Below are 57671 nucleotides of genomic sequence, written 5' to 3' on the forward strand. Positions count from 1 at the left end.
ACGCCCGCCCTACGCCGCAACCAGCACGAACAGTGCGCCCGTCATACCCGTTACGCTGCTCGACGAAGGGGGTCCCTTTTGCACGCCGATAGGGGGTCCTTTTTGGACGCCGATTGACAGGCAACGGCGGAAGTCCGGACTGTTCGCTTGGCATCCGTCGCGCTCGGCGACTTCGTCCGACGCGATCTCGAAGTCGTCACCCGTGACTATAGCAGCAAGCTTAGCCCCGAAGCGGCGTTCTCCGGCATCCTGGGGCGCGCGTTCTTCGGCGATGGCCTGTTGGTCATCGACTATCCGGCTCGTCGCCTCACCTTCACGCGCGCCATCGCGCTCTCCGGTGAGGGCAATGGCGTCATGTCGTACGAGCGGGCCTTCCGGGTGCCGGTGACGATTGGCGATACCCTGACGGAGGGCAATCTCGACACAGGTGCCAACGTGTCGTTCGTGCTGCCGAAAGCGCTGTTCGATCGTGTCGGCGGTGGTGCCCTCCAGTCGGCCGGCCAAGGCAAGCTGACCAACACGACGGTCAGCACCGGCAAGGCGATAGTGAAAGGGCCGTTCCGCATCGGCGCAGCCACGCTTTCGGACGTGGAGGTGCGGGTGTCGGATCGCTATCCGGAACTTCTGGTCGGGGCACACGCCTTGCAACATGTCACGCTGCTGATCGACCAGCGGTTCAGGCGGATCGCTGTGTGCTCGTGACGACGCGATCAGCTCCGACGACATGGGGGCAGAAGGTCGCGTGGGCCGGTATGACGATTCTGAGCGTCGGGATTGCGATCTTTTCCTACCGCTACCTTTTCGCCGCGGGGTCCATGCCACCTGTCATCGCGGCCAACAGCCGTTTCGGCCCCTGGATCGTCATTCATGCCGCCGGGGCTGCAACCGCATTGCTCGTAGGGCCGGTGCAATTCCTGCCGAATCTCCGACAGGACAAGCCCTTCCTCCACCGGATTCTCGGCCGCATCTATGTCGCGGGTTGCCTGATCGGCGGGGTGTCGGCGCTGATCCTGGCGACCGGCGTATCGACGGGGCCGGTTACGGGGATCGGCTTCGGCACGCTCGGCATCGCATGGCTGCTAACGACGGGCGTCGCGCTGCGTGCAGTTCTTTCCGGCCGCATCGCGTCCCACCGACGCTGGATGGTCCGGTCCTTCGCGCTTACGCTCGCGGCTGTCACCTTGCGGATCTACCTGCCGCTATCCGATGTCCTGGGGATCGGCTTCGCCGCCTCATATCCCGTGGTTGCATGGCTTTGCTGGGTGCCGAACATGGCGGTCGTCGAATGGTATCTCCGTTCCGGCCCCCGCGAGCGATGATGTAACGAGTCGGCGCGGGCCATCGCCGGAAGCCTGGTTCAGCTTCTCGTTCGCTCAAGCCCAAGAAAAGACATTCCGCTTTCGACCAATCCGAAGCCGTTCATCTGTCTCGGCCGCGCGGTGACACGCCATATGACATCGAAGCCGCCGCCAAATGCGGCATCGCAGCCGTCGGCGTCCGATCAGGCAAGTTTAGCGACGAAACGCTGCGGGACGGCGGCGCGGTGGCATTGTACGACGATGTCGCCGCCCTGCTGGCCGGTTTCGAGCCTTCGCCGTTAACCGATTGAGGTGGTTTGCCGGGCGGACGTTCGGCGCAGCGGCGATGTCCGTGCGGCATCTGTCCGAAGACGAGACCTCACCAACGGCACCAGCCTACAATCCGGCGTGATCGATCATCGATGCGACCTCGACCGGTAGCTCGGACCCGAGCCTCGGCAGGAAGCGGTTCAGCGCGGTCTGCACGCGCGTTCGCGCGACCTGATAGGCCTTGTGGCGGATCGTGCGCGTCGCGTTGGTGCGCCAGGATGGGCTTTCACCCAGCAGCGCGTCCCATTTGGCCTCTTCTGCCGCCAGGATCGATATCGCCAGGCGCAGCCCGTCCCGCCGCCCACGGGCATAGTCGTCGGACATCACCGATTTCTTCGTCATCTCGCAACGGTGGCTACGCGCCCGGCCTGTGGCAAGGCCGACCTGTCGCGGCCCTTGACCGCTCGTGTTCAGCGCGCCGCCATCTCGGTGACCTTGCCGGCTAACGCGCCGAGCGAGAACGACGTGGTCGGCAGTTCCATGCCATGAACCAGATGCCGGTTCCCGACGGCGGCATTCTCACGCATCGCCGGTGACGAACAGCCGCTTCGACTCAGGGCGCGGCGTGCGGCCGGCATCGTCCACCTGCCGACCTCGTCCGGCTGGTCACTCCTCAGGATGTCGATCGAGGTTGGGCCATAGCTGATCTTTAGTCAAAGATGATCCGTACCATCGAAGTGAGCGTAAAGCCTGATGTGTTTGATCAGCCCGTACCAGATAGTGCGTTGCGGCTTTCAGATCTCCACTGGAAAAGTTCTTTGTAATCGGGAGCTGGTCGCGTGCATTGCTCAGCTGGTCGGGCGTTGGCATGTCGGCATCGCTGGTGCAGCCGGGAACAAAGCGTTCTGCCAATTCCGCCCAAGTCCGCCGGGCTTCATATTAGATCGGCAGGGTTTCTGACAGGGAATCCCACTGTTCGACCGCCGCTGCCGCCCTCGCCAGTTCGCGCTCGGCGGTGTCGAGGGCGGGTTGGGCGGCCAGGAACGTCACGATGGTTTCCAGCCGATCCAGACGGTGGGCCTGATCGTCCATTGTCGCGCGGTTTTCGTGCTGAAGGTCGCGAACGTTCGCGATGTCCGCCCGGTCGGGCCGGGCGCGGCGCCGGATCAGGGCGTCGAGCGCAAGACAGGTCCAGATCACGACGGCGCCTGTCGCGATCGCCAGCGGCAAGGCGTAAGCGGTTCGCCGGTGCGTCTAGCGGCTTTTAGTAAAGACCGGCCTTAGCGTTCCGCGGCGAGCGTCAGGCGTTCCCAATTGCCGGCGGAGAGCAGATGGGCATAGGCAGGCCCCCAGCCGCCAAGCGCCTGCAACTGCGCCACCGCCGCGCTATCCAGCGCTTCGAGCCGGTCGCGGTTGATCGCGACATAATCCAGCAGCAGCACCGGTTCGGCGTCCTCGTGGGGCTGATACCCGGCCTGGCGAGGCTCCATCAGGTCGAGATCGTCCAACAGGCGAACCCAGTGTTCGGTACGGATCTGTGCGTTTTGGTAGCTTTACCGCAGCATACGCCTGTCCGCAAACCGATGGAATTCGTCAGCGACTTTCCGCACGGTCTGCCATCGTCTTCGAGAAGGCGGCAACGTGCCCCAAGCCCACTGCCCGCCTTGATCGCCTGCCGCCGCAGAGATGGATGAACGGCTAAATGTGGAGAGGCGACAGTCCGCCGCGAATGACCGCAACTGGGTCAGGCTGGTCTTGAAGCAGGATCATTCTTTGCCGGACCCACGCCGTTGAGCGGCATTGACCTCTGTGAAGGTTCAACGGCTGCGCTTGTCCCCGAAAGCATCCCATTGAGAGAGCCTCCAGCGATGCCGAGCTCCGCCATCAACCCATCGATCAACGGACCGCCCACCCGATATCGCATCGCTGCCGAGACTGCCGCATCTGCCAAATTGACCTGACCGCCGTTGCCGCCTGGCTCGCCGGCCGGCGCCTCGCCGTGAAGGCCGCGAGCATCGACGATGCTAATCCGATCGATGTTCTCCATAGGCTTGCTGGCAGCGGCTATGATCGCGGGCAGGGCCTCTAGCATAGCCTTGCGGATCAGGAGTGCGGTCTGTGCATCGCTGAGGATGTTGGTGGCTTCGTTCAGCGAAGCTTGGCCGGCCGCATCAACCTTGAAGGCAGCCTCACGCCCTTCGGCGCGTGCCTTTTCGGCATCGGCTTCAGCCACCGCCTCCGTGCGAAGCGCACTTGCGCGGGCTTCCGCAGCCTCTTTCTCAGCAGTGGCGGCGACGGTGATCTGAACGGCCTCTTCCTGCGCGCGCTGCGTCGCGGCAATCACCGCGACGTTCTTGTTGCGATTGGCGATTTCCGTTGCTTTGGCGGTAGCGACACTTTCCTCGGCGCGGACTGCAAGCGCGCGCGCTTCGTTAGCGGCGGCCGTTGCGGTGGACTCTTCCTCAGACTTTTGCGCGGTCTGCACAGCGGTCGTGATGCGCGCGATCTCGATCGTACGGTCGCGCTCAATCGTCGCCGTCTGGATCGCGCCATCGCGCGCAATCGTGGCGGTCTTGATCACCTTGTCCGCCTCGGTCTGCGCTACGGTCTGTGCCTGGGTGGCCGTGATCCGGGCAATTTCGGCGAGGCGGGTCTGTTCCGCTTCAGCCGTCGCGATCGCGGTGGCCTGCTCGGCGCGGCGCGCGGAAAGCGTCTGTTCCTGAAGCAACCGCGCCTGTTCGGCAGCCTGAGCGATCTCGAGCGACTGGTTGTTGGCTTCCAGGTTTCGCTGCTCGATCGCCACTCGGTTGGTCGCGACGATATCGTTGCGGGTCTTCTTGCGCTCCTCAATGGTGCGCGTCAGCACCGTCAAACCTTCGGCATCGAAAGCGTTGTTTTCGTTGAAATGCTCAAAGGCAGTCTGGTCGAAATGCGTGATCGACACCGACTCCAGATGGAACCCGTTCATGTCGAGATCGGTGAGTAGCGCTTCCTGCACCTTCTGGATGAAGTCTGCGCGATTGGCGTGGAGGTGCTCCATCGTCATCGTTGCGGCTACCGACCGTAACGCCGAGACCAGCTTGCCATCGAGCAGCGACTTGACTGCATCCGGATTGTTCACCGAATCGCCGAGCGTCTGTGCGGCAGCTGCGATTGACTCCGCGTCGGGCTTGACCTTGATATGGAACAGGCCGACGACATCGACCCGCAGCTTGTCGAGCGTGATCAGCGCATCCTTATTGAGCCGCGACACCTCCAGCTTCACTGTCGTCAGGCGGACCTGCATCAGCTCGTGAAGAACGGGGATGACCATGATGCCGCCGTTGAGCACCACCTTTTCGCCACCGAAGCCGGTTCGGATCAGCGCGACATCTTTGGTCGCACGGCGGTAAAGACGGGTCAGGATGATGCCGATGACCATGAAGGCAAACAACACGATGCCTGCGTAGATCAGGACGTTCAGTAGCGATGCAGGCATGTGTTCCCCCCTTTTAGTCGTCACATGTATCAGATCGATCGAAGAAGAGAATCATCTTCGGCTAGGGCGAAAAATATCTGCCCCTCACGGCGGACCAGCAACGCACGCTGACCCGTCCCAATGACGGCCGTATCATCGTGCGGCTCAACCATGATGATATGGGCCTGTCCGTGCTGGTCCACGACTTTGGCCCGGGCAGGGGCCCCGCGCCGCGCAGCGCCTTCCAGAATGGTGCAGCGCCGTCTCAACAAATCGTCCGTCGAGATCACGCTGCTTTCAAAGCCCGGCATGATCCGGGCAAGGCCATGAGCAGCGCCGATGTTGAGGAGGCCACCGCCGATCAGCGCACCGATACAAGCCAGCGGCCATGTCAGCGGTGCGCCAGAAAAAGAGGAGACCCCCTGCTGAATGGCAACCCCGGTCAGGGTGAAGCATCCGAGTAGAGAGGTCAGCCAGATCAGGACTGGCAACTCGCCGCTTAGCCCCAGCCAGTCTAGCACACCGTGATGTCCATCGACGCCGACGTCAGCACTCAGGTCGAGATGGCCAAGCCCCAGCCCGACAGCCTCGATCAGGCCAATTCCGATCATGACGAAGAACGCTATCGCGAACGGTAGATAGGCCGGCGTTAGAAAGTTGGCTAGCATCCGTCGAGACTATCATGATGGCGTACCGATACCACCCGCCACGTGGCTGTATTACCCAGCTGGGGATCGCCATCGATGACCTCTGAAGCCGCCAGCTGGCTCCGCTGCCTATCCTTTTTAGGAGAACGAACGGCAGAAGTGGAAAACATCGAACCGGCCTGTAAATGGCCGTTTTGGGGTCCTGCCTTTGGCAGGTGTCGCTCACTAGCGGACATAGCGTAAGCCGGTAGTCTGCCAGCGATGATTGATATTGCAGGATATGCCTTCCCGAATGACCTGTTCCCCGTTTTCAGGCCGCTGATAAATTATCTTGCGTGTCCTTAGCCCGTGGCTGGGACGGTTCGTGAACTCGGCGGGTGTCATGTCGCCGAGGCTGCCGTGCGGACGCACGGTGTTGTATCCGTCCGCCATGCCCTGATGATTCATCTCGCTGCAGCCAGCGATGGAAATAGGCGCTCGTTCAAGCACTCGTCGCGCAAGCGACCATGGAGGGATTCCACGAAGCCATTATGCTGCGGCTCCCATATTATGGGACTGTCGATTGCCGATGCAATGACCGTGAGGCCACACCCTCGGAATACTAGGCGATGCGGGCAATGCCGCTCCCCTTTGCCCACAATTGGGTGACACTCTGGAAGCGGGATGAACAGTTCTCCGACGTCGCTCTGAATCCACCGCCTCGCAGGCGGTCCGGCGTCGAGAACCACATCAAGGACTTTCTGGGCCCGAAGATTGGCGTCCATCCGGAGAGCGTGGATCAGAACGCGATGCGAGCTTGGCTGCACTTTCTTGGTCGCATGCCATTTGGAGCGAGAGGAGGGCGTTGCCCTCGTCGGTGAGCGATATTTCGAGGGCGTGAAGCTTCCGCTTGACGATGCCCGACCGGGCTGCGTCCGAGTGCTGCGATGGGCCATGGATGACTAAGAGTGGCTCGTCATGATAATCATCTTGTCCGTCACGCAGATCGATCAGTGCGCAGATCGAGCGGCGAGTACCTCCCGCACGCGTGCCAGAGCCGCCGCCTCCGGCGCTGCTTCGCCCATCAAAGCCCACGCGCCGCTGATTGCGAAGGCGCAGTGACCGTGCACCGTCGCGATTAGCGATCGCGCGAGGGTGGCGAGGTCGTCGTCGGCTTCGCAGTCGACAGCATATGCGATCTCCTGGACGACGATACGGGTCAGCAGGCTGCGGCCTGTTTCGTCGGCCTCTGTCAGTCCGCTGTCGGGGGGCAGGCGGTGGTCGAAGATCGCGGTCCAGAGGTGCGGATGTTCGCGCGCGAACCCAAAATAGCCGTTGACCAGCGCCGCGATCCGGTCGCCGTCCTGTCCGGTGGCGTCCAGTCGTTCACGCAGCGATCCTGCCCAGGCGGCGAAGCTGCGCGTGTTGATCGCCGCGATCAGGCGGTCGGCTGTGCCGAAGACGTTGTGGATCGTGCCGATCGAGTAGCCGATCCGTCGCGCCACTTCGCGCGCGGAGAAGCCGCCCAATCCGGCTTCGGCGATCAGCGCCGACCCTGTCGACAGGATCAGCTCCTCAAGCTCGGCGCGGCTGTGATCCGATCGACGTCCCATGGAAAGGCGATAGGCCCATAATTGAGCATTGTCCAATTTATATATTGAGCACTGCTTTATTTATGGTAGCGTGGCGGCGAATCGAGGAGGTCGGCAATGTCGCTGCTGCTGTTGATCGTCGGGTGTGTGGCCATTGGGTTGCTATGGCAGGAAGTTCGGCGGCTGCGCGACCGCGTCGAAACGCTGGAAGACTGGTTCGCGGCGTCGGCGGCCCCGGTGGCAGTGGCCGCTCCGCCGTCTATGTACCTCCCGCCCGAGTCGTTCCCCGATCTGGATGATGCCGAGTATCGCCCGGCGGAGCCTATCGCCGAACCAGTGGTCTTGGCCCCAGCGCCGGTCGTCGAACCCCCGCAGGAGGCATATGTGGCGGAGTTGGCGGCGATCGAGATTCCGCCGCCGTCGTCGCGCTTCGAGGATGTGTTCGGGCGGCGGCTGCCGATCTGGGCGGGTGGGCTGACGCTGGCGGTCGCGGGGGTGCTGGTCGTCCGCTACTCAATCGAGGCGGGCCTTATCTCGCCTTGGGTGCGGGTCGTGTTCGGGCTGATCTTCGGCGCCGGCCTGATCGGTGGCGCGGAAGTGGCGATGCGTCGCGAGGCCGTGGTGCGCGATCCGCGGGTGCGCCAGTCGCTGGCGGGCGCCGGCATTGCCACGCTCTATGCGGTGACGCTGGCGGCGACGCATCTTTACGATTTGATCGGGCCGGGCACGGCCTTTGTCGCCTTGGCATTGGTGACAGGGCTCGCTGGCTCGCTGGCGTCGCGTTTCGGCGCGCCCAGTGCGCTGCTCGGACTTGTGGGTGGTCTGGCGGCGCCGGCGCTGGTCGGCGCCGGCGAGCCGAACGTGCCGTTGCTGACACTGTATCTGGCGCTGACCGTCGGCGGGCTGTGCGCGCTGGGACGGCAGCAGCGTTGGTGGTGGCTGGGCGCGCTGGCGCTGGCCGGAGGCTTCGGGTGGGGGACGCTGCTGATTCTGGGCGGTGCGCTCGATCTGGCGGCGGCGCTGTCAGTCGGCCTCTACACGCTGGCGCTCGCCATCGCGTTGCCGCTGCTGTTGGCCGGCGACCGTGCCGCGCTTCTGCGCGTCGCGGCAGCCGTGCTCGGCTGCGCGCAACTGGCCGCGCTGGTCGCTCTGGGCGGGTTCGCACCGCTTGACTGGGGCTTGTTCGGGCTGATCTCGCTGGCGATCCTTTGCCTGTCGCGACGAGAGCCACTGTTCGCAGATCTTCCGGCGCTGGCGCTGGGCGTGGCGATCCTGCTCGGGGTCGCTTGGCCCGCGCCGACCGTCGCGGGGATGGGAGCGCTTCTGGCGGCGCTGGTTGCCATCCACGCGGTTCCCGCCGCCCTGCGCGTGTGGCGGGACGATGCCCGGCCGGTCGATGCCCCCATGGTGGCGGCCGTCGCGGTGGCCATCGGCGTGCTGCCAGCCCTGCGTTTCGATCATGTCGGCTTCGTGGCTTTGGTCGGCGCCGCTCTGGCGGCGGGCGTGGCGGTGCGCGGATGGCGCGCGGCCGGTCGAGCTGACGATACGCGCTTTGCGACGCTGGTAATCACGGCGGCGGGGGCGCTGGCGCTGGCCGCGGCGCAGATGCTGCCCTTCGCAGGGTGGGCGTCGGCGGCGGCGCTTCTGTGTGCCGCGATGATGACGCTCGCCGACCTGGCGGATGACCGGCGGATAGAGCGCGCGGGCTGGGTCTTCGGCGCGGCAACGATGGCTTTGCTGGGTGTCGGTGTCGGCGAAGGTATCGGCCGGACGTTCGGCGAGGCGGGGAGCGGACAGGTCGCCGCGTGGATCGTGCCCGCCATGGTGGGGCTGGGTCTGGCGATCCGCTCAACGGGCACGCGGGCAGCGGTGATGCAGCCGGCAGCGGTGCTGATCGGCTATGGCGCAATGGCACAGGTCGTGTCGGGAAGCATGTTGCCGCTCGTACCCGTCGTCATGCTGTGTGCGATCGCCGTTTCGCGCCGCGCGACCGTTCTACCCGCCACGCTGGCGGCCGGTGCCATCGCCACGGGCTGGACGATTGTACCGCTGCTGGCTTGGGGCTGCTCGGCATTGGTCGCCGCTACGGGGGCCGTGGTGCTCGTCGACGCCTGGCCGAGTCTGGGTAATGCTTTCCTACGGATCGCGCTGCCGGGTGGGGCGCTGCTGGTGGCGCTGCGTCTCCTCTCATCCCCGCGTGTAGTCCGGCGCGGTGCCGCCATCGGCGCGGGTGTGCTGTTGGTGGTCGCGGCGCATGTCGTGCTGGTGCGGGTGGTCGGGATCGACAGTCATGCTTCGTTTCTCGCTCGGTCGATGATGGAGCGGACGCTTTGGGAGGGGATGCTGGCGATCGCCGCGGTGGCCGCGTGGAGATGGCGGCGTGACGATGCCGCCATTGCCCTCGGCACGGCGGCGCTTGGCCATGGCGTGTGGTTCACGGGGATCGTCCTCAATCCGCTGATCGAGCTGCAGCAGCCGGGGCCATGGCTGGCGCTGTCCTATGCAATCATGGGCGGGCTGCTTTGGGCGATGCTGCGGCTGCTGCCCGCTGCGGTCCGCCAGCGTGACGGCGCGCTGATGCTGCTGATTGTCGTCGCCGCCTTCACGCTCCTCCGGCAGGTCAGCCACACGCCGATGCTACTTTCGACCGGCACCGGAGCAGGCGAGCAGATCGCGCGATCGATCCTAGCGCTGTTGCTGGCGGGTGCGTTCCTGTGCGTCGGGATCGTTCGCCGCGCCCGCGACTGGCGCCTCACCAGCCTTGCGCTGATGCTGGTCGCGGTCGTGAAGGTGTTCCTGTTCGACGCCGCCGGCCTCGACGGTCTGGCGCGCATCGCGTCCTTCGCCGCGCTCGGCTTCAGTTTGATCGGCGTCGGCTGGCTCTACAGCCGCTACCTGCCCGACGAGACCCATGAAACTTTCACCGCTATCGCCTAGAACGAAGGGAAGTCCGGTTCATGCCCACGCAAGATCGCCACAGGCCTTTTCATCTTTGTCTACTTCCTGTTGTTGGGCTTTGCCGGTCAATTTGACGATAAATGGCATAAGGCGGCGCAGGTTCGTGCGGTAAAGGCTGTCGAGATCGGCATTATGATGCTGGTGCTGGGCGGGTTCTCGTTCCAATCGGTGCCGGTGCTGCTCGCCTATCTGTTCCTGATGGATATGCACCCGATAACGTTCGAGCTGGTCGAATATTCGATCCTGCCGCGGCATCTGGATCGCGACGAGCTGATGGGTAGCACCGGGCTGTTCGAAGTAGGAACGTTTCTGGCGATCGTGACTAGGCAGTTGCTCGGCGGCCTTATCCCGAGGTGGAAAGCCGCGTTCGTGGCCGTGGCGGTAGCGGCGGTCGGCTTCGTCGCCAGTCTGACGGTGCCGAGCGCGCCGGCGGCGGCACGGGGGCTTGTTATTGAACGCAACGTGTCGCGCAGCACGGTTGCGATTCTGTCGGTAGCGCGGGCGCGTCGCGGCGTGTGGCCGCCGATCCTTGGCATCAGTTGGCTCTTCTCCTTCGTTGCAATCCTGATGTCGGAGTTCGCGCCGCTGGTCAGCGGTACGCTGGGTGCCGGCGCCGGTCCGGTGACCCTGTCTCTGCTCGTCTTCTCAATATTGGCCGCCGGCGGATCGCTGGCAGTGAGCAAGCTGCTCGGTGGCGAGGTGACCGCGGGCTACGAGCCGATCGCCGCACTGGGCATGGCTGCATCCCTGATCGCATTGTGGATCGTGACGCGCAGCGTCTCAATCGCGGTGGCCGGTGCCGACATATCGGCGTTTCTGGTAAGTTTGGGCGGTTGGCCGATCCTGGCGGGGCTGATCGGTCCAGCGTTATCGGGTGGCGTATTCATCGTGCCGCTCTACGCCCTCCCTTCAAGCGGACATCGACCCGGCGGAACGTTCTCGGACGATCGCGGTCAACAACATCGCCAACGCCTTCGCCACGGTCCTTATGGTGGTGGTCGTGACGGTGCTGCTGGCGTTAGGGGGCGGCGTTCCGGGGATCATTGGCGCGCTGGGGTTCGCGACGCTCACGATCGGAGACGACTGCGTGAAGGCGTCCGGTATTGATCGAGCGATCGCCCGGATCAAGCTGGAGAAACGTCTCGGTCCATTGCGTAGGCATGGCGAGTGTCCGCCGCCTCGACGGGGCACCTGCGAGGGCTTGTCTTTGCCGGTGACTATGAACACAAACCGAGCCGCTTGCTCGATCGCGGTCACCGATCGACGCTGGGCAGCGATCCCCGATCAACTGGCCCGATACCCTGTCGATCGGTCCCGGTGACTATCTCTATTTATCCGCGAACCAGTTCCATCGAGAGCCCGGCTTTCATGGCGGCCGCGACTTGCGGGGTAAGCCATATGAACTGCTCCGTCGTAAAACCCGACGCAGGGGAGAGCAACCTGAAGCGAGGCGGGAACTAATCCATCCGAAATGGCCGCCCTCAGCGTCCAGGAGCGGCTCGCTTGGGGAACACGGACATCGCCGCTAAACGACCGTTTGTGAGTCAACCCTGACCGAAACAGGACGCATAGGCCCGCTCGATTGCCGCCCGGTCAGCGCTGCTCGTCAATGCCGCCTTTGCGCGCTCGACGGCATCCTGCGCCTCGCGTCGGATGAGGGGACGGGCGTCCTCGGCATGCCCGGCTAGCGCACCAAGAGCCTTTTGCAGACGTATGCCGACTTCGATCGTGGCGGCACCGTCGCGTGCGATCGGGCGGCACCAATCATCGAGCAGGTCGGCGAGGTGGATGGCAGGAACATGCACCCGAGCGGGCAAAGACGACACATCGGCCTGATGATCGACGATCCGCCGCAGGACGCGGGCACCCGCCTCGATCACCGCAATCGCCGTGCCCGGATCGTTGACCGCGGGGGACAGCGCCCGCGACGCGATTTCGGACAGAGCGATCAGGCCGAACCGCGGGTCATGGTCGAAGGCTCGGTGATGCGACAGGGTGAAGGCCGAGCGGATACGCGCGATACGGTCATCGTCGCACGTACGGGAGACGAGGGCTATCGGTTGTTCGGGTTCCACCAGCTTGCCGGGCAGGGCGAGAATGTGGATGTCGGCATCGACGGCCTCAGCGATCTCGCCCAGCACGGCGAGGTCGACATGAGTGACCCGCGCGACCGTCTCCGGGCAAATCGCGATCATGCCGCGAGGGGGCGAGCCGTCGGGCCGTGCATCCAGGGCCAACGGCATGGCGACCGTGTCGACCGCGGCCAGCGCCGCGCGCTCCACCCGATCGATCGTATCCGCGACGCGGCCGAACCGCGCGATATGTTCGATCCAACGCAGTAGCGTGAAGACGATGAACAGGATGACGACGATCGTTCCGAAGAACAGGATCACGCGCCCGGTCTCGCCGTACAGCCCGGTCGACAGCGCGATGATGCCGACGATCGCGAACAGGAAGCTGCCAAGGAAGGTCGCAAGCGTATTCTGCGCGGTACTGTCGTCGATCAGCAGTTGCACGGCACGCGGGGTGAGCGTGCTGGTCGCGCCCGAATAGGCCGAGACCATCGCGCTCAGCGAGAAGGTCGTCACGGCGAGCATGCTGGACGCCAGGATGGTGAGGATGTTGTCGACCGACTTCGAGCCGATCTTCGCGGCGAAGTCGTACGATATCGTGTGCCCCACCAACGCGCCCGTCAGCGCAAGGGCGCCGCCGAAGGCGCAGACCAGCGCCGCCCTGAACCACATCCTGCGGCTGAGCAGGCGGATAAGCCACTGCCATCGGGTCAACGTCGCCCCCTTCCTCGCGCGTTCAAGCGCCGGGATCGATCCGGGGTTCCGGGGCATCAATGGTCCGCGTCGGCCGATCCGGTCAGGCGCCAGCGGCGCAGCAACCACGGCATCGTCAGACCTTGCGCAAAGATCGAGAAGGCGACGACGCCGAACGTGACGACGACGATCTGCCCGCGCTCCGCAACGGTGGCCGGCACCGCCAGGGCCAGCGCCAGCCCGACCGCTCCCCGCAACCCGCCCCAGACGAGGACATGCTGATAGGTCGCCGGCAATCGCAGCCCCGACCGCACGAAGGGCAACGCCAGCGGATAGACCGCCGCCGCGCGACCGATCAGCGTCAGGACGATGGCCATCCCCAGCGGCAGCGACACGAGCGCGATGGGCTGGTGCGCCTCATGACTGCCGATCAGCAGGAACAGGCACGAATTGGCGAGGAAGGCGGCATAGGTCCAGAAATCCTGGACATGCTGTCGCCCGGCGACCGAGATCGACCCGCGCGGGCCGAGGTTGCCGACGATGAGCCCGGCTGCCAGCGCGGCGAACACGCCCGAGGCATGGACGTGTTCGGCGAGCAGGAACGATCCCCAGGCGACGACGGTGGTCAGCGTCACCTCGACCAGATGATCCTCGGTGCGGCCCGCGACGGTCAGCACGATGAAGCCGATGACAGCGCCGATGGCAAGGCCGCCCGCCACCGTCCATAACAGGGCGAGCGCGGCGCCAGAGGTCGTGAGCGCCTCGCCATTCGCGACGCCGATCAGGATCGCGAAGCCGACGGCGGCGACGCCGTCGTTGAGCAGGCTTTCGGATTCGACGACCATGCTCAACCGGGGTTCGGCCCGCATCTCCTTGAATGCGGCGATGACCGACACCGGGTCGGTCGCGGCGATCAGGACGCCGAAGAACGTTGCGCCCAGCACGCTCCAGCCGAGCAGCAGATGCATGCCGCCCGCGACGATAGCGGCGCTGATCGCAACGCCCAGAAAGGCGAGCACGATTGTCAGCGGCATCTCCGTCCGAAAGCGCGACCAGCGCAGCTGCATCGCCGCCTCGAAGATCAGCGGTGGCAGGAAGACGTTGAAGATCAGCTCGCGCGATAAAGGCAGGTCGGCACCGACCGGGAAATAGGCAAGGCCGATGCCCGCCAGCACGAGGCCCGCCGTATAAGGCAGGCCGATCCGCCGCGACACCATCGCCACCAGCGAGGCGACGATCAGCATCGTTCCCAATTCGGTCAGTCCGATCTCTGCCATCAATAGTCCTTCGATCGTCCGGGAATCATGGGGCGGGTGTTGCGGCGGGCGTCAGGGCGAACCGGCGACCCGCAGCCGGTGCAGGGGTTGCGGCTACGCCCTGCTGGCGCAACGCGGCGGCGATCGACAATGCCCGCCGCGTATCGAGATTCGGATTGGCGGGCGGTGCGCCGGCAGGCAGACCCGGCACGGCCAGGGTCGATACGTTCCAGCGTCGCGCCGCCCAAGCCGAAGTCGCGACGGCGTCACCGGCGTCGGCGTCGAGCGTGTCGGAGCCGTCGGCGAAGACGATCTCCGGCAACGGCCCCTGCGGCGGCACGATCGCCACGTCCCAATCCTCGCTCTGCTGCGCGACGCGGCGCTCCAGCATGCGATAGGTCGCGACGGTGGCGCCGGGTAGCGGGGCGGCGGGTGCGATGGCGCGATGGTGGTCCCGGTCGATCGTCACTGCATCGGGCGCGACGCCGGTGATGAGCGCGATACTGTTTGCCAGATCGGTAACATGCTGCGCGGCCGTGTTGGTCGCTTCCCCTGCCTGGCGCAGCTCTTCGCGCTGGGCGGCGAGCGCGTCGGCGCCTGCGCCGAGCAGGATCTGGTCGAGGTTCAGCCGCACCGGCCGGGCCAGCTGCTGCGCCAGCGCGGCCTGGATCGCGCGCGTTTTCTGCATCGAACGGCGCGGGGTGATGACGACCGCACGCACCACGATGGGCCGGGCGGTGAAATCGATGTCGAGTTGCGTCACGCGCGCGTCCGCGCCGAACCGATCGGACAGCAGTGACCGCGTCTGCGCGGTGGCGAGTGCTTCCCGTCCGATCCGGTTGAGCGAGATGCCCAGCGGGATCGCCATGACGATGAAGACCAATGTCAGCAGGCCGGTCTGCACCCAGCTCTGCCGTCGCGACAGATGATGGCCGAACCCGTAGAAGCGCGCCATCACCGTGGCGGACAGGGCGATGGTGATGAAGTTGGTGGCGAACAGCGCGAAGGCGCCCATGCCGACCGGCGCATTGCGGGTCGCGATGCCGTAGCCGACCACCGCGAGCGGCGGCATCAATGCGGTCGCGATGGCCACGCCGACGATCGTGTCGCCACGCCCACGGATGATCGCGAAGGTGCCGGCGAGCGCGGCGAACAGCGCGACCGCCAGGTCGAACAGATTGGGCCGCGTCCGCGCGACGATCTCGGCGGTTGGTGCCTGCAACGGCGATACGAGCACCAGTAGCGCGGTGAAGGCGATCGCCGCGACCGACCCGATCACCAGCGCCTTCAGCGATCGCCGCAACTCGCGAAAGTCGAACAGCGCCAGGCTGAAGCCGAAGCCCAGAATCGGGTTCATCAGCGGCGAAATCAGCATCGCGCCGATCACCACTGCCGGTGACGACAGCAGCAACCCCAGCACCGCAATCCCTGCCGACATCATCGTCATGAAGGCGAAGCGCGGGCTCCATCCGCTTTCCTCGATGACGCGCGCCAGCACCGCCTCGTGATCGACGCGCCCGACCACGGACCGCCGCCACCAGCGGTAGAGCGCGATCCGGCCGAGGCGCCCGGCGGGGTCGGGGCGATCCGATGCGGCGACGGTCATGACAGGCGCTCCGTGGGGACGATCTCGACGATCCGGTCGCCGATCTCCAGCCGCTGCGCCTCCGGTTCCCAGAAGCCGATCGCGGTCCCGCCCCGATGCAGGCGAACACCGAGCCCGGTGGTGAGGGTGGACAGCGGCCGGCCCACCTCCGCCGGTGCGACGTCGCGTTCGTGCAGCGCGACGCGGCCGCCGTGCGCGGCGAGATCGGCGATGTAATCGGCCAGATGCTCGCCATGCGTCGAGCCGGCGAGCAGCAGACCGGCAAAGCTGGCCGGGTTGATGACCGTCGTCGCGCCGGCCTGCCGGGCGAGTGGTTCGTTGTCCTCCGACCGGATCACCACGCTTAGCGGTACGCCGGGCGCCAGCCCGCGCGCGGTCAGCACGATCAGGATCGACGTATCGTCGCGTCCGGCTGAGACGATCACCGCCTTCGCGCGGGCGACCTGCACCGCATCCAGCGTCGCGTTGCGGCTGGCATCACCCTGCATGACGTTGACACCCAGCCGCTCGGCCATCTCGATAGCGGCCGCACGTTCGTCGATGACGACGATGCTCGCGGGATCCGCGCCTCGCCGGATCAGCTCCGCCACGGCCTCGCTGCCCGATGTGCCGAAGCCGGTGACGATTGTATGGCCGCTGAGCCGCTGCTGGATCACGCGCATCCGCCACCCGTCCCACACACGTCGAAGGAGAAAGTCATAGGCGGTTCCCAAAAAGATGAGCCACACGAAGAGCCGGATCGGCGTGACCACGAACGTATCGAACAGCCGGGCCTGCTGCGTCACCGGCACGATATCGCCGTAACCCACGGTCGTGACGGTGATCATCGTGAAGTACAGAACATCGGCGAAGCTGATGTGGCCGTCGATATTGTCGCGCAGGCCGGCACGATCGAGCCAATGGCCCGCCAGCGCGATCCCGAGCAGCGCGAGGACCAGCCCGACCCTCCACAGCAGCGACAGCCAGACCGGCGTGCGCCGTCGCCGTCGCAACGCACCGGTGGTGGTGGCGTCGCCGCGTGTCGAGCGATGGTCGCGTCCTATCATGCAGCCCCCGTGCGCAGACCCGCACGGCGGCATCGATGCGGTGAGGTGCAAAGGGCAGGCGCGGGAGGACGCGCGCGATCGGTCATGTCCGGCCTTCCGTCACGGTCATCGGCGCTGGCGGCCCGACCAGCGCAACATGCCTGCACCCCTGGTAAAGACGCACCCACGCAGGGCTATCGCAGCCACGGCTCTTTTGGACAAGACAGGTGCGGCATTCGCCGGTGCGGCGGAGTAACAGTCCCGCGGATATCCCGACGCGCGATCCGTCATGCCTCATGGCCACGTGTACCGTCGGCCTTCCTGCCGGCGGATGTGCTCTCGTCCCGTTCTCGGGACGATATAGGCTATGGCGACCAGTGCGGTTAGAACCGATGGTCATCCAACGGAGGGTCATCATGAAGCTCAGCGCACGCAACCAGATCTCCGGCACGATCGTCTCGATTGCGCCGGGCGCCGTGAACGGTTCGATCAAGGTCGACATCGGCGGCGGGAATGTCGTCACCGCCAGCATCACCGAAGAAGCGATTGCCGAACTCGGTCTGGCGGAGGGTGACGCCGTCACGGTGATCATCAAGGCCAGCGACGTGATGATCGGCAAGTAAGATGAAGCTCGGGCCCCTCTGGCTGAAGATCCAGATCGCCTGCGGCGACGCACTGGCCATGGGGCCGGGCAAGGCCGACCTGCTGGAGGCGATCATCGAACATGGCTCGATCAGCGCGGCCGGGCGGGCGCTTGGCATGAGCTATCGTCGCGCCTGGCTGTTGGTCGACGAGATGAACCGCTGTTTCGACCCCGTCGTGGTCGAGACGATCAAGGGCGGCGGACGCGAGCGGGGCGCGCGGGTGTCGCCGACGGGCATCGCCGTCCTCGAAGCCTATCGCGACATGGAGCGGGAGGCCTCAGCCATCGCCGACCGCCCGGCCTATGCGCAGCTTCGCCAATATTTGCGGCAGGAGCCGGTAGCGCCCGATTGATCGCTTTGGGCCCAGTAAATCTCTGTATACGGCTGAATACACCATCGATATACGACCGGATATAAAGCGGCGGAAACGGCCGCTCTAAACGGGGTATTGTCGATGTCGAAGCGGCTCGCGGGTCTTCTGTGTGCGACGGTCATGCCGGCGTTTAGCGCACCCGCCTTGGCGCAAACGACCCAAGGCACGACCGCGAGCGACCGGGATCGGGGAGAGGGACTGCCCGACGTCATCGTCACGGCGCGCCGCCGGACGGAGGATGCGCAGCGCGTGCCTGCAGCCTTGTCGGTGGTGGGCGGTGACCTCATCGACCAGAGCTACACGGTCAATACGCAGGGTCTGACGACGCTGATCCCAACGCTGAACTACAGCTCGGCCAACCCGCGCAACACCGCTTTCACCATCCGCGGGCTGGGATCGAGCGTCGTCGCTGTCAGCCAGGCGAATGACGGGCTGGAGCCGGGCGTCGGCTTCTATGTCGATCAGGTTTACCACGCCCGGCCAGCCACCGCCGCGTTCGACTTTGCCGACATCGAGCAGGTCGAGGAGCTGCGCGGGCCGCAGGGCACGCTGTTCGGCAAGAACACGACCGCTGGTGCACTGAACATCACCACGCACGCGCCGACCTTCACCCGCGAGGGGTTCGCCGAACTGTCCTATGGCAACTATAATTTCGTGCAGGCCAAGGGGTGGGCGTCGGGGCCGATCACCGACACGATCGCCTATCGGATCTCGGGCGTGTCGACCCGGCGCGACGGCGTGCTCGACAATGTTCGCACCGGCCGCGCCGCCAACACGATCGGCACGCAGGCGGTGCGCGGGCAGCTGCTATTCAAGCCCGCCGACACCATCCAGATGCGCGTCATCGCCGACGTCACCAACTTCCAGGCCTATTGCTGCGGGCAGGTGTATCTGCGCACCGGCAGCAGCTTGCGCGCCGCCAATCGCCAGTTCGGCGGGCCGAACGGACTGGCCGCGCAGTTCGGCTATGCGCCGCCGAGCACCAATGTCTACGATCGGAAGACCGACATCGACGGCCCGCTGGGTGTCGACACCAACGAAGGCGGCGTGAGCGCGATCACCGACTGGAACCTAGGTCCGGTCACGCTGACCTCGGTCAGCGCATGGCGCTTCTGGAACTGGGATGCGGAGAACGACCGCGACTATACCGGCTTGCCCGTCCAGCTCTCGCAGCACATTCCGTCGCGGCAGGACCAGTATAGCCAGGAACTGCGCCTTGCCTCGAACGGCACCGGATCGCTGTCCTATGTCGTCGGCCTCTACGGCTTCCGCCAGCGCCTGACCGGGCGGCCGATCAGCATCTATGGTCCGGCCGCCGCCCGCTATCTGATCGGGACGACCGTCACGACCGGCACGGGCGCAGCCGCCGTGGTAACGCCGGTGCCGTCCAACCTGCTCGACGGTTACGGGCAGGACGGTCGCACCGATTTCCGCAGCCTCAGCTACGCCGCGTTCGGCGAGGTCAACTACCGCGTCTTCGACCGCCTGACCGCGACGGTCGGCCTGCGCTATACGCAGGAGGAGAAGGACGGCTTTTACACCACCAGCGTCTCGGGTGGACCTTCGACGACCAAGACCGCACTCATCAACGCCCGCCTCGGCGTGCTGCGCCCGCAAAGCTATGAGTCGCATGACAGCGACGGCAGCCTGTCGGGGCGCGGCAACCTCGCATGGCAGGTGACCGACACGACGATGGCCTATGCGAGCTATGCCCGCGGGTTCAAATCGGGGGGGATCAACATGTCGGGCCTGCCACTCGACAGCAACAACCGGCCGGTGCTGGCGACCGCGGTGGTGCGGCCCGAGCGCAACGAAACCTATGAGGTGGGCCTGAAAAACTCGCTGTTCGACAACCGGCTGATCTTCAACATCGATGGCTTCTACACCAAGGTTCGCGACTTTCAGGCGACCGTCGTCGAGAACTCGCTGACGCAGACGGTGCAGCTACGCGGCTACCTGTCGAACATCCCGCAGGTGACGGTAAAGGGTATCGAGGCGGACGTGACCGCGCTCATCCTACCGGGCCTTAGCGCACGCACCAGCTTCGCCTATTCGGACGGCGAATATACCAACTATCCCGCCGGCCCATGTCCGCTGGAGGTGCAAACCGCTTCCACCACGCGGTGCAGCCTCACCGGCCAGCGTCTTGCCTCGCTGCCGCGCTTCGCGATCACCGCCGGGCTGGATTATCAGCGACACGTCGGTAACGGACAGGTCTTCGTCCATGTCGATACCGCCTCGCGCAGCGGCTTCAACGGCGACCCTAGCCTGTCGCGCTTCACCTATATCCGCAGCTACAACCTGACCAACGCCAATATCGGCTATCGCTTCGCGGACGGGCTGGAACTGATCGTCTGGGCACGAAACCTGCTCGACGCCGACTACATCCAGAACCTGACGATCCAGGCGGGCAATTCGGGCCTGATCGTCGGGACACCGAGCGACCCGCGTACAGTCGGGGGAACGATTCGCTTCCGGATGTAAGTTTCCTCAGGCTGATGGACGAACGGCAGAAGTTGGAAATCCGGAAGCAGGTCGCGAACGTTTGATTGTGGGTCGTCCAAGCGGCTGACCCACCGGTCACGTAGTCCATCTTCGCTGCTTACCGCGCCGATTATGCTTGAGACACCCACGGCGCCCTCCAACGTCTTCAGGCGATCGCGCCCACGTCGTCATCGATCTGCCGGTACGTCCGTAAGATCGAGAAATGGCCCGCCCCAGTTGGGCACCGCCCGCTCGCGGTTCGTCGTTGCAACGATGACCGAATAGGCGAAACCGCGCCAGCCGGGCCCGGGGTATGCGGCAGCCAGATGCTCCGCCTCTCTCACCTCACCCGAGCGGGTCAACTGGTGGATGAGACGAACACGTACTCTTGCCGCACTCGCACGCTCAAACACGCTTCCTGCGGTCAGAGACGCAGGGGCCGCCGCGGCGGTGCGTGCCAAGGATCGAGCGCCTTCCACATCGCCTGCCGACAAGCGCCGTTCGGTAATTTCCGACTGGGTCCGGGCAAGGACCAACGGCTTTTTAGCGGCGGCAGCCGAATCCAGCGCTTTCGCATCGTTGCCAGCCTTGAACCAGACGGCCGCAGCATTCTCGGCACCCAATCCATTCGGGCAAAGCCGCGCCATTGCCCCAGTCGTCTGAAGTCGCGCCAAATAGGCAGCCAGCACCGTACTATTGAGCTCCGGGAGCCATTCCAGAACCCCCGACAGACCGTCATCGACCGTTGCACAATCCGTGGAGGGGGCAGCATGTTCGTCACCATAAGGGCGCGGTCGAGATCGCTGGCCATCAGAAAATCGTAGATCAGTCCGCGCGCTTGCATGCGCGGCTCACCTGCCTGGCTGTTGATCGGAGTGGTATTGCTCGTAAAACGCCGGCGAACGCGCGCTATCGCGTCATCCGGCCTCCCTTCGATGAGATCGACCGACGTGGTATCCAGCCGCCCGGTGGCTATTGGTAGACAGCCGCGTCATTCCGGTGGTCCGCCGTTCTTGTTCGGGCCTAGCTGCAATCCGTCGATGCTGGCGATCGGCCAGGCGCCGATGGCGTGGGCGTCGGTGCCGAGGCCTGCGTGGAGGCGGCGTTTGGGGATGTCCTGTTCGCCGCGGACGAGAAGGTCGATCCGGTCGTGAGCGTCGCCGCACGTCACGGTGACGGCATGCGCGCCGGCCTGTTCCATCGAAACGGTCGCCTGCCATAGTCCGTCGTCGGCGCGATGCATGGGGGCGGGGGGACCGTCGTCGATGCGCAACTCGACCGTCGCATCCGCCGCCGCGCCCAAGAGGCGCGCGACGATGGTGACGGCGCCGGGGCGCGGCACCTGATGCGGATCGGCGGGGCGCGTCACCAGACGGGCGTCGCACGGGCTGACGATCTGAACATGCGGCCAGGCGGCGTCGAGACGACGGAAGCGCCAGCTGGGCACGCGGCCATGGACGCAGACGATCGCAAAGCCGGCGCGTCCGGCATCCTCCTCGATCTGGGCGGTCGAACGGGTCGCGCCATAGATGACGCGGCCGTCGTTCAGCAGTTCGTTGTAATGTGTGTGGCCGGTATCGACGAACGCTACGCGCGCGTCGGCGAAGGTGCGGGCGATGCTATCGCCGTCGGCGGCAAGGTCGCCCGGATAGGCGTGCATGAAGACCAGCGGCACCTGATCGGCCGCCTCGGCCCGGGCGAGCTCTTCGGCCAGCCGGTTGCGGTGGTGCATGGTCACGCGGAAGTCGGGGCCGCCAGCCCCCGCCGATATGATGTCGAGGAACAGGCAGCGATAGCCCGCGATCGTCTCCGCCTCCGGGCGGTTGGCGGCGGGGATGGCGGCGTCGTAATGGGCAAGATCGCCGGGCTCGAAATCATGGTCGCCGGGAATGATCCGCCACGGTATCTGGAGCGGGCCCAGCGCGGCCATCATCCGCGCATATTGGTCGGGCGTGCCGTGGTTGGCGTTGTCGCCGGGGACGAAGACGAAGTCGATCCCGTCGGCGACGCGATTAACCTGATCGACGATCGATTCGAGCCGGCCTAGGCCCTGCCAGTCGTCGGCCTCGTCGAGGTGCAGGTCGCCGATATGCGCCCAGCAGATTGAAGTGCCCATCGGATCGTCCTTTCACCTAGTCCTGATCGGTGCCGGCGCAGGCCGGGCGCAGCGTGGCGGCAAAGCCGATCCACAGCGCAAGGCTGGCGATCGCGAAGCTGCCGAGAATGAAGAAACAGGCGCGATAGCCGAAGGCCTGCGCGATCCACCCGCCGATCGCGGGCGACAGGCTGGCGCCGACGCCCTGCACGGTCATCACCGCGCCCTGGCCGACGTTGACGCGCCCCGTGCCTTTGAGCAGGCAGGCGACGAGGCCCGGCACCGCCACGCTCTGCAGCCCTGCGCCGATGCCGTCGAGCGCCTGAACGGGCCAGACGCCCCAATGCTGGATGATCGTGCCCGCGAGAAACCCACGCAGCGGCAGCGCCGCGAACGAAATCAGCAGGACGAGCCAATAGCCGCGCCCTGCCGCGACCTTCATCGCGACGATGCTGGCGGCAATCATCACCGCCTGCGCGACGACGACCGTGGTCGCGGTGAACAGCGCCGGATTGCCCTGGCCCGCGCCGACGACTGCCAGCGTATACAGCGGCAGCATTCCGCCGTTACCGAGATGGAAGCAGGCGAGCGCCAGCGCCAGGATCAGCATCGGCTTGTTGCGCATCAGCACCTTGAAGCCTTCGGCCTTGCCGCCGTCCTGCCCTTCGTCGCCCTTTTCCAGGCCACGTGCCGCCTGATGGTCGATCGCCCGTTCGGGGATCGAGAGGACGGAGATGATCGCGAGCACGCCGAAGGCGGCCGACAGATAGAAGATCGCGGGCATGCCGAACTTCCATCCCAGCCATCCGGACAGGCCGGCGCCGATCATATTGCCGGCGTGGTTGAAGGCCTGGTTGCGGCCGTTCTGCGCGTTGAAGCCCTTTTGCCGGACGACGCCCAGCGTCATCCCCGCCACCGCCGGGCCGATCGCGGCGCCGGCAATCGCGGTCGCCACCTGGCTGACCGTCACCACCGCCCAGGCCTGCGACCACAGGATCAGGAAGGACGCGAGCACGGTACAGATGCCGGTGACGACAACGACCAGCCGCTTCTTCGTCGTGTGATCGATGAACGCGCCCGCCGGCGCGGTGAACAGCATGCCGGCGACACCGCCGGCGGTCATGACGGTGCCGATCGGCCCGGACTGCCAGCCACGCTGTTGCAGGAAGACGCCGAGGAACGGGCCGATGCCCGCCTGCATGTCCGCCATGAAGAAATTGAGGGCCGCCAGCGCGCCGGTCGCACGCTTGCGATCGGCCGTGCCGTCAGTGGAGGGCGTCGTGATCGTACCTGCCGTCGTTGCCATCGCCGCCTCCAGATCGTGCGGCCCCAACACAGCAACACTTTGAAATATCCGCGTCGGACATGATTTAGATCAAATAAGCCCGACGAAAGAGGGGCGGCGGTAAAGGCCGCGGGATGCCACGCTCTCATGATCCCATCGGCTATCGCGGTGCCGGGTGGGGCGGCCCGCCACCGAGCCACAGGGTTGCATAGCGTCGCCGGTGCGGCAATGAACGCCGCCATTGCTGCGGATCACGGTGGTCCATGCCCGTCGCGGGACAATCGCAACGAAGATGGTATCGGCTTGCTTCCCAGTTCCGGGCTACTCCACGTTTATACGTCGCTTCGGCCCGAGGTGCTGCGTTTCCTGACGGCTCGCCTGGGCGAACCGGCGCTGGCGGAGGACGCGATGCAGGAGTTGTGGTTGCGACTGGAGAGTGGCGCGACCGGCCCCATCGCCAATCCCCGCGCCTATTTGTACCGCGCAGCCCAGAACGTCGCGCTCGACATGATCCGCACCCGGCGGCGGCGCGTCGTGCGCGATGGTGCGTGGGCCGTCGAGCGGGGCGGCGCGGGCGACGAGCCGGTCGACCCGACCCCCGCTGTAGACCAGCAGATGGTGGAGCGGGAGGAAACGGCGCGGCTCGCCGCTGCGATCGCCGCGCTGCCCGAGGCGGCGGGGCGGGCCTTTCGGATGCACAAGTTCGACGGGCTGAGCCATGCGGAGATCGCCGCGCGGCTGGGAATCAGCCGGAGCGGGGTCGAAAAACACATTGCGGTGGCGATGGTGCATTTGCGCCGCGCCCTGAAGGACTGAGGAATGGTGGACGGGCGGCGTCTGGACGACATGAGCGCGGACATCGACGAAGCGGCGGCGCGCTGGCATCTGGCGCAGGCCGATGACGCTATGGACTGGGCGGCCTTCACCGACTGGCTGGAGGCCGATCCGCGCCATCGCGATGCCTATGACGCCATGGCCCTGCTGGACGATCGCATCGATGCGGCGGGACCGACGCTGCACCCTCGATCCGCGGATCCGCTGCCTGGGCGGCGTAGTCCGCGCTGGGGCGCCTGGAGCGCGATCGCCGCCGCCGTGATCGCAGCGGTGCTGGGCCTGCTGTATCAGGGGCGGCGAACTGGCGAACCGGCGGTCATCGCCTATCGCACCGCTCCCGGACAGGTGCGGACGATCCGTCTGGCCGATGGGTCGCGTGCCATCCTGGCGCCCGGCAGCGTGCTTGGCGTCCCGTCCTCGCGCGAACAGGCGCTGACGCTGGACGGAGCCGCGTTTTTCGATGTGCGCCACGATGCCGGCCGACCGCTGACCGTCCAAGCCGGCCGCTACACGATCCGCGACGTCGGCACGCGGTTCGATATCGCGATGGGCGAGGGGATGGTGCGGGTCGCGGTGGCCGAGGGAGAAGTGGCGGTCTCGTCGCCCGATCGCGGCGACGCGATGGCGGTGGTGGCGGGCCGCGCGCTGACGATGCAGGGTCAGGATCGCGGCGTGCTACGATCGATCGACGTGAACACGGTCGGCGGATGGCGGAGCGGGCCGCTGGTGTATGACGACGTCCCGCTGGGCCTCGTCGTCGCGGATATCGCGCGGGCGAGCGGAACGGCGGTAACGGTCGACCCCGCCTTGGCGGAACGCCGCTTTTCGGGGATGATCGCGCAAGGCGACGGGCGGAAAATGGCCCAGTCTCTCGCTGCGCTGACAGGGCTGCCACTGCGGGTGGATGGTGATGCGATACATCTGGCCGATCGCACCGCTCGTTAGCCTCGCGGTCGCGCCAGTAGCGGCGGAGAGCGGACGCTATCACCTGAATATCGACGCACGTGATCTAACCGGCGCGCTGGCGCAGCTATCGGCGCAGGCGCAGATTTCGATCACGCAGGATGGCACCTTGCCACGGCTGGCGCCGGTGCGGTTACGCGGCAGGATGACCGCAGAGGACGCGCTGGCGCAGTTGCTCGGCCCGCTCGGGTGGGAAGCGGTGCGCGTCGCGCCGCAGGCCTATCGCTTGCGCCCCGCGCGGCGCCGGTCGCGACGGCGCCCGTCGAGGACGTGCCGTTGCCCGACATCGTCGTCACCGGCCGTAAGCGCGACGAGGTCATGTCCACCATTCCGGCCCCGGTCGCGATCCTGCGCCCGGACATGGCGGGGGGCGGAGCAATCGGCACGACGCGTGACCTTGCGCGGGCCGTCGATGGCCTTACGCTGACCGGTGCGGGGCCGGGCGCGGACCGGCTGTTCTTGCGCGGTATCGCCGACAGCGTGTTCAACGGCTTTAGCCAGTCGCCGGTCAGCGTCCAGCTCGACGATGCGCGCATCGCCTTCGATGGCGCCGATCCCGCCCTGCGGCTGGTCGATGTTGCGCGTGTCGAGATACTGAAGGGACCGCAGGGGCCTTTATATGGAACGGGCGCGCTGGGCGGCGTGTATCGGATCGTCACGAACCGTCCGGTGCTGGATAGGGTGGAGACGGACGTGGGCGTCGGCCTGTCCGGAGTCGCGGGCGGCGGCATCGGGCCGTCTGCGCAAGGCGTCGTCAACGTGCCGCTGATCCACGATGGGCTGGGGCTGCGCATCGTCGGCTATGGCACGGTCGATCCGGGCTGGATCGACGACGATGATGGTCGCCGCAATATCAACCGGACGGTGACTCGCGGCGCACGGCTCGCGCTTCGCGCCGCACCCGTCGGGTCATGGTTGATCGACGCCAGCGCGGTGCGGCAGGCGATCGATGCCCGCGATACGTCCTATGTCGATCGCGCCGACGCGTACCGTCGCAGCGTGCCGACCGCGGAGCCGTATCAGGCGCGCCTGTCGCATTATCAGGGATCGATCACGGGGCCGATCGGGGCGCTGCGGCTGACCGTCGCGACCGGGCTGACGACGCAGAGCCAAAGCCAGCGCTACGATGGCGGCATACTCACCCCCGGCGTGCCGATCGCCATCTACAACGACCGGATGTTGCGCGTGGTGGACCAGGAAATCCGCGTCAATTCGGCGGAGGGCGGGGAGCTCGTCTGGGTGGCGGGTGCCGCGTTCCTGTCGACGCGGACCGAGGGCAATCTGGTCGGACTGGCGCGCAACGGGATCGTCACGCGTCGTGGGGCCGCCAGTCGCGCGGTGACGGAGGCGGCGGTGTTCGTCGACGGGTCGGCGGCGCTGACGGCGCATTGGCGATTAGGGCTTGGCCTCCGGGTCTTTCGCGCGGGAACACGCAACGACAGCTTCGGGATCGATCGCGCAGTCGGCCGCGCGCCGGCAGAGATCGGGGTGACGCCCAACGTCTCGCTATCTTACACCCCCAATCCGGGGCAGATCGTCTATGCCCGCATCGCCACGGCCTACCGCCCGGGCGGATTGAATACCGACGACGGCGTGACGCGGCGTTACGCGTCCGATCGGGTGCGCGCGATCGACCTCGGCGGCCGGATGCGACTGCTTGGCGGGCGGCTGGGCATCGACGGCAATCTGTTCCTCACCCGGTGGAGCGATATCCAGTCCGACTATCTCCGTCCCGAAGGCTGGATCGGCACGCGCAACGCGGGACGCGCCAGCATCGTCGGCGTGGACGCGAGCGTCGACTGGCAGGCCACAGAAGGCTGGCGGATCGTGGCGGGCGGGGTGGCGCAGCGCCCGCGGCGTCGCGATGGGCCCTCACGCTGTTTGCCGTTGGTCCCCGATCTGTCGGCACGGCTGGCGGTGTCTCGGGCACAGACGCTGGGCGGGTGGCAGGTCGTGCCGCGCCTGTCCGCCGAACTGACCGGCGCCACACATCTGGGGCTGGATTACCCCGCCGATCGGCGGATGCCGGCCCGCGTCATCGGGCGATTCGGTGTGGTCGGCCAGTCTCGCCAACTGACGCTGGCGCTCGACGTCGACAACCTGACCGGGGTGCGTGTCGATACCCTGGCCTTCGGCAATCCCTTCGCTGCGACGACCGCCCGTTACTACACGCCATATCATCCGCGCACCCTGACCCTCTCGGCCACCCGGCGCTTCTAGAAAAAAGTTCGCGGCCCGGACTGCGGTTCCTCCGTGTCAGCACGTCGATGCGATCGTGCGAGACGATCAACACGAAGGAATGACGATGCGATGGACTGCCGCCCTTTCGATTCTGGCCCTGATCGGCGCGACGCCTGCCGCCGCGCAGGATCACGTGGCCCGGCCTTTCGAGGGGGGCAGCGTTACGCTGATCGTCGGCGTCGACGGCGCCAACCGCTTCAGCGACTGGAGCGCCGGCGCGACCTATGGCGGGCAGATCGGCTATGACTGGCAGCGGAACGGTCTGGTCGTCGGCGTCGAGGGCGAATTGACCGGCTCGTCGAACCGCCAGTGCAGCGTCCGCTATTCGACGAGCGGCAGCAATAGCAGCCTGTGCGTGACGACGGGACGGGACGCTTATGTCGGAGGCCGTCTCGGAACACCGATCGGCGATGCGACGCTGCTATATGGCAAGGCGGGCTATACCAATGTTGAGCAGATGTTCGCCGCGCGCCAGACGACCAGCGGTACGGTCGACGGGTTTCGTCTTGGCGCGGGCGTCGAGCATCACGTCAGCGATCGCACGACGCTGAAGGCCGAATATCGCTACGCCAACTACGCTGGCAGCTACGACCGGCATCAGGCGGTGGTCGGCCTCGGCTTCCGGTTCTGATCCCGTTTCGTCCGGCGCGCGGACACACCGCGCAGGACCCGACATTCCGGGTTGATCTGCATCAATCTGTCCTATACGGGCAACACAGCCATTTGGTCCATTCCTGACGCAGGAGATCACAATGCGGTTCATTCCCATCGCGCTCGTTCTGGCCGCAACGGCCTCCACTGCCTGGGCCGATCGGCCCGGTGAGGATCATCCGCTGTTGCCGCGTTATGCCGGCGCCGCGATCAAGAACTACCGGCCGCCGGCAGAGGATCAGGTGGTCCTGCCGATCGCCCGCATCGACGATGCGACGACGACGCGGGCTGTGCGGACGCTCGAGGGGCGGGTCACGCATATCGACTATGCGACGCCCACGGCGGTTCCGACGCTGGCGGTGGGCCGTTATTACACCGGGCTGTTACAGCGCGCCGGCTATCGCACCGTGTTCGACTGCACGGGCACCGTGGCGTGCGGCAAGGATATGGGGCGGCTGATCTTCCTGACCGATCGCGTCGCGCCGGACGGGTTTGCCGATGGGCTGTTCGGCAACCGGATGCGCGTCATCGTCGCGCAGCGCGGGGACGATTGGGTGATGCTCCATTTGTTCGAGGGGCCGGACCGCACGACGATCTACGAAGTGACGGTCGACAAGAGCGCGGCCGGGGCCGCGACGGGCGAGGCGACCGCGTCCGCCGCCGGCGGGACGGGACCGAAGGTCCACACCTCCAAGGCGCGCGACGTCACCGACTGTTCCAAGACGGTCAACGGCGGCATGAAGGCGGCCTATGGCATGGCGCTGGGCGGGCTGCTCGGCAGCAAGATTGGCGGCGGCGGGCAGGGGGCCGTGGCCGCCAGCGCCGCCGGTGGCGCCGTGGGGGCCGAACTGGACAAGCAGCATCGCTGCGGCCCCGGCGCTCAGATCGAAAGCAACGCCGCCACCGACACGCCGCCCGAGAAGCCGAAGAAGCGGAGCCTCGGCGGCCTGCGCAACGCGCTGGGGCTGTAGCACATGCTGGCACAACGCCGCGCTGTGCTCTGGGGGACGATGGCCCTGGCGGTGCCGGCCATCGCCCTCGGCCTGTCGCGGATATCGCGGGTCGACGCGCAGGTGCGGCCGCCCTTCATCTGCAACGGTGTCCCCCAGGGGAGTCCCAACTGCGGACCGCCCGTGCCGCGCCTGCAAGGCTTCCACCGGATCGAGCGGGCCTTCGGCGCCATCGCCTATGACAAGGGCAAGGGCGTTTGGTTCGGCAGCTATCAATATCCCTCGAAGCGCGAGGCGCAGGACGGGGTGTTGACCAATTGCCGCCAGAATGGCGGGACGGCGTGTCAGCTGATGCTGTCCTACACCAACCAATGCGCGGCGGTCGCCCGCGCCGTGGAGGGCGGCCGGCCGGTGGTGGGGCATGACAGCGTCGATACCGGCAGCACGCAGGACGAGGCGATCGCCCATGTTCGCCATTCGTGCGAAAGCGACTGGAATACCAAGCAATGCACGGTCCAGCTGGTCAATTGCAGCCACCATAACGTCGTCAAATGGTCCGAGTGGGTCTACGACGATTGAGCGCGGTCGCGTGACGGCTGCAAGCTAGGGCCGTCGGGTGGGCGCTATACCACGTCTGATGCCCCGTATGGCGGCCTCTTCCGCCGTCATCGGGATGTCGAGCGCGGGTGGTTTTCGGAACTGCTCAGGCGGAGGGCAGTCGCAGCGTCGCGATCGTGCCGCCGTCCGGGCCCTCGCCCAAGGTGAAGGTGCCGCGGTGCTGCGCGGCGAAGTCGTGGACGATGCTGAGGCCGAGGCCCGCCCCGCCCGTGCCGCGATTGCGCGAGGCCTCGCCGCGTTCGAAGGGCAGCAGCAGGCGCTCGCGATCCGCGGCGGGAATGCCAGGCCCCGTGTCCGTGACCGACACGAGCACGGTGGCGCCATCCTGCCGCACCGCGACGTCGCCCCCGCCCGCATAATCGGCCGCGTTGCGCACCAGATTTTCGACCGCGCGGCGAAAGGCCGGTTCGGGTAGCCGCACCCACGCATCCTCACCGGGCAGCAGGCGGATGCTCGCCCCGGCGTCGCGTGCATCCGCGACGATCGCGGCGACCAGAGAGCGCACCTCGACGATCGCGGCGGGGGCGGCGGCGTCGCGGGCGAAGGCCAGCACCTCGCCGATCATCGCCTGCATGCGGTCGACATCGGCGACCATGCGCGATCGCTGTGGTTCAGGCGCGGTCTCGACGCGCAGGCGTAGCCCGGTGAGGGGTGTCCGCAGGTCGTGCGCGATCGCGGTCAGCATCCGCGCGCGTTCGGCCGCTTCGATGGCGAGCCGGTTGCGCATCGAGGCGATCGCCGCCGCCGCCTCGCGCAATTCGCGCGGGCCGCCGGGCAGGCCTGCGACCGTATCGTCACGATCGATGGCGCGGGCCAAGATCCGGAACGGCCGGGTCATCCGACGGGCGAAAATCCAGGCGAGGGGGGCGAGCAGCAGCAGGCTGACGCCCAACGCGATGAGGATGTTCCGCTGCCAGCCACCCAGCAGCGGCTGCGTCGCCGATACGGTCAGCCAGCGTCCGTCGGGCTGGCGCACGCTTGCCGCGAAGGCCGTCATCGGCACGCCGATCAGCGCGGCGCGGATCGCCCCGCCGGCCGCCTCGGGCCTCACCATGTCGAACCGCGTGCCGCCCCGCCGCAGAAGGACGATGGACGGCGGTATCGTCGTCGCCCCGGGCGGGGGGACATGGGTGACGGTCGTGCGCTGGACCATGATGTTCGACCGGCGCGTCCCATCGGGCCAGGTTACCCGGATGTCGCCCGGCGATCGGCCGAGTGCGCCGGCGATCAGCCCTTCCAGCATCGGCACGCGCGTGCCCGATGGCGGATCGGCACGCCAGCGTCGGTCGAAGCCGGGCATCGGCCGGCGCAACGCGGCGACCGCCTCGGCCGCGCTGAACCGCGGTGCAGGCGGTTGCGGCGCCAGGATGACGATCGCCGCGGTCGTCGCGACGCTCAGCGTCGCCACGGCGACGCCGAACCCGCCGATCGCGACGAGCGCGCTGGGCGGTCGCCTCATGCCGGCCGCACCGTGGGCAGAAAGCGGTAGCCGACGCCGCGCACCGTTTCGATCAGGGGCGCGGGATCGGCGTCCCCCAGCTTGCGGCGCAAGCGGCTGACCGCAATGTCGATGGCGCGGTCGTAGGAGGCCGCATCGAGACCACGGGCCAGATCCAGCAGTGCATCGCGCGTCAGGATACGGCCGGGACGGCGGACGAAGGCCGCCAGTAGGGCATGCTCGCCCTCGCTGAGCGCCAGCGGGCGTCCGGCCGGGTCGCGCAGTCGCCGCTGCTCCATGTCGAGCCACCAGCCCGCGAAGCTGACACCGTCCTTCGTACCGGAATCGGCGCGCTCCGCGCCGGGGCGGCGCAGCAGCGCGCGCACCCGGGCCAGCAGTTCGCGCGGCTCGAACGGCTTGGTCAGATAGTCCCACGCGCCCACCTCCAACCCGACGATCCGGTCGGTGACCGCATCCAGCGCGCTGAGCATCAGGATCGCCGTCCCCGCCGGGGCAAGCCGGCGGCAGAGCGACAGCCCGTCCTCGCCAGGCATCATCACGTCGAGCACGATCAGGTCGACGGGCGCCTGGGCTAGTTCGTGATCGCAGGCCGCGGCATTGCGCGCGGTGCGCACCGCATAGCCGTGACCGCCCAGAAAGTCGGCGATCGCATCGCGAATGCTGGCGTCGTCATCGACGACGAGGATCGTACTAGGGGCGATGGCCGCGGACTCCATGCCGACCCTCCTAGCAGCGCTGTGTAGCATTTGCGTATCAGCCACGGCTACCGGCGCGCCATCGCCACGCTACCCGCGTCCGCTTCCCTGTCCATCCACGACACCAGCGAGGGAGGAACGGTGTGATGGTTCGGCACGGATGGGCGGCGATGCTGCTGACGGGGGGTGCGGCAAGCGGTGTCGCGGCACAGGAGGCGTCGACGCCGCCCACGCCCGCGCAAGAGGCGAAGCCGGCGGCCAAGGCGGGGCCGCGGATTGAGTTTCGCGGTGCGGACGGCAAGCCGCTTCCGCCGGAGATCCAGCGGGAGTTGGAGGAACGGTTTCGCAAGAATCCTCCGCCCGGGTTCGGCAAAGCGCCGGCGCACGCGCCGGACGATATCGTCGTCGCCGCGCAAAAGCCGCGGGGCGCCGTGGTCGGCAACCTGTCACCCGAGCGCGTATTCAGCCCGGTTGATCTGCGGGCCTATGGCGCCGATTCGATCGGCGCGCTGCTGGAGGCGCTGGGGCCGCAGGTCGCGAGCAACCGCGGGCGGGGCGACGGCACGCCGGTGACGTTGCTCAACGGCCGGCGCATCTCCGACTTTTCGGAAATCGCGCGCATTCCCACCGAGGCGATCGAGCGGATGGAGGTGTTCCCCGAGGAGCTCGCGCTGCAATACGGCTATCGCGCCGACCAGAAGGTCGTGAACATTGTAACCTTCGCAAATTTCCGGTCGCGCGTGGGGCAGCTCGGCTATGTCGCGCCGACCGAGGGCGGCCGGGATAGCACGATCGGCAGTGCCGACTATCTCGCGCTGCGCGGCGATACGCGCGTCAGCCTGGGGGCGACGTACAATCGCGCCGCGGTGCTGCGTGAAAGCGATCGGGATATCGTCCAGATCGGTGGCGTGTCCGACTTGGGTCGGTTGCGAACGCTGCTGCCCCAAACCAAACAGATCGCGGTCAACGGCTTGGTCAGCGGCCGGATGGCGGGCGATTCGACCGCGACGCTGAACGGCCGTTTCGAATCGAACCAGAGCCACAGCCTGTTGGGACGGGCCGGTGACGAGGTGCTGCGGCGGGATGGCGAGCGATCGGTCGCGCATCTCGGCACGACGCTGGGCGGCAGGGAAGGGCAGTGGCAGTGGACGGTCACCGGCACGTACGATCGCATCGGCAGCATCCTCCGCACCGATGTCCCCAGCGACCTGGGGCGACGCGATTCGGCGCGGTTCGTCGATACGCTCGCCGGGGCCGACCTGCTGCTGAACGGTCCGATCGCAGACCTGCCGGCCGGCCCGCTGTCGGCGAGCGTGCAGGCGGGCGTCGCATTCCGGGGGCTCGACAGCCGGTCGTCGATCGGCGGCGTCACGCAGATCGGCGACCTCGCGCGCAACCGGGGGGCGGCACAGATCGACATCGCTTTGCCGATCCTCAGCCGCAAGCCGGGTTCGCCGTCGCCCTTCGGCACGCTCAGCCTCAACGCCAATGTCGCGCTGGAGCGCTTGTCGGACGTCGGGACGCTGCGGACGTTCGGTTACGGCCTCGCCTGGTCACCCGTGCCTGCGGTCAACGTGATCGCATCCGCCACGCATGAGGAGGGCGCGCCGACGCTGGAACAACTCGGTGGCCCCACGCTCGTCACGCCCAACGTCCGGACGTTCGACCTCGCGCGGCGGGAGGTGGTGGACGTCACCCGCGTGTCGGGCGGCAATCCTGGCCTGCGCAGCGACGATCGCCATGTCGTCCGGCTGGGCGTCAACGTCCGCCCGCTGGCGCAGAAGGACCTTACCCTCAGCGTGGATTATGTCGCGACGCGGATCGATCGCCCCATCGCCACCTTTCCGATCGTGACGCCTGATATCGAGGCGGCCTTTCCCGGCCGGTTCACCCGCAACGATCGCGGCCGGCTGACCGGGATCGACGGGCGGCCGCTCAATTTCGCCGAATCCCGCCAACGTCAGTTGCGCTGGGGGGTCAATTTCACACGCCCGCTCGGCGCGGTGCCCCCCGGATTCCAGGCGGCCCGAATGCGGGTGTACAGCAGCGAGGCGGAGGCCATGCGGGCGAACCCGGGGGCCATCATGACGCGCGCGGAGCCGGGCAGCGCCATGGCGCGCGCGGGGGAAAATCTACGCAGCCGGCTGTTCGTCAGCCTCTATCACAATTGGTATCTGAAGGACGCGATCGAGCTGAACGACCGGCTACCGACGCTCGACCTGCTGGATGGTGGCGCGATCGACCTGCGCGGCGGGCGCCGCCGCCACGAGATCGAGGCACAGGCGGGGGTGTTCAAGCGGGGGCTTGGCGCGCGGGTCACGACGACGTGGCAGAGCGGCACGACATTGCAGGGGGCGGGCAGCGCGGGCGACCTGCGGTTCCCAAGCTTCGCCACGGTGAACGTCAACCTGTTCGCCAATCTCGCCGATCGGTTCGGTGGGAAGACTGCGCCTGCATGGCTGAAGGGGACGCGCGCCTCGCTGGGTGTGACGAACCTGTTCAACACCCGGCCGCAGGTCCGCGACCGGCTGGGCGCGACGCCGCTCAGCTATCAGTCCGCCTATCTCGATCCGCTGGGGCGGACGATCAGCTTCACGCTGCGCAAGACGGTGTAGGGCAAGACGGTGTAGCCACGATCGCCTACGCCGCCAGCGCATACCGCCGGCAGTGATCGAGATAGCCTGCCTCATGGCTACCGGAGAGTGAGACGACGCTTTCCCACAGCCATGAGGGGGCATCAAGCTGCCCGTGCCGGCCCGATTCGAGCTGGTCGATCCAGTCCGCGCGCGCGGCGGCGTCCATCTGGCGGGCGTGCGCCGTGCCGACGACGAAGGCGAGGTGGCGGGCGGCGCGGATCGCCTCGCCGCGGCTGAACTGCTCGACCTCCAGCTTCAGGTCGTGCGGGGTCAGCTCACGAATGAACAGCGACCGGTCGAGCATCCGGACCGGCATCATCCGCGCGCCGAGATAGGGCGACAAGTGGCGGGCGGCTGTGGCGACCCGCTCGCCCGGGTCGCGCGGCATCGCCGCACCGCGTGCCGCCGGTGCGACGGGGGCGGTCGCTTCCTTCAGGTCGACCAGCGCATAGGACCAATTGCCCTTGCGCGTCCGGAGCGCGACGATCGCCGCATAGCGCAGCAGGCCCAGCGAACTGCACCCCTTCATCCAATAGGCGGCATCGACCAGCCGGACCTCGCGATCCTTCGGCTTGCCTTTCAGCGACAGGATCATCGCCGCGACGCGCTCGTCGGCGAACAGCGTGGTCAGCGCCTCGCGTTCCTCGGGCGCCAGCTCCCAGAACTTCTTGCCGAGCGGGATGCGCGGCTCCACCGCATCCAGCCGTTCCTTCGCCAGATGGCGCCAGCGCCGGCCCAACGCCTCGCGTTCGACGCTGCGGACGGTATCGGATTCGACGCCGGGGTCGCCGCTGGTCGGGTCGTGGATCGCAGCGGCATAGCCATCGACCATCGCTTCCATCATCCGCATCGTGACGACACCCGGCAGGTCGGAGCCGCGGGCGGCCGTGGCCAGCGACAGGCCAAGCCGGATGAGGTCGTGTGCGGGGTTACCGATGACCGCCTGGTCGAGATCGCGGATCTGGATGGCGACGGACCCGTCGCCGCTGGCGATCGGCCCCAGATTGCCGAGATGGCAGTCGCCGCAAATCCACACCGCCGGCCCCACCGGCACACGCCGTGCCGCGTCGGACGCCGCCAGCCACTCGTAGAATTTCGCCGTATTGCCCCGCACATAGGCATGGGCCGATCGCGCCATCTTCAACGTCCGTCGGGATTCGAGAACGGCAAGACGATCAGAGGGATGCGGCATGGACGGACAGGACCTCGACAGGAAAGACCCCATCACAACGCCGGGCGCGCCCGAAAGTGACGAAAGATTGCTGGCCCGATATGGTACTTTTAGTAGGTTAGGATGGGAGCGCCCGCCGATGGCGACGCTCCATCGCGCCCAAAAAGGTGTCGTCAGACACACAAAGGACGCCGGGCCTGTGGCGGCCGCGGCGTCCCTGTCTTTTCATGCTCCCGTCGCCAGGAGGCGCGGCTTATTTGAACGCCGTCACCTTGCCCGACTGGCCGACCGTGTAGAGCGTGCCGTTCGCCACCACCGGCGGCAGCGCGAAGCTGTCCTTCGTGTCGATCGTGTTCACGATGCTGCCGTCGGTCGGCGAGGTGAAGACGATCTGGCCCAGCGAGTTGGTCAGGATCAGGCGGTTGCCGGCCAGCACCGGACCGAACCAGATGACCTGCGGGCCCTTCTGCTTCTTGGTGTTCTTGAACCGCTGCAATTGCGCGATCCAGCGCGCCTTGCCGTTCGAGCGGGCGAGGCAGACGAGGCGGCCGTTGTCGGTGACGACGAACAGCCAGTCGCCCGCGATCCACGGCGTCGAGATGCCGGCGAAATTCTGTTCCCACAACCGCTGACCGGTCGCGAGATCCAGGCTGACCATACGGCCACCCTGGCCGACCGCAAAGATGCGGCCGTTGTCGATCACCGGATCGGCGTCGATGTCCGACAGGCTCGACACCGACGTGGTGATCGAGGTGCGCGACAGTGCATCGCCCCACAGGACGCGGCCGTTTTCGTAGCGATAGGCGTTCAGCTCACCGCTCGAGAAGCCGGCGACGATCGTGCCCTGGCTGGCGGCCGGTGCCGCGACGCCGAACACGCCCTGCGTTTCCAGCGTGCCGGACTGCGCCCACTGCACCTTGCCGTCGCTCTGGTCGATCGCGAAGATCTGATTGTCCTGGCTCAGCACATAGACCGAACCATTGGCCAGCGTCGGTGCGCCGCGCAGCGGGCCGCCGGGCTTGGCGCGCCAGATTTCCTTGCCGTCCGCAGCGTTGAACGCGACCACGTCGCCCAGGCCGTCGGTGGCGAACACGCGGCCGCCCTCGACGCTGGCACCGCCGCCGAAGCGCGCGGGGCGATTGGCATCGCCGCTCGCGACGCTGGCGCTCCACAGCTTGGCACCTGTATCGGCGGCAAAGGCATGCAGCTGCGCCTGCACGTCGACGATATACAGCTTGTTATCGACGATCACCGGCGCGGCGGCGAGCCGTTCACGCACCGAGCCGCCGTCGATCCGGCTTTCCCAGATGCGCGACGGGGTTTCGGCGAGCGCGAGCTGGCCCATCGACTTGGCGGCATTGCCGCCCGGCTGCGACCAGCTGGCGTTGGCGGCGGGGGCGGGCAGCGTCACCTGGATGTCGGCGATCGACGGATCGGCCTCGATGCCGTTTTCCGACGTCAGGATCGGCACGCGCTGGCCGACGGTCGGCGTCTTCTTGGGTGCGCCCTTGAACACGCCGCAGGCGGACAAGGCCATCAGGGCCGCAATGCCAACCGAGGCACGAATGGTGGTCTTCATCTACGCGAGGCCTTCTCTATCGTGCGGCGGGTTATTGCGCGGTCGCGGCGCTGGCGGGGGTAACGACGCGAACCTTGGCGGCGGATGTATCCACCCCCATCGATCCGGCCATCTGAACCGCGCGTTGACGGATCGTCTCGGGCACGCTCTCGGTGCTGCCGAGCTGGCTGAACATCTGGCCGGCAAGGTCGCGGCGCCCGCTGTCGAGATAGGCCATCGCGACCAGTTCGCCCGCGCTGCCGAAATAGGCGTTGGCGGGAACGGCGATCGGCCGCAGCCGCTCGATCACCACTTGCGGCTTCAGCGTGTCATATTCGGCGACGGTCTGGCGGATCAGCGCGAGATCGCGGAACGGCTGCGCGACGCTGCTGTCGGCGGCGATCGCGGCGAACTTGGCGGCGGCGGCCTTGTCCTGCTTCTTCGACAGCAGGATGTCCGCTTCGGTCATCTGAGCCAGCGCACGATAGCCGGGGCGGCCGGTCTGCGCGATCGGCGCCAGCGCCTTGGCGGCGGCATCGGGCTGGCCGTTGCCGAGCTGGTCGTAGGCGGCCTGCAATTGTTCGCCCTGCACGCCCGCCGCTTCGGTCTGGCGGTGTTGCCAGTACAGGAATCCGCCGAACGCCGCGAGAGCGGCGACGATTCCCACGATGGTCCAGCGGCCATAGCGTTCCCAGAAGGTCAGCAGTTGGTCGCGGCGCAGTTCGTCGTCGACTTCGCGAAGGAACGCATCGTTGTTTTGCGGCGTAAGGGCCAAGGAGGGCTCCGGACGATAAGGGGCGGACGATAAAAGTCTGGCGCGCACTCTTAGCGACGCCCGCCGGGAAACAAAAGGTCATGCAGGCTGTCGGCCTGCGCGTCGATCATCCCTTCGCGGGATAGATCTGCTCAGGGCCGGGGAAGCTGCGCGCCCGTACCTCGCTGGCATAGGCTTCGGCTGCGGCGGAAATGCGGCCGGCCATGTCGTCGTAGCGCTTCACGAAGCGCGCAGTGCGTTCGAACAGACCGAGCATGTCCTCGGCGACCAGCACCTGCCCGTCGCACTGCGCCGACGCACCGATGCCGATCGTCGGACAGGCGATCTCTTGCGTGATGCGAATCGCGATCGGCTCCATCACGCCTTCGATCACGACGGCGAAGGCACCCGCTTCGGCGACGGCGACGGCATCGCCGACGATCTTCTCCGCCTCCGCCTCGGTCCGCCCGCGCGCGCCATAGCCGCCCAGCACGTTCACCGCCTGTGGCGTCAGCCCGACATGGCCCATCACCGGAATGCCACGTTCGGACAGGAAGCGGACCGTGGACGCCATCGCCGCGCCGCCTTCCAGCTTCACGGCCGCGGCGCCGGTCTGCTTGAGCAGCCACGCGGCGCTTTCGAAGGCCTTTTCGGGCGAGGCTTCGTAGCTGCCGAAGGGCATGTCGATGACCACCACCGCATGCGCACTGCCGCGCACCACCGCCGCGCCGTGCGCCGCCATCATCTCGAGCGTGACGGGCACGGTGGAGGGTAGGCCGTAGATCACCTGGCCCAGGCTGTCGCCGACCAGCAGCATGTCGCAATGCGCGTCGAGCAATTGCGCTGTGCGCACCGTATAGGCGGTCAGCATCACCAGTGGCTCAGCCCCCTTGCGCTGGCGGATCGCGGGGACGGTCAGGCGCTTGCGCAGCGCCGGCGTCGGATTCGCACGGCTGGTCGCGGTGTCGATCGTATAGGTCGTGGACATGGCAGCAGGCCTTACGCGCCTTGGCTCAACCGATCCATCCCCGCCGACGCGCATGGCCCGACAGCCAGACGCCGAACAGCGCCACCGCGGCGATGAAAACGGGGAAGGGGACGACCTGCGCCGCGCCGCGCACCGCGATGATGTCGGTCGCGACGAACAGCCAGCCGAACTGCACGATCACGGCGACCAGCGATACGAGGAACAGCGGTCGGGCCAGCGCCGACCGCAGCACCAGCGCGAGCGCGGCAGCAAGGCCGCTGCCGGTCGCGATGGCGTAGACGCCATTGTACCAGATCGGGAAGCTCGCATACAGCCGTCGGTAATAAGCGTCCGCCGGCCCCATCGCCTCCGCGCCCAGGCGGATCTGCTGGACGCAGGCGAACACGCCCACTGCGCCCCAGATGACCAGAACCATCACAACGATGGTGAACCATACAGGCGTCGCCGGTCTGCCGCGTGTCATCGCATCCCCCTCTTTTGGAAATAAGGATGCCGCGGCACGCCCCGCGACGCAACGTCACCCCAGCGCGGCAGCCCACGCATCGGGTTTGAAGCCGACCAGCAGCACGCCGTCGCCCTCCAGCACCGGGCGCTTGATCATGGAGGGCTGTGCGATCATCAGCGCGATCGCCTTGTCCGCATTCAGATCGGCGCGGTCGGCGTCGGGCAGCTTGCGGAACGTCGTGCCCGCGCGATTGAGCAGGACCTCCCAGCCGAGCGTGTCGACCCAGTGCCGCAGTCGCCCCTCATCGGCTCCATCGGATTTGTAATTGTGGAAGTGGTACGACACGCCCGCCTGATCCAGCCAGACGCGCGCCTTCTTCACCGTGTCGCAATTGGGGATGCCGTAGAGGGTAAGGGGCACCGTCGTCTCCATCGTGGTCGGCCCGGCCTTTGCCAGCGTCGGGGGCGGAGCGGAAGCGGTCAGCGGGACGCCAGCCGTACCTCCATCGATGGCACGTCGCCGCCCTCGACGAGGCATGGGCGCATGGCGGGGCCCGTCTCGACGAACCCCAGCTTATCCAGAACGCGGCCGGAGGCGGGGTTCGACAGGAAATATCCCGATGTGATCGTCCGCAGTGCCAGCGTGTCGAACCCGAACGCCAGCACCGCCCGCGCGGCCTCGGTTGCCAGTCCCAACCCCCAGTGCGGCCGGCCGAGCCAATAGCCGAGTTCGGCGACATCCGGCGCCGGGGACGGCGTGAGGCCGATGGCGCCAACCAGCGTGTCGTCGTGCCTGCGTGTGATTGCCCACACCCATTCATGCGGGACGATCCGGTCCAGGAAAAAGGCGGCATCCTCAGGCCCATAATGATGCGGCACGCGCGCCAGTCGTCGCGCGACGTCCCGATCGCCAATCGCCGCGACGATCGCATCCGCGTCGCGGTGCTGCGGGTGGCGCAGGACCAGGCGTTCGGTCACGAGCCGGGGCCGATCGGGAAGGGGGCGTGCGTCCATCGTCGGGGCGTACGATCCTTTCAACGGTGCGGCCAGCCTGGCCGTCAGGCGGGACGTCCGCTCGCCAGATAGCGGTTCAGCCATGCGCCGATCGCAGCATTGTCACTGGGGCCGTCCAGCGAGCGTGTCGCCCGATCGCGCAAGGTCGCATCGATGTCGGGCGCGGTATGGGCGGCGATCAGCGCGCGTGCGTAAGCGGCGTCGAACTCGGGGTGGAATTGCAGCGTCAGCGCATCGCCGTCGGCATAGGATAGCGCGGCGCACGGCGTGAACGGCGTGCGGGCGAGCACTTCGGCGCCGTCCGGTGGTGTCACGACCTGATCCTGATGCGAGGCCATGGCGGTCACGCTGTCTCCCAAGCCCGCGATCGGGGTTACGAGATCATAGCGGGTCAGGCCCAGGCCCCAGCCTTGCGGTGCCTTCACCACCCGGCCGCCGAAGGCATGCGCGATCGCCTGATGACCGAAGCAGATACCGATCAACCGCGCCGTGCCGCGCGAGGCGCGCAGGAAGTGGGCAAGCGATTCGAACCAGCCATGGCCGTCATTCACCCCCGCCGCCGATCCGGTGACGACATAGGCGTCGCAGGCTTCCGGCGAGTCGGGCAATTCGCCGCCGCGGACGTCGTAGCGCGTATAGCGGTGGCTCGGCCCTAGCAGCGCGGCCATCATCATGGCGTAGGTGCCATGCTTTTCAGCAAGATCGCCCGGCGGTGCGCCGGTTTCGAGGATGCCGATATGCATGACAGGCGCTCCCGCAACAGGGCGCATCGCTCGCTGGGAAAAGGAAGGGCGGGGGAGAGTCCGGATACGCCGGTTGGACTCGATCCCCCGCACCCCGACCACACCGGTGCCGGTTTTACCGGCAGGCTCCGCTCCGTATATCTCATTGACGGCGCGGTTGAGGCGCAGCACCCGTACGCCGGATCGCGGCCAAAAAAAAGGCCGGTCAGAGACCGGCCGGAAAGTTTTTAGGAGAGGATGCCTGAAAGGCACGGTCTTTGTGCGTCGCAGCACGGATTGTCGCAAGTGCAAAACGTGCAATCGCGCTTTTGTATCGCGCAATCGTTATCGGTATCACATAGGCGATGGTGGCTGATTCCGCCTCGGCCGGCCATTGCAAACCAGGGTTCATCATGCGCTTTTTCCATGCTCTTCTCGCAGTCGCAGCGTTCGCGTCGGCTGGCTCCGCTGCACCGCCGCGCGAACCGGCGATCGTGCGCGTCCGGCTGGATACCGCCTATGGCCCTGTCGTGCTGGCGCTCGACGCCCGGCACGCACCCCGCACGGTCGCCAATTTCATGGGCTATGTCGACGACGGGCGATTCGACGACATGACCTTCTATCGGTCGGCACGAAACCGGCAGGCGCCGACCTATGGCTTCGTCCAGGGCGGCATTCGGACCGACGCACGGCGCATCCTGCCGCCGTTTCCGCTCGAAACAACGGCGATGACGGGGATCAAGCACATCGACGGCACGATTTCGATGGCGCGGCGCGCCGATGCCGGGTCGGCGGGCGGCAATTTCTTTATCACGATCGGTGCGATGCCGAGCATGGACGCGAAGGGCAGCTATCAGGGCTATGCCGCCTTCGGCCATGTCGTGTCGGGCATGCCTGTGTTGAAGCGGATCCTGGCGCAGCCGACCGGCGGCGGCATGGGCGGGCAGTTGCTGCTGCGCCCGGTCAAGCTGGTCCGCGCGGTGCGCCTGACCGGCACGCCGCATCCGACCGGTATCGTCAAGCCGTGGCTGGTGAAAACGCAAGCCGATCCCGCCCGCCGCAAATAGCCGCGCACGCAACCATCCGTCGTCCCGAGCGCTTGGTCCGCCTTGTCTTGCAGGAGGTTGACGATGAAGACGGCATGGCTTGCGGCGCTGGCCGCGGTGACGATGGTGGCGCCGGTGACGACGGGCGCGGCGATCGCGCAGCGCGGCGACTATCGCTGGAACGGTGATCGCGACGGCCGGTGGGAGCCCGCCGATCATTATCGCGAAGGCCGCTATCGCGAGCGGCGCCTGGGTCGTAACGACCGCATCTATCGCGGGCGTGACGGTCGCGCCTATTGCCGGCGCAGCGACGGGACGACGGGTCTGGTGGTCGGCGCCGTCGGTGGCGGCGTGCTCGGCAATCTGGTCGGCGGCGGCACGCTCGGCACGCTGCTCGGCGCCGGTGGCGGCGCGGTGCTCGGCCGCTCGATCGACCGCGGCAACGTGAAGTGCCGCTGAGGTAACGGTACGGGGCGGGCGCGATGCCCGCCCCGAACGCGCTCAGGCTAGGTGCGGTGCGGCGCCCGATTTGGGCGAATCATGCTCGCTGATCGAATTCAGCTGCACGTAGTTGTGAATGCCCATCCGCTCGATCATGTCGAACTGCCGCTCCAGCGTATCGACATGCTCTTCTTCACTGGCAAGAATACGCGTGAAGAGATCGCGGCTGACGTAATCCTTGACCTGCTCGCAATAGGCGATCGCGCCTTTGAGCTGCTCGACCGCTTCCATTTCCATGGCGAGGTCGGACTTCAGAACCTCTTCCACGGTCTCGCCGATACGTAGCCGACCCAGCAGCTGGAAGTTCGGCAGGCCATCGAGGAACAAGATGCGCTCCGACAGCCAGTCGGCATGCTTCATCTCATCGATCGATTCCATCCGCTCATACTGGGCGAGCTTATAGACGCCCCAATGGTCGAGCATCCGATAGTGGAGCCAATATTGGTTGATCGCGGTCAGCTCGTTCTTGAGCGCCTCGTTCAGAAATTCGATGACCTTGGGGTCGCCCTTCACTGCCATATCCTTCGCCTTCCGCTAATGTCGTGGGCGGGGATGTAGGCGCCGTATGGCGGCTACGGCAAGGCAAAAAATGGCGGAAATCTGCGGTTTTCTGCCGCTGCGAACGTCAGGCAGCAGCGCGTTCGGTGTCGATAATGGCTCGCGCTACCATAACGCATTGTCCACATTTCGCTTGGCAGCCGAGCGATCGATAAGCCTGGCACGCGGTACGGCACCCATTACGCGCCGCGTCGCGGACCTGGGATTCCCGTATGGCATTGCAAACGCAGACGACCATGGACGCTCCTTCGCTTCGCCTCTTGGATAGGGCTAATGCGAAACGGTCGCAAGTCCGTCTGCGAGTGATTCGCAGTCGCTAGGCTTCGGTTCGTCGCAATTGCGGAACGGGAGGGTGCGATGCGCGGCGAGCATGATCGTCGGCGCCCGCCTGGATGCCAATGCGAGCGAAGCGAAGCAATCCAGGGCGTCCTGATCCGGCTCTGGATTGCTTCGCTGCGCTCGCAATGACGGTGTGAAGAGGAGTTACGCCAAAGCGGCGTCGACGCCCATCAGCGTGGGGAAGAACCCTTCATGCGCTTGGCGCAGATCGTCGATCGCCACCACGTCGTCGCGATCCGGGCGTTCGAAGATCAGGCGCTTGCCGCCGGTTCGGCCCAGCGGCTCCGCCTCGACGCCGGCGGCGTGCGCTGCGCCCAGGAAGTCGAGCAGCGCGTGATCGTGCACGGTGACGACATAGACGCCCTGATCTTCGGCGAAGAAGGACGCCGCACAGCCGAACGGCTGCTTGCGGTCGATCATCGCGCCGATGTTGCCGGCCAGCGCCATTTCGGCGAGCGTCACGGCAATGCCGCCGTCGGACACGTCGTGGACGGCGCTCAGCTGGCCGTTGGCGATGGCGTCGCGGATCAGGTCGCCGGTCTTGCGCTCGGCAGCGAGATCGACGGGCGGGGGCGGGCCCTCTTCGCGGCCATGGCATTCGCGCAGCCACACCGACTGGCCGAGATGCCCGCCGCGCGTGCCGATCACGAGGATGACGTCGCCGATGCCCTTGAACGCGATCGTCGCGTTCTTCGTCCAGTCCTTCAGCAGGCCGACGCCGCCGATCGCCGGGGTCGGCAGGATCGCCGAGCCCCCGCCGGTCGCCTTCGATTCGTTGTAGAGCGAGACGTTGCCCGACACGATCGGGAAATCGAGCGCGCGGCAGGCGTCGCCCATGCCCTCGAGACAGCCGACGATCTGGCCCATGATCTCGGGGCGCTGCGGATTGGCGAAGTTCAGGCAGTTGGTGATTGCGAGCGGCGTCGCGCCCACCGCGGTCAGGTTGCGCCACGCTTCGGCGACGGCCTGCTTACCACCCTCGACCGGGTCGGCGAAGCAATAGCGTGGCGTGCAGTCGGTTGTAATCGCCAGCGCCTTGTCGGTGCCATGCACGCGGACGACGGCTGAATCGCCGCCCGGCGCCTGCACCGTGTCGGCGCCGACCATGTGATCATACTGCTCCCAGATCCAACGGCGGCTGGCGATGTCGGGCGAGGCCATCAGCGTCAGCAGGTCGCGCGCGATGTCGTCGCTTTCGGGGGCATCGGCAAGCGGCGAAGGCTTGGGCGTCGGTACGTGCGGGCGATCGTACAGCGGCGCTTCGTCGGCGAGCGGACCCAGCGGGATATCGCAGACCGTCTCACCCTTGAACTTCAGCACCATCCGCTCGGTATCGGTGACGTGACCGATGACGGCGAAGTCCAGCTCCCACTTGCGGAAGATCGCCTCGGCCTCAGCCTCGCGACCGGGCTTCAGCACCATCAGCATGCGCTCCTGCGATTCGGAGAGCATCATCTCGTACGGGGTCATCCCCGTCTCGCGCTGCGGCACGTCGTCCATGACGAGTTCGATGCCGACGCCGCCCTTCGACGCCATTTCGACCGACGACGAGGTGAGGCCGGCCGCGCCCATGTCCTGGATCGCGACGATCACGTCGGTCGCCATCAATTCCAGGCACGCCTCGATCAGCAGCTTTTCGGTGAAGGGATCGCCGACTTGCACGGTCGGGCGCTTGGCGTCGGCATCCTCGCCGAAGTCCGCGCTGGCCATGGTCGCGCCATGGATGCCGTCGCGGCCGGTCTTCGACCCGACATAGACGATTGGGTTGCCGATGCCGCTGGCGGCCGAATAGAAGATCTTGTCCTGATCGGCGATGCCGACGGTCATCGCGTTGACCAGGATGTTGCCGTCATAGGCGGGGTGGAAATTCACCTCGCCACCGACCGTGGGCACGCCGACGCAATTGCCGTAGCCGCCGATGCCATGGACGACGCCGCTGATCAGGTGGCGCATCTTAGGGTGATCGGGCCGGCCGAAGCGCAGCGCGTTCATGTTGGCGACGGGGCGCGCGCCCATCGTGAACACGTCGCGCAGGATGCCGCCGACGCCCGTCGCCGCGCCCTGATAGGGCTCGATGTACGACGGGTGGTTGTGCGATTCCATCTTGAAGATCGCCGCCTGACCGTCGCCGATGTCGATCACGCCGGCATTCTCGCCCGGACCACAGATCACCTGCGGGCCTTCGGTCGGCAGCTTCTTCAGGTGGATGCGGCTCGATTTGTAGCTGCAATGCTCGGACCACATGACCGAAAAGATGCCGAGCTCGACCAGGTTGGGCTCGCGGCCCAGCGCGTGCAGGACGCGCGCATATTCTTCCTCGGACAAGCCATGGTCGGCGACGATCTGGGGCGTGATCTCGGTCATGGCCCGCGCCCTTAGCGGGATGGTGCGCTTTCGTCACCTCCTGTGGTGGGGTTGGGATGGAGAACGTCGCCCTAGATCCTCCGTCACCCCGGACTTGTTCCGGGGTCCACTCTGCGGCGAGGGGATTGGCCTGAGCCTCTTGCCTCGCCCTTGCGGCCCGGTGGACCCCGGAACAAGTCCGGGGTGACGTAGGATGTTGGCTGCATACGTATGCCTTGGGCAGCGCGGTTGACCTTGTGGCAACCCACTGCGCACAGCCTGTCACATAACACCGGGAGAGACCTGAACGATGCGCGCCACGATGCTGCTGGCCCTGACCGCCCTTGCGACCGCGACGGTGCCGTCTCTCGCCTCCGCGCAGGCGGCGCCTGCCGTAACCGCGCGCGCCGATGGGGCCGATCTCGCCACCGCCAGCGCGACGATCCGCGTCGTCGCGCTGACCGATTCGATCTTGCGCATCCGCGTCGGGCGCGGCGGTGCGATGCCCGAGGATGCGAGCTGGGCCGTCGATGTGAAGACGCGCGCGCAGCATGTCGCCGTCACCCCTGCCGCGGATGGCTTCGCCACCAAGGCTCTACGCGTCCGCTTCCGTGCCGACGGCCGCCTGCGCGTCGAGGATCTCGCCGGCAACCTCATCTCCGAAGACGCCGCACCCGTCGCCTTTGACGGCAAGGGCTTCGCGCTCGCCAAGACAATGCCGCAGGCCGAGCATTATTTCGGGATGGGCGACAAGACCGGCGGGCTCGATCGCCGCGGCAAGAGCTTCGTCGACTGGAATACCGACGCATTCGGCTTCGGCAGCGGCGACGATCCCATCTATAAATCGATCCCGTTCTTCATCGGCGTCGGCGGATTGGGGGGCAGCTATGGCCTGTTCCTCGACAATACGACGCGCGCCTGGTTCGATTTCGGCCATCGCGACGACACGCGGCTGGCCTTTGGCGCGCCGGATGGCCCCATCGACTATTATCTGATCGCCGGCCCGACCACGGCAGAGGTGGTGCGCCGCTACACCGACCTGACCGGCAAGGCGCCGCTCGTGCCGCAATGGGCGCTGGGCTATCAGCAGTCGCGCTACAGCTACATGACAGCGGACGAATTGCGCGGCGTCGCTGCCCGGCTGCGGCAGGAGCGCGTGCCGACCGACGTGCTGTGGCTCGACATCGATTGGCAGGACCGCAACCGCCCCTTCACCGTCGATACCAAGGCGTTCCCGGACATGAAGGGGCTGCTGTCCGACCTGAAGCGCGACGGGTTCAAGGTGGTGACGATCACCGACCTGCATGTCGCTCAGGCGCCCGACCAAGGCTACCGCCCCTATGACGAGGGCATCAAGCGCGACGCCTTCGTCCACCGTGCCGATGGCTCGGTCTATGTCGGGCCGGTGTGGCCCGGCCCGTCGGTGTTCCCGGACTTCACCCAGACGAAGGTGCGCGACTGGTACGGCACTTTGTTCGCCGATCAGGTCAAGATGGGCGTTGCGGGCGCGTGGAACGACATGAACGAACCAGCGATCTTCAACACGCCGACCAAGACAATGCCGGCGGACGTCATGCATCGCATCGACAGCGACGGCTTCATGCCCCGCATCGCGACGCATGCCGAAATCCACAACGTCTACGGCATGCAGAACACGCGCGCGACCTATGATGGCCTGCGCAAGCTGTTGCCCGACGAGCGCGCCTTCGTGATGACGCGGGCGAGCTATGCTGGGGGGCAGCGCTACGCGGTGACATGGACGGGCGACAACCTTGCGACATGGGACCATTTGAAGCTGTCGATCCAGCAGATCATCAACCTCGGCCTGTCGGGCTTTTCCTATGGCGCCGCCGACGTCGGCGGCTTCGCGGGCGGCCCTAGCCCCGAGCTGCTGACCCGCTGGTTCCAGATCGGTGCCTTCTACCCTGTCTTCCGCGACCATGCCGCCAAGGGCACGCCGCGTGCTGAGCCGTGGGTCGACGGGCCCGATCACCTCGCGATCCGGCGCCGCTTCGTCGAGGAACGCTATCGGCTGATGCCCTACCTGTACGCGCTCGCCGAACAGAATGCGCGGGCCGGCGATCCCATTCTGCGCCCGGTGTTCTACGATTACCCGTCCGCCATGCGCATGTCGTGCGACCAGTCGTGGACGTTCACCGTGGGCCGTTCGCTGCTCGTCGCGCCCGCGCCGCATCCCGACCAGCCGCAGGCCTATGACGTCTGCCTGCCCGCGGGCGGCTGGTACGATTATTGGACGGGACAGCGGGCGGGCACGCCGGAAGCCGCGGACAATGGCCCGATCCAGTCGGCGACACAGGCGACGGGGCAGGCGACCGAGCATGGCGACAAGGTGCGCGTGACGCCGCGGATCGACACGCTGCCCGTCTTCGTGCGCGCCGGCACCATCCTGCCGCGCCAGCCCGTCGTGCAAAGCACCGCCGAAACACCGTCCGGCCCGTTGCAGCTCGACGTCTATCCCGGCGAGGATTGCCGCGGTGACCTGTACGCCGACGACGGCCATTCGATGGCGTTCACGCGCGGCGTCTTCCTGCGGCAGGGCATGACCTGCACCATGACGCCCAATGGCCTGACGCTCGGCTTCGGCGCGCGGCAGGGCCGCTATACGCCGTGGTGGAAGCAGCTGCGCGTCGTCGTTCATGGCTGGCAGGGCGACGGCGCGGTTTCGCTTGCGCGCAAGGCCGTGGCAGCGCAGTCGGATGCGACGGCGGGTACGCTCAGCTTCGTCCTGCCCGATCAGCGTCGGGCGGCCGAGGTAACGATCGCCCGCCGCTGACGATCACGAAAGAGCATCCATGGCCACCATTCCCTTCGACGTACCCCACAGCCTCGGTCGGGACGAGGCGCGCGCGCATCCAGGCGGGCCTGCCCAAGCTCGCGGAGCATATCCCGGGCGGCGGCACCGTGTCCGATCACTGGACCGGCACCGACGCTCTAACGCTGACGATCATCGCCATGGGCCAAAGCGTCGAGGCGAAGATGGACATTGAGGACGCCCGCATCGCCGGCACGGTGAAGGTGCCGATGATGCTCAGCATGATGTCCGGCCCGATCGCGGAATTCGTGAAGGCCAGCGCGGAAAAGATGCTGGCGAAGCCTGCGGGGTAACTTGGCGGGATATGGCCCCGAGAACCCCGTCACCCCGGCCTTGAGCCGGGGTCCCGCTTCTTCCGCGGGTCGTAGAAAAAAAGCGGGACCCCGGATCAAGTCCGGGGTGACGGCGTGTTTTAGAGTGGCTTCGGGCTATAGCCGCGCCGCGTGCCAGGCGAGATGATCGGCCATGAAGGTCGAGATGAAGTAATAACTATGGTCGTACCCCGGCTGCATCCGCAGCGTCAGGTCGATCCCCGCCTTCGTGCACGCCTCCGCCAGTAACTCCGGCTTCAGCTGCTCGACGAGGAATTGGTCCGCGTCGCCCTGATCGACCAGCAGCGCCGGCACCCGCGCACCATCCTCGATCAGCGTGACCGCGTCGTGTTCGCGCCAGCGCGACCGGTCCGCGCCCAGATAGCCGCCCAGCGCCTTCTCGCCCCACGGCACCTGCGACGGCGCAACGATCGGCGCGAACGCCGACACAGCCTTGAAGCGATCGGCGAAGGTCAGCCCGATCGTCAACGCGCCATGGCCGCCCATCGAATGGCCCATGATCGACTGCCGCGCCATGTCGGCGGGGAAATGCGCGCCGATCAGCGCCGGCAGTTCTTCGGTGACATAGGACCACATGCGGAAATGCGGGGCCCAGGGCGCTTCGGTCGCATCGACGTAAAAGCCTGCGCCCCTGCCGAAATCATAGGCCTCGTCGTCCGCGACATCGTCGCCGCGTGGACTGGTGTCGGGGGCGACGAAGATCAGGCCCAGTTCGGCACAGGCGCGGCGATACTCGCCCTTGTCGGTGACGTTCGCATGGGTGCAGGTCAGCCCCGACAGATACCAGACGACGGGCAGCATCGCGCCATCGTCATGCGGGGGCACGTACACCGAAAAGGTCATCGGCGTGCCCGTCGTGGCGGACGTGTGCGTATAGACGCCCTGCGTGCCGCCGAACGCCTTTGCGGTCGACACCGTCTGTAAAGTCATCGGAAGATCACCGTCCTGTTGCCGTTGAGGAAGACGCGCCGCTCGCCCACCCAGGCGACCGCGCGTGCGAGCACCTGTGCCTCGATATCGCGGCCGATGCGGATCAGGTCATCGACGCTGGCGCGATGGTCGACGCGCTCGACCGCCTGTTCGATGATCGGCCCTTCGTCGAGATCGGCCGTTACGAAATGCGCGGTCGCGCCGATCAGCTTTACGCCGCGGGCATGAGCGCGGTGATAGGGCTGCGCGCCCTTGAAACCGGGCAGGAAACTGTGATGGATGTTGATGCAGCGTCCCGCCAGTCCCTCGACGAGGCGGGGGCCGAGCACCTGCATATAGCGCGCGAGGATCAGATAATCCGCCCGCGCCTCCGCCATCAGCGCCAGGATCGCGGCCTCCTGCGCGTCGCGGTTCGTGTCGTCGACGGGCAGATGGTGCCACGGCAGGCCGTGCCATTCGACCAGCGGGCGCAAGCTGTCATGGTTCGAGACGACGCCTGCGATATCCACCGGCAGCGTCTTCGTCCGCCAGCGATGCAGCAGGTCGTTCAGGCAATGCGAGCCCTTCGACACCGCAATCAGCACACGCGGGCGGGCGTCCGAGGCATCCAGGCTCCAGTCGAAGCCGAACGTCTCGGCCACGGGCGCAATCGCCGCCCGCAGCGCCTCGGCCTCCGCCGGATAACGGTCGCCGCCGCGGACGAAGGCGACCCGCATGAAGAACCGGCCCGTTTCCAGATCGGCATATTGCTGGCTGTCGAGGATGAAGCCGTCGATGCCGGCGAGCGCCCCCGACACCGCCGCGACGATGCCGACGCGGTCCTGACACACCAAGGTGAGGATCTGGACCGCGCGGCACTCCGTCATGCCGCGACGCGGTGCAGCGCGCACACTTTGTTGCCGGCGGGATCGCGGAGATAGGCGAGGTAGAGCTTGCCGAACGGCGCCTCGCGGACGCCCGGCGCATCCTCGATCGCGGTGCCGCCATTGGCGACGCCCGCGGCGTGCCATGCATCGGCCTGTTCGGGGCTGCTCGCGGCAAAACCGATCGTGCCGCCATTGGCGTGGCAGGCGGGCTGACCGTCGATCGGCTTGGTCAGCAGGAACATGCCGCCCGGGTGCATGTAGAGGACGCGGCCCTTCGGATCGACCCGGCCGGGCGCGATACCGAGCGCACCGAGCGTCGCGTCGTAGAAGGCCTTCGAGGCGTCGATATCGTTGGCGCCGAGCATGACGTGGCTGAACATGATGTTGTTCCTCTCTCTTTTTGATTGGTGGGGGTTGGTGCCGCGGCCTTCATCCTCCCCGTCATCCCGGACTTGTTCCGGGATCCACTCCGCGGCGAGGGGGGCGGCCTGCGCCTCCTGCCTACCCCCCGCGGATGAGTGGACCCCGGAACAAGTCCGGGGTGACGGAGTGTTGGCGGCAGTGGCGCTCAATAAATCACCACGCTGCGGATGCTTTCGCCGGCGTGCATCAGGTCGAACCCCTTGTTGATCTCGTCGAGGGTCAGGCGGTGGGTGATCATCGGATCGATCTGGATCATCCCGTCCATATACCAGTCGACGATCTTGGGCGTGTCGGTCCGGCCGCGCGCGCCGCCGAAGGCGGTGCCGCGCCAGTTGCGGCCCGTGACCAGCTGGAATGGGCGCGTGCTGATTTCCTTGCCCGCCTCGGCGACGCCGATGACGATGCTGGTGCCCCAGCCGCGGTGGCAGCATTCCAGCGCGGTGCGCATCACTTCCGTATTGCCGGTCGCGTCGAAGCTATAGTCGGCGCCGCCGTCGGTCAGCTCGGCCACCTTTGCGACGATCGCCTCCCGGTCCATGCCCTTGGTGTTGAGGAAGTGGGTCATGCCGAACCGGCGGCCCCACTCTTCGCGATCCGGGTTGATATCGACGCCGACGATCATCTTGGCGCCGGCCAGCTTCGCGCCCTGGATGACGTTGAGGCCGATGCCGCCGAGGCCGAAGACGACGACATTGTCGCCGACCTGCACCTTGGCGGTGTTGACGACCGCGCCGACGCCCGTCGTCACGCCACAGCCGACGTAGCAGCTGGTGTCGAACGGGGCGTCCTTGCGGATCTTTGCGACGGCAATCTCGGGCAGCACGGTGAAGTTCGAGAAGGTGGAACAGCCCATGTAATGGAAGATCGGCTGCCCCTTGTAGCTGAAGCGCGTCGTGCCGTCGGGCATCAGCCCCTTGCCCTGCGTCGCGCGGATCGCGGTACACAGGTTGGTCTTCCGGCTGAGGCACGACTTACACTGGCGGCATTCGGGCGTGTAGAGCGGGATGACATGGTCGCCGACCTCAACGCTGGTCACGCCCGCGCCCAGTTCGCGGACGATGCCGGCGCCTTCATGGCCCAGCACGCTGGGGAACAGCCCCTCGCTGTCGAGGCCGTCGAGCGTATAGGCGTCGGTGTGGCAGATGCCGGTCGCCATGATCTCGACCAGGACTTCGCCCGCCTTGGGGCCTTCGAGGTCGAGCTCGACGATCTCGAGGGGTTTCTTCGCTTCGAAGGCGACGGCGGCGCGGGTCTTCATGGGGCTATTGCTCCGGAGGGAATGATCGCGGCGGGGTTATCGCGGGACAGGCGGCGGGAGCAAGCGAAAGGGCAGGGCTCAGGCCATCGGGTCCGTCGGCACCGCGACAATGCCCGCGGTGGTCAGCGCGGCCAGAGTCTCGGCGTCGACGCCGGCCATTCGCTTCAGAACCGCGGCGGTGTGCTCGCCCAGCATCGGTGGCGGCGTATCGTAGGTCACTGGTGTGTCGGATAATTTGATCGGGCTGCCGATCGTTTCGAAGTCGGGGTTGCGTGGGTGCGGGATGGTGACGCGCATGGTGCGCGCTGCGACCTGCGGTTCGTCGAGCGCTTGCGCGATGCTGTTGATCGCACCGACCGGAACGCCGCAGGGATGGATGCGCGCGATCCACGCATCGGCGGTGTCGGTCAGGAAATGAGCGGCCAGCCGTTCGATGACCGCTTCCCGATTCGCGACTCGATCGGGGTTGCGGGCGAAGCGCGGATCGCGTGGCAGATCGGGTAGGCCGATGGCCTCGCACAGCGCGACGAATTGCGAATCATTGCCGCAGGCGATCACGAAATCGCGGTCCGCGGCGCGGAACACCTGATAGGGCACGATATTGGCGTGGGCGTTGCCATAGCGACCGGGTGCCTTGCCGGTGGTCAGGTAATTCTGGCTTTGGTTGCACAGCATCGCGACCTGCACGTCGAGCAGCGCCATATCGATATGCTGGCCGAGGCCCGTCGTCGCGCGGTGCAGCAGCGCGGCCTGGATCGCGATGACCGAATAGAGGCCGGTCATCAGGTCCGATACCGCGACGCCGACCTTCTGCGGCCCGCCGCCGGGCAGATCGTCGCGCTCGCCGGTAATGCTCATCAGCCCGCCGAGCGCCTGGATGATGAAGTCATAGCCCGGCTCGGCGGCGCGTGGGCCGGTCTGGCCGAAGCCTGTGACCGAACAATAGATCAGGCCGGGGTGGAGCGCGCGCAGGCTGTCATGGTCGAGGCCGTATTTCGCCAGCGACCCGGCCTTGTAATTCTCGATCAACACGTCGCACTGCGGCACCATCGCGCGGATCAGCGCCTGTCCTTGCGGGGAGGCGATATCGATCGCGACCGACTGTTTGCCGCGGTTCGCCGACTGGAAATAGGAGGCTTCGCGCGTCGGCGAGCCATCGGCGTCCGCCATCCACGGTGGCCCCCATTCGCGCGTATCGTCCCCGCGCCGGGGGTGTTCGATCTTGATGACTTCCGCGCCCAGATCCGCCAGCGTCTGGGCGCACCATGGCCCCGCCAGCACGCGGCTCATGTCGAGCACCCTCAATCCCGTCAGCGCACCCATGTGGCGGTCCTCTCGCGTCCGTCCGTCGGATCGATGCCGGCGGTTATCGGGGAAGCGCTAGCGACCGCGCGCCGTGCTGCAAAGGGTTACAGCGCACCCACGGGGAGCAGATGCCCCAGCAATGCCGTCGCGGCCATCGCCAGCGCGCCGAGCGCGGTGACGCGCACCACCGCGCGAACCTGCGGGGCGCCGCCGGCCTTGGCGCCGATCGCCCCCAGGATGGCGAGCAGCACGATTGCCACCAGCGGCACGACCATGACCGCCAGGTGGCGCGGCGCCAGCGCGGCGATCACCACCGGCAGGATCGCGCCAGAGGTAAAGGCGGCGGCGGAGAAGACCGCGGCCTGCACGGGGCGCGATCCGCCGTCGTCGGCGAGGCCCAGTTCGTCGCGGCGATGCGCGCCGAGTGCGTCATGCGCCATCATCTGTTCGGCGACCGTCTGCGCCAGCGCGGGCGCGACGCCGCGGCCGACGTAGATGGCGGCAAGTTCTCGCGTTTCCGCCTCGGGATTGCGGTGGAGCTCGGCAGCCTCGCGCGTCAGGTCGGCATGTTCGGTATCGGCCTGCGAGCTGACCGAGACATATTCGCCCGCCGCCATCGACAACGCCCCGCCGACCAGCGCGGCCGCGCCGGCGAGCAGGATGGTCGAGGCGCTGGCGCCCGGCGCGGCGGCGACGCCGACGACCAGGCTCGATACCGAGATGATGCCGTCATTGGCGCCCAGCACCGCCGCGCGCAGCCAGCCGGTGCGGTGGACCAGGTGATGTTCGCCGGGGGCGTGCGGCATGTCGGTCATCGGGCAGGCACCTGTGTTGAACGACGACGGCTATACGGACCGCGCCGTCGCAGCGTCGAGCCAATCTGTTGAGACATCAGCCGATAGCAGAGGCGGTGGCGCACAAATCTAAATTAAATTTCAGGCAACGGCGCGGCGACTTCCTCGTTTCGGCTTGATGTGGATCAGGCTCGACCTGTCGCACGCCGGGTCTCTCGCATCGCCCGGCTGCGCTCCTGTTTCACCCAATGGCGGATGCTGGAGCGCGTGTGCATGGAAGACTATAAGGACGTCCTGGCCGGGAAGTGCCCGTTTGGTGGTGATCGGATTGGCGGAGCGCAGACCAGCAAGCCGACGCTGCAGGATTGGTACCCCAATCGCCTGCGCGTCGAGCAGCTGCACCGCAATGGGCCGCGCGCCAATCCGCTGGGCACGGACTTCGATTACAAGGCGGCGTTCGAGGCGATCGACCTTCAGGCGCTGAAAGCGGAGATCAAGGCGTTCCTGACCAGCTCAGTTGCTTGGTGGCCCTCCGACTATGGCAATTACGGGCCGCAGATGATCCGCATGGCCTGGCACTCGGCCGGCACCTATCGCATCGCCGACGGGCGCGGCGGCGCGGGCGAGGCGATGCAGCGCTTCGCCCCGATCGACAGCTGGTGGGACAATGGCAATACCGACAAATCGCGCCGGCTGATCTGGCCGATCAAGCAGAAGTACGGGGCCGCGCTGTCCTGGGCGGACCTGATGGTGCTGACCGGCAATTGCGCGCTGGAGATCATGGGCTTCCCCACCTACGGCTTCGCCGGCGGACGGCATGACGCGTGGGAGGCGGACGACGCCACCTATTGGGGGCCCGAACATGTCGATATGACGACGGTGAAGTCGTTCGACGAAATGGTGAATCGCGACAAGCGCTGGCGCGGGCAGAACGGCGATGCCGATTATGATCTGGAGCAGCCGCTGGCGGCATCGCATCAGTCGCTGATCTACGTGAATCCCGAGGGCCCCTATGCCAGCGGCGATCCGATGGCGTCCGCGCACGACATCCGCGTCACGTTCACCCGCATGGCGATGAACGACGAGGAGACGGTGGCGCTGATCGCGGGCGGCCACGCCTTCGGCAAGAGCCACGGCATGGTGAAGGCCGACCGTATCGGCGCGCCGCCGGAAATGGCGCCAATCGAGCAGATGGGCCTCGGCTGGCACAATCCCGAAGGCACCGGCGCGGGCGAGTTCACGATGACCAACGGCATCGAGGGGAGCTGGACGCCCGACCCGACCAAGTGGGACAACAGCTACCTCGAAAATCTGTTCAAGTTCGAATGGGAACAGACGCGCAGCCCCGCGGGCGCGCTGCAATGGACGCCGGTCGACAAGACCGCGCCGCACACCCCCGACGCGCATATCGCGGGCAAGACTCACCCGCTGATGATGATGACCAGCGATATCGCGCTGAAGGTCGACCCCGTCTATCGTCCGATCTGCGAGCGGTTCCTGACCGACTTCGCCTATTTCACCGAGCAATTCTCCAAAGCCTGGTACAAGCTGACCCACCGCGACATGGGTCCGAAGGAGCGTTACCTTGGCGAAGAGCGGACGATCGAGGATGATCTGCTGTGGCAGGATCCGATCCCGCCGGTCGATCACCCGTTGATCAATGACGCTGATATCGCCGCGCTGAAGCAGGCGATCCTGGCGACGGGACATTCGGTGTCGGACTTGGCCTTTACCGCCTTTTCCGCGGCGTCGACCTTCCGGCACAGCGACAAGCGCGGAGGCGCCAATGGCGCGCGCATCGCGCTCGCGCCGCAGAAGGATTGGGCGATCAACGCACGCACCCGTCCGGTGATCGACAGCCTGAAGCGCGTCGCGGCGGACTTCGGCAGCGGTACGACGGGCGGCAAGGCGGTCTCGCTCGCCGACCTGATCGTGCTCGCCGGTTGCGTCGCGGTCGAGCAGGCGGCGGCGGCGGCCGGCGCGGCTACCGAGGTTCCGTTCACGCCGGGGCGCATGGACACGACGGACGCGCTGACCGACGCGGACAGCTTCGAATGGCTGCGCCCGGTGGTCGATGGCTTCCGCAACTATGTCGATCCGAACTTCGACGCGGTGAACGTCGCCGACCTGTCGCCCGAACAGCTGTTCCTGGACCGTGCCGACCTTCTCGCACTGTCTGCGCCTGAATGGGTGGTGCTGACCGGTGGCCTTCGCGCGCTGGGCGCCAATTGGGACGGATCGTCCGACGGCATCTTCACCGATCGCGTCGGCGCGCTGACCAATGACTTCTTCACCGTGCTGACCAGCATGGATTACGAATGGAAGAAGGCGGATGAGCAGGGATCGCGCTTCACCCTGGTCGCTCGCGACGGCGGCGACGCCCGGTTCGAGGCGACGCGCTGCGACCTCATCTTCGGCGCCAATTCGCAGTTGCGCGCGATCGCCGAAGTCTATGCCGCGGCCGACGGCCAGGCGCGCTTCGTGCGCGATTTCGTAAAGGTGTGGGACAAGGTGATGATGCTCGATCGCTACGACGTGCATCAATAAACGCTACCACTATCGGGGGAAGGTTAGCTTCCCCCGATAGTCGCCTCAAAACAGGGGAAAATCCGCCCCAATACGGGTGCTTTACGCTGACGTCATCTTAACGCTTTATGGCCCACATGCGCCGGGACCGATGACTCACCGAGCCCCTGTAATCCGATGCTGAC

53 protein-coding genes and 2 pseudogenes are annotated in these 57671 nt (G+C 66.8%); 20 read left to right on the forward strand and 35 right to left on the reverse strand.

Features of this window, described 5'->3' with window-relative positions; genetic code table 11:
* The first annotated feature begins 147 nt into the window (after positions 1–147).
* From ACP690_RS06465 to ACP690_RS06475, 3 genes are all read left to right on the forward strand, one after another.
* Positions 148–702 carry an aspartyl protease family protein gene (locus ACP690_RS06465; RefSeq protein ID WP_426260530.1) on the forward strand — a complete coding sequence of 185 codons (555 nt, stop codon included), beginning with the start codon at positions 148–150 and terminating at the stop codon, positions 700–702.
* Between the two features lie 50 nt (positions 703–752).
* Positions 753–1319, forward strand: a complete 567-nt coding sequence (locus tag ACP690_RS06470; protein ID WP_426255844.1) for a DUF2306 domain-containing protein — start codon at positions 753–755, stop codon at positions 1317–1319.
* Positions 1320–1423: 104 nt separating this feature from the next.
* Positions 1424–1609, forward strand: a complete 186-nt coding sequence (locus ACP690_RS06475) for an HAD family hydrolase (protein WP_426256045.1) — start codon at positions 1424–1426, stop codon at positions 1607–1609.
* Positions 1610–1694: 85 nt separating this feature from the next.
* Here the strand turns inward: ACP690_RS06475 and ACP690_RS06480 are convergent, their stop codons facing one another.
* From ACP690_RS06480 to ACP690_RS06515, 8 genes and pseudogenes are all read right to left on the reverse strand, one after another.
* Entirely contained in the window at positions 1695–1952 is a 258-nt protein-coding gene (locus ACP690_RS06480; protein WP_426255845.1) for a hypothetical protein, read from the reverse strand.
* Between the two features lie 86 nt (positions 1953–2038).
* A complete protein-coding gene (locus tag ACP690_RS06485; protein ID WP_426255846.1) occupies positions 2039–2206 on the reverse strand; it encodes a hypothetical protein in 168 nt (55 codons plus the stop codon).
* Between the two features lie 301 nt (positions 2207–2507).
* Positions 2508–2798: a hypothetical protein gene (locus ACP690_RS06490; RefSeq protein WP_426255847.1), complete on the reverse strand. Its 291-nt coding sequence runs from the start codon at positions 2796–2798 to the stop codon at positions 2508–2510.
* A gap of 50 nt (positions 2799–2848) precedes the next feature.
* A pseudogene (locus tag ACP690_RS06495) lies at positions 2849–3106 on the reverse strand (SapC family protein); the annotation flags it as partial.
* A 206-nt stretch (positions 3107–3312) separates the two neighbouring features.
* Positions 3313–5046, reverse strand: a complete 1734-nt coding sequence (locus tag ACP690_RS06500) for a flotillin family protein (protein WP_426260531.1) — start codon at positions 5044–5046, stop codon at positions 3313–3315.
* 29 nt (positions 5047–5075) lie between these two features.
* Complete coding sequence (locus ACP690_RS06505; protein WP_426260532.1) at positions 5076–5693, reverse strand: OB-fold-containig protein; 618 nt, start codon at positions 5691–5693, stop codon at positions 5076–5078.
* Positions 5694–6029: 336 nt separating this feature from the next.
* Positions 6030–6214 (reverse strand): annotated as a pseudogene (locus ACP690_RS06510) (integrase core domain-containing protein); the annotation flags it as partial.
* Positions 6215–6661: 447 nt separating this feature from the next.
* Positions 6662–7264, reverse strand: coding sequence for a TetR/AcrR family transcriptional regulator (locus tag ACP690_RS06515; protein WP_426260533.1), 603 nt, complete (start codon positions 7262–7264; stop codon positions 6662–6664).
* A 96-nt stretch (positions 7265–7360) separates the two neighbouring features.
* Between ACP690_RS06515 and ACP690_RS06520 the strand changes: the two genes are divergently transcribed.
* The gene (locus ACP690_RS06520) at positions 7361–10180 is read left to right on the forward strand and encodes a DUF2339 domain-containing protein (protein ID WP_426260534.1); all 2820 of its coding nucleotides are present in this window, start codon (positions 7361–7363) and stop codon (positions 10178–10180) included.
* A gap of 69 nt (positions 10181–10249) precedes the next feature.
* Positions 10250–11308, forward strand: coding sequence for a hypothetical protein (locus ACP690_RS06525; protein WP_426260535.1), 1059 nt, complete (start codon positions 10250–10252; stop codon positions 11306–11308).
* Between the two features lie 437 nt (positions 11309–11745).
* Here ACP690_RS06525 and ACP690_RS06530 read toward each other — a convergent pair whose 3' ends face one another.
* The 4 genes from ACP690_RS06530 to ACP690_RS06545 are packed head-to-tail and all read right to left on the reverse strand — an operon-like array spanning position 11746 to position 16874.
* Positions 11746–12987 carry a DUF2254 domain-containing protein gene (locus ACP690_RS06530; protein ID WP_426260536.1) on the reverse strand — a complete coding sequence of 414 codons (1242 nt, stop codon included), beginning with the start codon at positions 12985–12987 and terminating at the stop codon, positions 11746–11748.
* A gap of 56 nt (positions 12988–13043) precedes the next feature.
* The gene (locus tag ACP690_RS06535; protein WP_426255854.1) at positions 13044–14243 is read right to left on the reverse strand and encodes a cation:proton antiporter; all 1200 of its coding nucleotides are present in this window, start codon (positions 14241–14243) and stop codon (positions 13044–13046) included.
* Between the two features lie 25 nt (positions 14244–14268).
* Positions 14269–15828: a DUF389 domain-containing protein gene (locus ACP690_RS06540; RefSeq protein WP_426260537.1), complete on the reverse strand. Its 1560-nt coding sequence runs from the start codon at positions 15826–15828 to the stop codon at positions 14269–14271.
* Positions 15825–16874, reverse strand: a complete 1050-nt coding sequence (locus ACP690_RS06545) for a potassium channel family protein (RefSeq protein ID WP_426255856.1) — start codon at positions 16872–16874, stop codon at positions 15825–15827. The genes ACP690_RS06540 and ACP690_RS06545 overlap by 4 nt, the downstream gene beginning before the upstream one ends.
* 395 nt (positions 16875–17269) lie before the next feature.
* On the opposite strand from ACP690_RS06545, the gene ACP690_RS06550 reads away from it, so the two are divergent.
* The 3 genes from ACP690_RS06550 (at position 17270) to ACP690_RS06560 (ending at position 20354) form a co-directional block, all read left to right on the forward strand.
* The gene (locus tag ACP690_RS06550; RefSeq protein WP_043060051.1) at positions 17270–17476 is read left to right on the forward strand and encodes a TOBE domain-containing protein; all 207 of its coding nucleotides are present in this window, start codon (positions 17270–17272) and stop codon (positions 17474–17476) included.
* A gap of 1 nt (position 17477) precedes the next feature.
* Complete coding sequence (locus ACP690_RS06555; protein ID WP_017979311.1) at positions 17478–17849, forward strand: winged helix-turn-helix domain-containing protein; 372 nt, start codon at positions 17478–17480, stop codon at positions 17847–17849.
* Between the two features lie 102 nt (positions 17850–17951).
* Entirely contained in the window at positions 17952–20354 is a 2403-nt protein-coding gene (locus tag ACP690_RS06560) for a TonB-dependent receptor (protein WP_426260538.1), read from the forward strand.
* A gap of 188 nt (positions 20355–20542) precedes the next feature.
* Here the strand turns inward: ACP690_RS06560 and ACP690_RS06565 are convergent, their stop codons facing one another.
* From ACP690_RS06565 to ACP690_RS06575, 3 genes are all read right to left on the reverse strand, one after another.
* Positions 20543–21001, reverse strand: coding sequence for a hypothetical protein (locus tag ACP690_RS06565; protein WP_426260539.1), 459 nt, complete (start codon positions 20999–21001; stop codon positions 20543–20545).
* Positions 21002–21345: 344 nt separating this feature from the next.
* Positions 21346–22470 carry a metallophosphoesterase gene (locus ACP690_RS06570; RefSeq protein WP_426260540.1) on the reverse strand — a complete coding sequence of 375 codons (1125 nt, stop codon included), beginning with the start codon at positions 22468–22470 and terminating at the stop codon, positions 21346–21348.
* A gap of 16 nt (positions 22471–22486) precedes the next feature.
* Positions 22487–23755, reverse strand: a complete 1269-nt coding sequence (locus tag ACP690_RS06575; protein WP_426260541.1) for an MFS transporter — start codon at positions 23753–23755, stop codon at positions 22487–22489.
* A gap of 207 nt (positions 23756–23962) precedes the next feature.
* Here ACP690_RS06575 and ACP690_RS06580 point away from each other — a divergent pair, with 207 nt between their 5' ends.
* The 6 genes from ACP690_RS06580 to ACP690_RS06605 all read left to right on the forward strand — a co-directional run bounded on the left by ACP690_RS06580 (position 23963) and on the right by ACP690_RS06605 (position 29952).
* Complete coding sequence (locus ACP690_RS06580; protein ID WP_426260542.1) at positions 23963–24550, forward strand: RNA polymerase sigma factor; 588 nt, start codon at positions 23963–23965, stop codon at positions 24548–24550.
* A gap of 3 nt (positions 24551–24553) precedes the next feature.
* Positions 24554–25513, forward strand: a complete 960-nt coding sequence (locus tag ACP690_RS06585; RefSeq protein WP_426260543.1) for a FecR family protein — start codon at positions 24554–24556, stop codon at positions 25511–25513.
* Positions 25514–25807: 294 nt separating this feature from the next.
* Positions 25808–27751 (forward strand): TonB-dependent receptor, encoded by a 1944-nt coding sequence (locus tag ACP690_RS06590; protein WP_426260544.1) that lies wholly within the window; start codon positions 25808–25810, stop codon positions 27749–27751.
* Between the two features lie 85 nt (positions 27752–27836).
* On the forward strand, positions 27837–28403 hold the full coding sequence (locus ACP690_RS06595) for an outer membrane protein (RefSeq protein ID WP_426260545.1): 567 nt from the start codon (positions 27837–27839) through the stop codon (positions 28401–28403).
* 121 nt (positions 28404–28524) lie between these two features.
* On the forward strand, positions 28525–29394 hold the full coding sequence (locus ACP690_RS06600; RefSeq protein ID WP_147035931.1) for a hypothetical protein: 870 nt from the start codon (positions 28525–28527) through the stop codon (positions 29392–29394).
* A gap of 3 nt (positions 29395–29397) precedes the next feature.
* Positions 29398–29952 carry a DUF4189 domain-containing protein gene (locus ACP690_RS06605; RefSeq protein ID WP_426260546.1) on the forward strand — a complete coding sequence of 185 codons (555 nt, stop codon included), beginning with the start codon at positions 29398–29400 and terminating at the stop codon, positions 29950–29952.
* A gap of 124 nt (positions 29953–30076) precedes the next feature.
* Here the strand turns inward: ACP690_RS06605 and ACP690_RS06610 are convergent, their stop codons facing one another.
* Both ACP690_RS06610 and ACP690_RS06615 read right to left on the reverse strand, forming a co-directional pair.
* Positions 30077–31450, reverse strand: a complete 1374-nt coding sequence (locus ACP690_RS06610; RefSeq protein ID WP_426260547.1) for a sensor histidine kinase — start codon at positions 31448–31450, stop codon at positions 30077–30079.
* Positions 31447–32166, reverse strand: coding sequence for a response regulator (locus ACP690_RS06615; protein WP_426260548.1), 720 nt, complete (start codon positions 32164–32166; stop codon positions 31447–31449). The genes ACP690_RS06610 and ACP690_RS06615 overlap by 4 nt, the downstream gene beginning before the upstream one ends.
* A gap of 125 nt (positions 32167–32291) precedes the next feature.
* Between ACP690_RS06615 and ACP690_RS06620 the strand changes: the two genes are divergently transcribed.
* Positions 32292–34760 carry a TonB-dependent receptor gene (locus tag ACP690_RS06620; protein WP_426260549.1) on the forward strand — a complete coding sequence of 823 codons (2469 nt, stop codon included), beginning with the start codon at positions 32292–32294 and terminating at the stop codon, positions 34758–34760.
* A gap of 25 nt (positions 34761–34785) precedes the next feature.
* Here ACP690_RS06620 and ACP690_RS06625 read toward each other — a convergent pair whose 3' ends face one another.
* The 9 genes from ACP690_RS06625 to ACP690_RS06665 all read right to left on the reverse strand — a co-directional run bounded on the left by ACP690_RS06625 (position 34786) and on the right by ACP690_RS06665 (position 41847).
* Positions 34786–35973 (reverse strand): DUF2252 family protein, encoded by a 1188-nt coding sequence (locus ACP690_RS06625; RefSeq protein WP_426260550.1) that lies wholly within the window; start codon positions 35971–35973, stop codon positions 34786–34788.
* A 232-nt stretch (positions 35974–36205) separates the two neighbouring features.
* Positions 36206–37531, reverse strand: coding sequence for a PQQ-binding-like beta-propeller repeat protein (locus ACP690_RS06630; protein WP_426260551.1), 1326 nt, complete (start codon positions 37529–37531; stop codon positions 36206–36208).
* Positions 37532–37562: 31 nt separating this feature from the next.
* Entirely contained in the window at positions 37563–38285 is a 723-nt protein-coding gene (locus ACP690_RS06635) for a tetratricopeptide repeat protein (RefSeq protein ID WP_017979295.1), read from the reverse strand.
* 106 nt (positions 38286–38391) lie between these two features.
* The gene (gene panB, locus ACP690_RS06640) at positions 38392–39252 is read right to left on the reverse strand and encodes a 3-methyl-2-oxobutanoate hydroxymethyltransferase (protein ID WP_426260552.1); all 861 of its coding nucleotides are present in this window, start codon (positions 39250–39252) and stop codon (positions 38392–38394) included.
* A 25-nt stretch (positions 39253–39277) separates the two neighbouring features.
* On the reverse strand, positions 39278–39715 hold the full coding sequence (locus ACP690_RS06645) for a hypothetical protein (protein ID WP_426260553.1): 438 nt from the start codon (positions 39713–39715) through the stop codon (positions 39278–39280).
* 54 nt (positions 39716–39769) lie between these two features.
* Positions 39770–40117, reverse strand: coding sequence for an ArsC family reductase (locus ACP690_RS06650; RefSeq protein ID WP_426260554.1), 348 nt, complete (start codon positions 40115–40117; stop codon positions 39770–39772).
* Between the two features lie 59 nt (positions 40118–40176).
* Positions 40177–40674, reverse strand: a complete 498-nt coding sequence (locus ACP690_RS06655; protein ID WP_426260555.1) for a GNAT family N-acetyltransferase — start codon at positions 40672–40674, stop codon at positions 40177–40179.
* Between the two features lie 80 nt (positions 40675–40754).
* Entirely contained in the window at positions 40755–41453 is a 699-nt protein-coding gene (locus tag ACP690_RS06660) for a type 1 glutamine amidotransferase (protein WP_426260556.1), read from the reverse strand.
* Positions 41454–41658: 205 nt separating this feature from the next.
* Positions 41659–41847, reverse strand: coding sequence for a hypothetical protein (locus ACP690_RS06665; RefSeq protein ID WP_426260557.1), 189 nt, complete (start codon positions 41845–41847; stop codon positions 41659–41661).
* On the opposite strand from ACP690_RS06665, the gene ACP690_RS06670 reads away from it, so the two are divergent.
* Positions 41846–42499, forward strand: a complete 654-nt coding sequence (locus ACP690_RS06670; RefSeq protein WP_426260558.1) for a peptidylprolyl isomerase — start codon at positions 41846–41848, stop codon at positions 42497–42499. The genes ACP690_RS06665 and ACP690_RS06670 overlap by 2 nt on opposite strands.
* A gap of 63 nt (positions 42500–42562) precedes the next feature.
* Positions 42563–42937, forward strand: a complete 375-nt coding sequence (locus ACP690_RS06675; RefSeq protein ID WP_017979288.1) for a glycine zipper 2TM domain-containing protein — start codon at positions 42563–42565, stop codon at positions 42935–42937.
* A gap of 42 nt (positions 42938–42979) precedes the next feature.
* On the opposite strand, the gene bfr is transcribed toward ACP690_RS06675, so the two are convergent.
* The 3 genes from bfr to purL all read right to left on the reverse strand — a co-directional run bounded on the left by bfr (position 42980) and on the right by purL (position 46240).
* On the reverse strand, positions 42980–43492 hold the full coding sequence (bfr, locus tag ACP690_RS06680; RefSeq protein WP_024310291.1) for a bacterioferritin: 513 nt from the start codon (positions 43490–43492) through the stop codon (positions 42980–42982).
* Between the two features lie 112 nt (positions 43493–43604).
* The gene (locus ACP690_RS06685) at positions 43605–43775 is read right to left on the reverse strand and encodes a (2Fe-2S)-binding protein (protein WP_081609139.1); all 171 of its coding nucleotides are present in this window, start codon (positions 43773–43775) and stop codon (positions 43605–43607) included.
* 245 nt (positions 43776–44020) lie between these two features.
* The gene (purL, locus tag ACP690_RS06690; RefSeq protein ID WP_426260559.1) at positions 44021–46240 is read right to left on the reverse strand and encodes a phosphoribosylformylglycinamidine synthase subunit PurL; all 2220 of its coding nucleotides are present in this window, start codon (positions 46238–46240) and stop codon (positions 44021–44023) included.
* Between the two features lie 289 nt (positions 46241–46529).
* On the opposite strand from purL, the gene ACP690_RS06695 reads away from it, so the two are divergent.
* Positions 46530–49013 (forward strand): TIM-barrel domain-containing protein, encoded by a 2484-nt coding sequence (locus ACP690_RS06695; protein ID WP_426260560.1) that lies wholly within the window; start codon positions 46530–46532, stop codon positions 49011–49013.
* A gap of 128 nt (positions 49014–49141) precedes the next feature.
* The gene (locus tag ACP690_RS06700; RefSeq protein WP_426260561.1) at positions 49142–49345 is read left to right on the forward strand and encodes a hypothetical protein; all 204 of its coding nucleotides are present in this window, start codon (positions 49142–49144) and stop codon (positions 49343–49345) included.
* Positions 49346–49480: 135 nt separating this feature from the next.
* Here the strand turns inward: ACP690_RS06700 and fghA are convergent, their stop codons facing one another.
* The 6 genes from fghA to ACP690_RS06730 form a co-directional block, all read right to left on the reverse strand.
* On the reverse strand, positions 49481–50314 hold the full coding sequence (gene fghA, locus ACP690_RS06705; RefSeq protein WP_426260562.1) for an S-formylglutathione hydrolase: 834 nt from the start codon (positions 50312–50314) through the stop codon (positions 49481–49483).
* Positions 50311–51180 (reverse strand): formyltetrahydrofolate deformylase, encoded by an 870-nt coding sequence (purU, locus tag ACP690_RS06710; RefSeq protein ID WP_426260563.1) that lies wholly within the window; start codon positions 51178–51180, stop codon positions 50311–50313. Before purU ends, fghA begins: the two co-directional genes overlap by 4 nt.
* Entirely contained in the window at positions 51177–51560 is a 384-nt protein-coding gene (locus ACP690_RS06715) for a VOC family protein (RefSeq protein WP_017979281.1), read from the reverse strand. The genes purU and ACP690_RS06715 overlap by 4 nt, the downstream gene beginning before the upstream one ends.
* A gap of 188 nt (positions 51561–51748) precedes the next feature.
* Complete coding sequence (locus tag ACP690_RS06720; protein ID WP_426260564.1) at positions 51749–52861, reverse strand: S-(hydroxymethyl)glutathione dehydrogenase/class III alcohol dehydrogenase; 1113 nt, start codon at positions 52859–52861, stop codon at positions 51749–51751.
* Between the two features lie 78 nt (positions 52862–52939).
* A complete protein-coding gene (locus ACP690_RS06725; protein WP_426260565.1) occupies positions 52940–54184 on the reverse strand; it encodes a CaiB/BaiF CoA transferase family protein in 1245 nt (414 codons plus the stop codon).
* 86 nt (positions 54185–54270) lie between these two features.
* Positions 54271–54981 carry a VIT1/CCC1 transporter family protein gene (locus ACP690_RS06730; RefSeq protein ID WP_426260566.1) on the reverse strand — a complete coding sequence of 237 codons (711 nt, stop codon included), beginning with the start codon at positions 54979–54981 and terminating at the stop codon, positions 54271–54273.
* Positions 54982–55233: 252 nt separating this feature from the next.
* Between ACP690_RS06730 and katG the strand changes: the two genes are divergently transcribed.
* Complete coding sequence (gene katG, locus ACP690_RS06735; RefSeq protein ID WP_426260567.1) at positions 55234–57507, forward strand: catalase/peroxidase HPI; 2274 nt, start codon at positions 55234–55236, stop codon at positions 57505–57507.
* Positions 57508–57671: the final 164 nt, after the last annotated feature.

This window comes from Sphingomonas sp. DC4900, assembly GCF_049896485.1.
Taxonomy (GTDB): domain Bacteria; phylum Pseudomonadota; class Alphaproteobacteria; order Sphingomonadales; family Sphingomonadaceae; genus Sphingomonas; species Sphingomonas aquatilis.

Coding starts and splice junctions, on each gene's coding strand:
- panB (WP_426260552.1), bottom strand. CDS start 39,252: ATGTCCACGACCTATACGATCGACACCGCGACCAGCCGTGCGAATCCG.
- fghA (WP_426260562.1), bottom strand. CDS start 50,314: ATGACTTTACAGACGGTGTCGACCGCAAAGGCGTTCGGCGGCACGCAG.
- ACP690_RS06535 (WP_426255854.1), bottom strand. CDS start 14,243: ATGGCAGAGATCGGACTGACCGAATTGGGAACGATGCTGATCGTCGCC.
- ACP690_RS06545 (WP_426255856.1), bottom strand. CDS start 16,874: ATGATAGGACGCGACCATCGCTCGACACGCGGCGACGCCACCACCACC.
- ACP690_RS06550 (WP_043060051.1), top strand. CDS start 17,270: ATGAAGCTCAGCGCACGCAACCAGATCTCCGGCACGATCGTCTCGATT.
- ACP690_RS06625 (WP_426260550.1), bottom strand. CDS start 35,973: ATGCCGCATCCCTCTGATCGTCTTGCCGTTCTCGAATCCCGACGGACG.
- ACP690_RS06485 (WP_426255846.1), bottom strand. CDS start 2,206: ATGCCGGCCGCACGCCGCGCCCTGAGTCGAAGCGGCTGTTCGTCACCG.
- ACP690_RS06660 (WP_426260556.1), bottom strand. CDS start 41,453: ATGCATATCGGCATCCTCGAAACCGGCGCACCGCCGGGCGATCTTGCT.
- ACP690_RS06600 (WP_147035931.1), top strand. CDS start 28,525: ATGCGGTTCATTCCCATCGCGCTCGTTCTGGCCGCAACGGCCTCCACT.
- ACP690_RS06480 (WP_426255845.1), bottom strand. CDS start 1,952: ATGTCCGACGACTATGCCCGTGGGCGGCGGGACGGGCTGCGCCTGGCG.
- ACP690_RS06730 (WP_426260566.1), bottom strand. CDS start 54,981: ATGACCGACATGCCGCACGCCCCCGGCGAACATCACCTGGTCCACCGC.
- ACP690_RS06540 (WP_426260537.1), bottom strand. CDS start 15,828: ATGACCGTCGCCGCATCGGATCGCCCCGACCCCGCCGGGCGCCTCGGC.
- ACP690_RS06505 (WP_426260532.1), bottom strand. CDS start 5,693: ATGCTAGCCAACTTTCTAACGCCGGCCTATCTACCGTTCGCGATAGCG.
- ACP690_RS06605 (WP_426260546.1), top strand. CDS start 29,398: ATGCTGGCACAACGCCGCGCTGTGCTCTGGGGGACGATGGCCCTGGCG.
- ACP690_RS06580 (WP_426260542.1), top strand. CDS start 23,963: ATGAACGCCGCCATTGCTGCGGATCACGGTGGTCCATGCCCGTCGCGG.
- purU (WP_426260563.1), bottom strand. CDS start 51,180: ATGACGGAGTGCCGCGCGGTCCAGATCCTCACCTTGGTGTGTCAGGAC.
- ACP690_RS06610 (WP_426260547.1), bottom strand. CDS start 31,450: ATGAGGCGACCGCCCAGCGCGCTCGTCGCGATCGGCGGGTTCGGCGTC.
- ACP690_RS06675 (WP_017979288.1), top strand. CDS start 42,563: ATGAAGACGGCATGGCTTGCGGCGCTGGCCGCGGTGACGATGGTGGCG.
- ACP690_RS06520 (WP_426260534.1), top strand. CDS start 7,361: ATGTCGCTGCTGCTGTTGATCGTCGGGTGTGTGGCCATTGGGTTGCTA.
- ACP690_RS06575 (WP_426260541.1), bottom strand. CDS start 23,755: ATGGCAACGACGGCAGGTACGATCACGACGCCCTCCACTGACGGCACG.
- purL (WP_426260559.1), bottom strand. CDS start 46,240: ATGACCGAGATCACGCCCCAGATCGTCGCCGACCATGGCTTGTCCGAG.
- ACP690_RS06515 (WP_426260533.1), bottom strand. CDS start 7,264: ATGGGACGTCGATCGGATCACAGCCGCGCCGAGCTTGAGGAGCTGATC.
- ACP690_RS06470 (WP_426255844.1), top strand. CDS start 753: ATGACGATTCTGAGCGTCGGGATTGCGATCTTTTCCTACCGCTACCTT.
- ACP690_RS06670 (WP_426260558.1), top strand. CDS start 41,846: ATGCGCTTTTTCCATGCTCTTCTCGCAGTCGCAGCGTTCGCGTCGGCT.
- ACP690_RS06645 (WP_426260553.1), bottom strand. CDS start 39,715: ATGACACGCGGCAGACCGGCGACGCCTGTATGGTTCACCATCGTTGTG.
- ACP690_RS06565 (WP_426260539.1), bottom strand. CDS start 21,001: ATGGCGCGGCTTTGCCCGAATGGATTGGGTGCCGAGAATGCTGCGGCC.
- ACP690_RS06560 (WP_426260538.1), top strand. CDS start 17,952: ATGTCGAAGCGGCTCGCGGGTCTTCTGTGTGCGACGGTCATGCCGGCG.
- ACP690_RS06555 (WP_017979311.1), top strand. CDS start 17,478: ATGAAGCTCGGGCCCCTCTGGCTGAAGATCCAGATCGCCTGCGGCGAC.
- ACP690_RS06665 (WP_426260557.1), bottom strand. CDS start 41,847: ATGATGAACCCTGGTTTGCAATGGCCGGCCGAGGCGGAATCAGCCACC.
- ACP690_RS06715 (WP_017979281.1), bottom strand. CDS start 51,560: ATGTTCAGCCACGTCATGCTCGGCGCCAACGATATCGACGCCTCGAAG.
- ACP690_RS06570 (WP_426260540.1), bottom strand. CDS start 22,470: ATGGGCACTTCAATCTGCTGGGCGCATATCGGCGACCTGCACCTCGAC.
- ACP690_RS06695 (WP_426260560.1), top strand. CDS start 46,530: ATGCGCGCCACGATGCTGCTGGCCCTGACCGCCCTTGCGACCGCGACG.
- ACP690_RS06720 (WP_426260564.1), bottom strand. CDS start 52,861: ATGAAGACCCGCGCCGCCGTCGCCTTCGAAGCGAAGAAACCCCTCGAG.
- katG (WP_426260567.1), top strand. CDS start 55,234: ATGGAAGACTATAAGGACGTCCTGGCCGGGAAGTGCCCGTTTGGTGGT.
- ACP690_RS06685 (WP_081609139.1), bottom strand. CDS start 43,775: ATGGTCGTCTGCGTTTGCAATGCCATACGGGAATCCCAGGTCCGCGAC.
- ACP690_RS06595 (WP_426260545.1), top strand. CDS start 27,837: ATGCGATGGACTGCCGCCCTTTCGATTCTGGCCCTGATCGGCGCGACG.
- ACP690_RS06615 (WP_426260548.1), bottom strand. CDS start 32,166: ATGGAGTCCGCGGCCATCGCCCCTAGTACGATCCTCGTCGTCGATGAC.
- ACP690_RS06585 (WP_426260543.1), top strand. CDS start 24,554: ATGGTGGACGGGCGGCGTCTGGACGACATGAGCGCGGACATCGACGAA.
- ACP690_RS06630 (WP_426260551.1), bottom strand. CDS start 37,531: ATGAAGACCACCATTCGTGCCTCGGTTGGCATTGCGGCCCTGATGGCC.
- ACP690_RS06725 (WP_426260565.1), bottom strand. CDS start 54,184: ATGGGTGCGCTGACGGGATTGAGGGTGCTCGACATGAGCCGCGTGCTG.
- ACP690_RS06620 (WP_426260549.1), top strand. CDS start 32,292: ATGGTTCGGCACGGATGGGCGGCGATGCTGCTGACGGGGGGTGCGGCA.
- ACP690_RS06500 (WP_426260531.1), bottom strand. CDS start 5,046: ATGCCTGCATCGCTACTGAACGTCCTGATCTACGCAGGCATCGTGTTG.